General features: G+C 64.3%; 39 protein-coding genes and 1 pseudogene (1 of these 40 only partly in view). 22 read left to right on the top strand and 18 right to left on the bottom strand.

The window, feature by feature from the left end:
- Positions 1 to 266 precede the first annotated feature (266 nt).
- Positions 267 to 668: a homoprotocatechuate degradation operon regulator HpaR gene (hpaR, locus tag O1Q03_RS03000; protein WP_269501735.1), complete on the bottom strand. Its 402-nt coding sequence runs from the start codon at positions 666 to 668 to the stop codon at positions 267 to 269.
- Between the two features lie 173 nt (positions 669 to 841).
- Here hpaR and O1Q03_RS02995 point away from each other — a divergent pair, with 173 nt between their 5' ends.
- The 8 genes from O1Q03_RS02995 to O1Q03_RS02960 all read left to right on the top strand — a co-directional run bounded on the left by O1Q03_RS02995 (position 842) and on the right by O1Q03_RS02960 (position 7,898).
- Positions 842 to 1,609 carry a fumarylacetoacetate hydrolase family protein gene (locus tag O1Q03_RS02995; protein ID WP_269501734.1) on the top strand — a complete coding sequence of 256 codons (768 nt, stop codon included), beginning with the start codon at positions 842 to 844 and terminating at the stop codon, positions 1,607 to 1,609.
- Positions 1,606 to 2,364 (top strand): fumarylacetoacetate hydrolase family protein, encoded by a 759-nt coding sequence (locus O1Q03_RS02990; RefSeq protein WP_269501626.1) that lies wholly within the window; start codon positions 1,606 to 1,608, stop codon positions 2,362 to 2,364. Before O1Q03_RS02995 ends, O1Q03_RS02990 begins: the two co-directional genes overlap by 4 nt.
- Positions 2,365 to 2,380: 16 nt before the next feature.
- Positions 2,381 to 3,838 (top strand): 5-carboxymethyl-2-hydroxymuconate semialdehyde dehydrogenase, encoded by a 1,458-nt coding sequence (gene hpaE / locus O1Q03_RS02985; RefSeq protein ID WP_269501625.1) that lies wholly within the window; start codon positions 2,381 to 2,383, stop codon positions 3,836 to 3,838.
- A 56-nt stretch (positions 3,839 to 3,894) separates the two neighbouring features.
- Positions 3,895 to 4,758, top strand: a complete 864-nt coding sequence (gene hpaD / locus O1Q03_RS02980; RefSeq protein WP_269501624.1) for a 3,4-dihydroxyphenylacetate 2,3-dioxygenase — start codon at positions 3,895 to 3,897, stop codon at positions 4,756 to 4,758.
- Positions 4,759 to 4,774: 16 nt separating this feature from the next.
- A complete protein-coding gene (locus O1Q03_RS02975) occupies positions 4,775 to 5,176 on the top strand; it encodes a 5-carboxymethyl-2-hydroxymuconate Delta-isomerase (protein WP_269501623.1) in 402 nt (133 codons plus the stop codon).
- 20 nt (positions 5,177 to 5,196) lie between these two features.
- On the top strand, positions 5,197 to 6,000 hold the full coding sequence (hpaH, locus tag O1Q03_RS02970; protein ID WP_269501622.1) for a 2-oxo-hept-4-ene-1,7-dioate hydratase: 804 nt from the start codon (positions 5,197 to 5,199) through the stop codon (positions 5,998 to 6,000).
- Positions 6,001 to 6,009: 9 nt separating this feature from the next.
- Complete coding sequence (gene hpaI, locus O1Q03_RS02965) at positions 6,010 to 6,816, top strand: 4-hydroxy-2-oxoheptanedioate aldolase (protein ID WP_269501621.1); 807 nt, start codon at positions 6,010 to 6,012, stop codon at positions 6,814 to 6,816.
- Positions 6,817 to 6,899: 83 nt separating this feature from the next.
- Positions 6,900 to 7,898, top strand: a complete 999-nt coding sequence (locus O1Q03_RS02960) for a LacI family DNA-binding transcriptional regulator (RefSeq protein WP_269501733.1) — start codon at positions 6,900 to 6,902, stop codon at positions 7,896 to 7,898.
- A gap of 330 nt (positions 7,899 to 8,228) precedes the next feature.
- Here O1Q03_RS02960 and O1Q03_RS02955 read toward each other — a convergent pair whose 3' ends face one another.
- Positions 8,229 to 8,753 (bottom strand): hypothetical protein, encoded by a 525-nt coding sequence (locus tag O1Q03_RS02955; protein ID WP_269501620.1) that lies wholly within the window; start codon positions 8,751 to 8,753, stop codon positions 8,229 to 8,231.
- A gap of 121 nt (positions 8,754 to 8,874) precedes the next feature.
- On the opposite strand from O1Q03_RS02955, the gene O1Q03_RS02950 reads away from it, so the two are divergent.
- The 4 genes from O1Q03_RS02950 (at position 8,875) to O1Q03_RS02935 (ending at position 14,561) form a co-directional block, all read left to right on the top strand.
- Positions 8,875 to 10,887, top strand: a complete 2,013-nt coding sequence (locus O1Q03_RS02950; RefSeq protein WP_269501619.1) for a beta-glucosidase family protein — start codon at positions 8,875 to 8,877, stop codon at positions 10,885 to 10,887.
- 21 nt (positions 10,888 to 10,908) lie between these two features.
- The gene (locus O1Q03_RS02945) at positions 10,909 to 12,885 is read left to right on the top strand and encodes a glycosyl hydrolase family 79 C-terminal domain-containing protein (RefSeq protein WP_269501617.1); all 1,977 of its coding nucleotides are present in this window, start codon (positions 10,909 to 10,911) and stop codon (positions 12,883 to 12,885) included.
- 183 nt (positions 12,886 to 13,068) lie between these two features.
- A complete protein-coding gene (locus O1Q03_RS02940; RefSeq protein WP_269501615.1) occupies positions 13,069 to 13,602 on the top strand; it encodes a 2,4'-dihydroxyacetophenone dioxygenase family protein in 534 nt (177 codons plus the stop codon).
- A 62-nt stretch (positions 13,603 to 13,664) separates the two neighbouring features.
- Complete coding sequence (locus O1Q03_RS02935) at positions 13,665 to 14,561, top strand: LysR family transcriptional regulator (RefSeq protein ID WP_269501614.1); 897 nt, start codon at positions 13,665 to 13,667, stop codon at positions 14,559 to 14,561.
- 48 nt (positions 14,562 to 14,609) lie between these two features.
- On the opposite strand, the gene O1Q03_RS02930 is transcribed toward O1Q03_RS02935, so the two are convergent.
- Positions 14,610 to 15,869: an aspartate aminotransferase family protein gene (locus O1Q03_RS02930; protein WP_269501613.1), complete on the bottom strand. Its 1,260-nt coding sequence runs from the start codon at positions 15,867 to 15,869 to the stop codon at positions 14,610 to 14,612.
- Between the two features lie 459 nt (positions 15,870 to 16,328).
- Between O1Q03_RS02930 and O1Q03_RS02925 the strand changes: the two genes are divergently transcribed.
- Complete coding sequence (locus tag O1Q03_RS02925) at positions 16,329 to 17,732, top strand: amino acid permease (RefSeq protein WP_269501611.1); 1,404 nt, start codon at positions 16,329 to 16,331, stop codon at positions 17,730 to 17,732.
- A gap of 120 nt (positions 17,733 to 17,852) precedes the next feature.
- Positions 17,853 to 18,401 (top strand): cupin domain-containing protein, encoded by a 549-nt coding sequence (locus tag O1Q03_RS02920; RefSeq protein ID WP_269501610.1) that lies wholly within the window; start codon positions 17,853 to 17,855, stop codon positions 18,399 to 18,401.
- 160 nt (positions 18,402 to 18,561) lie between these two features.
- Here O1Q03_RS02920 and O1Q03_RS02915 read toward each other — a convergent pair whose 3' ends face one another.
- The 3 genes from O1Q03_RS02915 to O1Q03_RS02905 form a co-directional block, all read right to left on the bottom strand.
- On the bottom strand, positions 18,562 to 20,001 hold the full coding sequence (locus tag O1Q03_RS02915; RefSeq protein WP_269501609.1) for an MFS transporter: 1,440 nt from the start codon (positions 19,999 to 20,001) through the stop codon (positions 18,562 to 18,564).
- Between the two features lie 148 nt (positions 20,002 to 20,149).
- Entirely contained in the window at positions 20,150 to 21,301 is a 1,152-nt protein-coding gene (locus tag O1Q03_RS02910; protein WP_269501608.1) for a CaiB/BaiF CoA transferase family protein, read from the bottom strand.
- 7 nt (positions 21,302 to 21,308) lie between these two features.
- Positions 21,309 to 22,277 carry a hydroxymethylglutaryl-CoA lyase gene (locus tag O1Q03_RS02905; protein ID WP_269501607.1) on the bottom strand — a complete coding sequence of 323 codons (969 nt, stop codon included), beginning with the start codon at positions 22,275 to 22,277 and terminating at the stop codon, positions 21,309 to 21,311.
- A gap of 139 nt (positions 22,278 to 22,416) precedes the next feature.
- Between O1Q03_RS02905 and O1Q03_RS02900 the strand changes: the two genes are divergently transcribed.
- From O1Q03_RS02900 to O1Q03_RS02880, 5 genes are all read left to right on the top strand, one after another.
- Complete coding sequence (locus O1Q03_RS02900; RefSeq protein ID WP_269501606.1) at positions 22,417 to 23,340, top strand: LysR family transcriptional regulator; 924 nt, start codon at positions 22,417 to 22,419, stop codon at positions 23,338 to 23,340.
- Positions 23,327 to 23,509 carry a hypothetical protein gene (locus O1Q03_RS02895; RefSeq protein WP_269501605.1) on the top strand — a complete coding sequence of 61 codons (183 nt, stop codon included), beginning with the start codon at positions 23,327 to 23,329 and terminating at the stop codon, positions 23,507 to 23,509. Before O1Q03_RS02900 ends, O1Q03_RS02895 begins: the two co-directional genes overlap by 14 nt.
- A 60-nt stretch (positions 23,510 to 23,569) precedes the next feature.
- Positions 23,570 to 27,025 carry an adenylate/guanylate cyclase domain-containing protein gene (locus tag O1Q03_RS02890; protein WP_269501604.1) on the top strand — a complete coding sequence of 1,152 codons (3,456 nt, stop codon included), beginning with the start codon at positions 23,570 to 23,572 and terminating at the stop codon, positions 27,023 to 27,025.
- 92 nt (positions 27,026 to 27,117) lie between these two features.
- Complete coding sequence (locus tag O1Q03_RS02885) at positions 27,118 to 28,167, top strand: patatin-like phospholipase family protein (RefSeq protein ID WP_269501603.1); 1,050 nt, start codon at positions 27,118 to 27,120, stop codon at positions 28,165 to 28,167.
- Positions 28,168 to 28,306: 139 nt separating this feature from the next.
- On the top strand, positions 28,307 to 28,846 hold the full coding sequence (locus O1Q03_RS02880) for an HD domain-containing protein (protein WP_442865736.1): 540 nt from the start codon (positions 28,307 to 28,309) through the stop codon (positions 28,844 to 28,846).
- Positions 28,847 to 29,239: 393 nt separating this feature from the next.
- Here O1Q03_RS02880 and O1Q03_RS02875 read toward each other — a convergent pair whose 3' ends face one another.
- The 3 genes from O1Q03_RS02875 to O1Q03_RS02865 all read right to left on the bottom strand — a co-directional run bounded on the left by O1Q03_RS02875 (position 29,240) and on the right by O1Q03_RS02865 (position 32,507).
- Positions 29,240 to 30,532, bottom strand: a complete 1,293-nt coding sequence (locus O1Q03_RS02875) for a porin (protein ID WP_269501600.1) — start codon at positions 30,530 to 30,532, stop codon at positions 29,240 to 29,242.
- Positions 30,533 to 30,624: 92 nt separating this feature from the next.
- Positions 30,625 to 32,295: a cation acetate symporter gene (locus tag O1Q03_RS02870; RefSeq protein ID WP_269501599.1), complete on the bottom strand. Its 1,671-nt coding sequence runs from the start codon at positions 32,293 to 32,295 to the stop codon at positions 30,625 to 30,627.
- Positions 32,292 to 32,507 carry a DUF485 domain-containing protein gene (locus tag O1Q03_RS02865; protein WP_269501598.1) on the bottom strand — a complete coding sequence of 72 codons (216 nt, stop codon included), beginning with the start codon at positions 32,505 to 32,507 and terminating at the stop codon, positions 32,292 to 32,294. The genes O1Q03_RS02870 and O1Q03_RS02865 overlap by 4 nt, the downstream gene beginning before the upstream one ends.
- Here O1Q03_RS02865 and O1Q03_RS02860 point away from each other — a divergent pair.
- Positions 32,506 to 32,718, top strand: a complete 213-nt coding sequence (locus O1Q03_RS02860; protein WP_269501597.1) for a hypothetical protein — start codon at positions 32,506 to 32,508, stop codon at positions 32,716 to 32,718. The genes O1Q03_RS02865 and O1Q03_RS02860 overlap by 2 nt on opposite strands.
- Before the next feature lie 16 nt (positions 32,719 to 32,734).
- Here O1Q03_RS02860 and O1Q03_RS02855 read toward each other — a convergent pair whose 3' ends face one another.
- A complete protein-coding gene (locus tag O1Q03_RS02855; protein WP_269501596.1) occupies positions 32,735 to 33,961 on the bottom strand; it encodes an FAD binding domain-containing protein in 1,227 nt (408 codons plus the stop codon).
- Between the two features lie 13 nt (positions 33,962 to 33,974).
- The gene (locus tag O1Q03_RS02850) at positions 33,975 to 34,442 is read right to left on the bottom strand and encodes a VOC family protein (protein WP_269501595.1); all 468 of its coding nucleotides are present in this window, start codon (positions 34,440 to 34,442) and stop codon (positions 33,975 to 33,977) included.
- Between the two features lie 264 nt (positions 34,443 to 34,706).
- On the opposite strand from O1Q03_RS02850, the pseudogene O1Q03_RS02845 reads away from it, so the two are divergent.
- A pseudogene (locus tag O1Q03_RS02845) lies at positions 34,707 to 34,931 on the top strand (hypothetical protein); the annotation flags it as partial.
- Between the two features lie 146 nt (positions 34,932 to 35,077).
- On the opposite strand, the gene O1Q03_RS02840 reads toward O1Q03_RS02845, so the two are convergent.
- A complete protein-coding gene (locus tag O1Q03_RS02840; protein ID WP_269501594.1) occupies positions 35,078 to 35,836 on the bottom strand; it encodes a TetR/AcrR family transcriptional regulator in 759 nt (252 codons plus the stop codon).
- A 141-nt stretch (positions 35,837 to 35,977) separates the two neighbouring features.
- On the bottom strand, positions 35,978 to 36,376 hold the full coding sequence (locus O1Q03_RS02835; protein ID WP_269501593.1) for a TetR/AcrR family transcriptional regulator: 399 nt from the start codon (positions 36,374 to 36,376) through the stop codon (positions 35,978 to 35,980).
- Between the two features lie 178 nt (positions 36,377 to 36,554).
- Between O1Q03_RS02835 and O1Q03_RS02830 the strand changes: the two genes are divergently transcribed.
- A complete protein-coding gene (locus tag O1Q03_RS02830; protein WP_269501592.1) occupies positions 36,555 to 37,310 on the top strand; it encodes a TetR/AcrR family transcriptional regulator in 756 nt (251 codons plus the stop codon).
- Positions 37,311 to 37,399: 89 nt separating this feature from the next.
- On the opposite strand, the gene O1Q03_RS02825 is transcribed toward O1Q03_RS02830, so the two are convergent.
- The 5 genes from O1Q03_RS02825 to O1Q03_RS02805 all read right to left on the bottom strand — a co-directional run.
- Positions 37,400 to 38,125 (bottom strand): PqiC family protein, encoded by a 726-nt coding sequence (locus tag O1Q03_RS02825; RefSeq protein ID WP_269501732.1) that lies wholly within the window; start codon positions 38,123 to 38,125, stop codon positions 37,400 to 37,402.
- Positions 38,125 to 39,720: a PqiB family protein gene (locus tag O1Q03_RS02820; protein WP_269501591.1), complete on the bottom strand. Its 1,596-nt coding sequence runs from the start codon at positions 39,718 to 39,720 to the stop codon at positions 38,125 to 38,127. Before O1Q03_RS02820 ends, O1Q03_RS02825 begins: the two co-directional genes overlap by 1 nt.
- Before the next feature lie 51 nt (positions 39,721 to 39,771).
- On the bottom strand, positions 39,772 to 41,115 hold the full coding sequence (locus O1Q03_RS02815) for a paraquat-inducible protein A (protein WP_269501731.1): 1,344 nt from the start codon (positions 41,113 to 41,115) through the stop codon (positions 39,772 to 39,774).
- A 106-nt stretch (positions 41,116 to 41,221) separates the two neighbouring features.
- Positions 41,222 to 42,685, bottom strand: a complete 1,464-nt coding sequence (locus O1Q03_RS02810) for an efflux transporter outer membrane subunit (protein ID WP_269501589.1) — start codon at positions 42,683 to 42,685, stop codon at positions 41,222 to 41,224.
- A gap of 2 nt (positions 42,686 to 42,687) precedes the next feature.
- Positions 42,688 to 45,002: the 3' portion of an efflux RND transporter permease subunit gene (locus tag O1Q03_RS02805; RefSeq protein ID WP_269501588.1), read on the bottom strand. 859 nt of this gene lie beyond the right edge of the window; 2,315 of the gene's 3,174 nt are visible here — the last part of the coding sequence; its start codon lies beyond the right edge, outside the window; its stop codon occupies positions 42,688 to 42,690.

Genomic DNA, 45,002 nt, shown 5'->3' with positions numbered 1-45,002 from the left:
ACAGGGACCGATGGCCGGCCGGGGTGGGCTGGGGGCGGCTTCGATGCAGGGTCGGCCCGCAACGCACAGCCAGTGCGTTGCGGGCCGATGTACGTCAGGCTGTTACCACAGCGGGCGGCGTGCTTCAGCGCCCTTCGATCGAAAGCCCGTTCAAGTCGCGATGCGGCGTTGCAGCCGCCATTCGCCCGGTTCGATGAGCCGACGAGCCTGCGGCCTGTCCGTCGGGCTTACCCCGGTCGGTCTCTCGACAGCAGGCAGGCAAGAAATCAATCCTCTTCCAGCCCCGCGAGCAGATCGTCGACGGCCTTGTAGACCCGCGCCACGACATCCTTGCCGACCTCTCGCTCCAGGTCGGCGTATCGCTCTTCCAGATCCTTCGTCAGTGCGCGAACCAGCTCCATGCTCGTCGGCGTCAGGGAAACCAGGATTCGGCGCTGATCCTCCGCGAACCGCTCCTTCGTAATCAGTTCCAGCGCCTCCATCCGCGCCAGCACGCCCACCATGCTCGGGCTCGAGATCGTACAGAGATCCGAAAGCTGCCGCGGCTCCATCGGCCCGTGCTCGTGCACCGCGCGGATGATCCGCCATTGCTGCTCGGTGAGCCCGTGTGCGTTCAGGAGCGGCCGGAAGCGCTCCATGATCTTCTCCCGCGCGCGCAGAAGCATCATCGGAAGATTGCGATGAGGGGCGTCGTGCTTGTCTTTGACATCCATACCGTTGATTGCGCTTCAGCTTCGTTGCAGCCGGGAATTCCGTCGGCCTGCATGTTCTCTCTTGACGCCCGATGATATCAGGCGAAATAATACTCACATGTTAGTGAACTGGCGAGGAACGAACCGTGATGTTTGCACCTGTCGACCATGTGCTTCGCCTGGAGGCAGAGCCGCTTGCGCGTGATGTCGATGCGCGCACGGCGGCGTCGCTCCTGTCCGGCGGCGCCAGATGCCGGCCGCCTGTCGAGGGCACCGTCTATGGCACGTTGCTGAACGACCGTGCGGCGCTCGACGCGCTGGGCGACGCGGTCAACGCCGCGCCCTACAAGGCACCGCCCAAAGCCCCCGTGTTGTACATCAAGCCGCGGAACACGCTGGCGGGGCACGGCGCGAAGGTCGTCGTGCCGGGCGGCACGGGCGGCGTTCAGATCGGCGGCTCGCTCGGGATCGTGATCGGGCGGACCGCCTCGCACGTGAGCGTTGCCGATGCGCTCGGATATGTGGCCGGATACACGATCGTGGCCGACCTGTGCGTGCCGCATGAAAGCGTGTATCGCCCGTCGGTCCGGTTCCGCGCGCGGGACGGCTTCTGCGTGATGGGGCCGACCGTCGTCGCGCGTCGCCTGGTCGCGGACCCGGACGCGCTGCCGATCTCGGTGAGCATCGCCGGCAAGGAGCCGTTCAACGCCAATACGGCGACGTCGATCCGGCATGTGGCGCAATTGATCGCCGACGTCACCGACTTCATGACGCTCACAGCCGGCGACGTGCTCACGCTGGGCGTCCCGCACGGTGCGCCCGTGGCCCAGGCCGGCGACGTCGTGACGGTATCGATCGGCGGATGGCCGGCCCTCACGTTTTCGATGACGAGCGAAGCAGCAGGAGGCAAACAATGATGCGGGGCCGTGTTGCATATTCGGGCGCCATTCACGAGGCTTACCCGCACGAAGCGGGCGTCCGGCTCGCCGACGGGCGCGTGTGTCGCGAGAGCGAGGTCGTGTGGCTCGCGCCCATCGAGCCGGGGACCATCTTCGCGCTGGGATTGAACTACGCGGAGCACGCGAAGGAGCTGCAGTTCTCGAAGCAGGACGAACCGCTCGTGTTTCTGAAGGGGCCGGGGTCCGTCATCGGCCACCGTGGGGTGACGCGCCGTCCTTCCGACGTGACGTTCATGCACTACGAGTGCGAACTGGCCGTCGTGATCGGCAAGCCGGCCAGGGAGGTCAGGCGCGAAGACGCGATGCAATACGTCGCGGGTTACATGATCGCGAACGACTACGCGATCCGCGACTATCTCGAGAACTACTACCGCCCGAACCTGCGCGTGAAGAACCGCGACGGCGGCACCGTGCTGGGCCCGTGGTTCGTCGATGCGGAAGACGTTGCCGATGTCACGAACCTCGAACTGCGCACGTTCGTGAACGGCAAGCTCGAGCAGAAGGGCAATACGCGGGATCTCGTGACCGACATCCCCGCGCTCGTCGAGTATCTGAGCGGCTTCATGTCGCTCGCGCCCGGCGACATCATCCTGACGGGCACGCCGGAAGGGATCGTCGATGTCAAAGCAGGCGACGAAATCGTGTGCGAAATCGACGGCCTCGGCCGTCTCGTCAACGTGATTGCCTCTGACGCGGAATTTGGCCGCAACTGACTGATTAGGATTACCAATGCGAATCGACCATCTGATCAACGGGAAGTCTGCGGCCGGCAGCAGCTACTTCGAGACCGTCAACCCGGCCACGCAGGAAGTGCTCGCCGAAGTCGCGAGCGGCACCGAGCAGGACGTCGATGCCGCGGTGCGCGCGGCGAAGGATGCGTTCCCCGGCTGGGCCGGCACGCCGGCCACCGAGCGCGCCAAGGTGTTGCGCAAGCTGGGCGAGCTGATCACGAAGCACGTGCCGGAACTGGCCAACACCGAGACGCGCGACACCGGCCAGACGATCTCGCAAACAGCCAAGCAGCTCGTGCCGCGCGCCGCGGACAACTTCACGTATTTCGCGGAAATGTGCACGCGCGTCGACGGGCACACCTATCCGACCGGTACGCACCTGAACTACACGCTGTTCCATCCGGTCGGCGTCTGCGCACTGATCTCGCCGTGGAACGTGCCGTTCATGACGGCGACCTGGAAAGTCGCGCCGTGTCTCGCGTTCGGCAACACGGCGGTGCTGAAGATGAGCGAGCTGTCGCCGCTCACCGCATCGATGCTGGGCGATCTCGCGCTTGAAGCGGGCATTCCCGCAGGCGTGCTGAACGTCGTGCACGGCTACGGGAAGGAAACCGGCGAGCCGCTCGTCGCGCATCGCGACGTGCATGCGATTTCGTTTACGGGCTCTACCGCGACGGGCAACCGCATCGTGCAGGCCGCGGGCCTGAAGAAGTTCTCGATGGAGCTCGGCGGCAAATCGCCGTTCGTGATCTTCGAGGATGCCGACTTCGAACGCGCACTGGATGCCGCGGTGTTCATGATTTTCTCGAACAACGGCGAGCGTTGCACGGCCGGTTCGCGCATTCTCGTGCAGAAGTCGATCTACGCGAAGTTCGCCGAGCGCTTCATCGAGCGCGCGAAGCGGCTGACCGTGGGCGACCCGCTCGGCGAGCGCACCATCGTCGGTCCGATGATCAGCCAGGGGCACCTCGCGAAAGTCCGCAGCTACATCGAATTCGGCGCGAAGGAAGGCGCGACGCTCGCGTGCGGCGGCCTCGATGCGCCGGCGCTGCCGGACGCGATGAAGAACGGCAACTTCGTCACGCCGACCGTGTTCGTCGACGTCGACAACCGCATGCGCATCGCGCAGGAAGAGATCTTCGGCCCGGTGGCCTGCCTGATTCCGTTCGACGACGAGGCGGACGCGATCCGCCTCTCGAACGACATCGCGTATGGTCTGTCGAGCTACGTGTGGACCGAGAACACCGGCCGTGCGCACCGCGTGGCGGCTTCGATCGAAGCCGGCATGTGCTTCGTGAACAGCCAGAACGTTCGCGACCTGCGTCAGCCGTTCGGCGGGACGAAGGCGTCCGGTGTCGGCCGCGAAGGCGGCACGTGGAGCTACGAAGTGTTCCTGGAGCCGAAGAACGTCTGCGTGTCGCTCGGTTCGCATCACATTCCGCGCTGGGGCGCGTAAGCAGATGCACCGGCTTCGTCCGCGAACTGCGCCATCAGGAGACAAGGAGACACAAATTGGGAAAGCTCGCCCTCGCCGCGAAAGTCACGCACGTGCCGTCGCTGTATTTGTCGGAGCTCGACGGCCCGCACAAGGGCTGTCGCCAGGCCGCAATCGACGGCCATCATGAAATCGGTCGGCGCTGCCGCGAACTCGGCGTCGACACGATCGTCGTGTTCGACGTCCACTGGCTCGTCAACAGCGAATACCACATCAACTGTGCGCCGAAGTTCGAAGGCATCTACACGAGCAACGAACTGCCGCACTTCATCAACAACATGCGCTATGCGTACCCGGGCAACACCGCGCTCGGGAAGGCGATCGCCGACGTGGCGAACGAGATGGGCGTGAAGACGCGTGCGCACAGCGAAACGTCGCTGGAGCTCGAATACGGCACGCTGGTTCCGATGCGATACATGAATTCGGACCAGCACTTCAAGACCGTGTCGATTTCCGGATGGTGCATGTGGCACGACCTGCCGACGAGTGCCCGTTTCGGCCTGGCCGTGCGCAACGCAATCGAGGAGCGCTACGACGGCACCGTCGCCATTCTCGCCAGCGGCTCGCTCAGCCATCGCTTTGCGAGCAACGGCACGGCCGAGCAGTTCATGCACAAGGTGTGGGATCCGTTCCTCGAGCAAACCGACCGGCACGTGGTGTCGCTGTGGGAAAAGGGCGACTGGAAAACGTTCTGCGGGATGCTGCCGCTCTACAACGAAAAGTGCTGGGGCGAGGGCGGCATGCACGACACGGCGATGCTGCTCGGCGCGCTCGGCTGGGATCGCTACGAAGGCAAGGCCGAGGTGGTGACCCCGTACTTCGGCAGCTCGGGCACCGGCCAGATCAACGCGATCCTGCCGGTCACGCCGTTGCCCGTCTGATCATTGGGAGCAGCAGATGCCACATCTCACACTCGAATACAGCAACAACCTGGCCGACGCGGACAGCATCGCGCTGCTGTGCCGCAAGCTCGCGCGCAGCCTCGACGCGCAGCGCGAGGACGATCAACGGGTGTTCCCGCTGGGCGGAATCCGCGTTCGCGCGCTGCGCTGCGACGAATTCTGCATTGCCGACGGCCGGATCGATGGCGCCGCGTTCCTGCACGGGAACCTGAAGATCGCCGCCGGACGTTCGGAGGCTGCGAAGCAGGCAGCCGGCGATGCACTGTTCGACATCATCAAGCAGCACTTCGCCGAGGCGTTCGACCGGCAGGGGCTTGCGTTGTCGCTGGAGATCAACGAGTTCGGCGAAGCCGGCACCTGGAAGCACAACAATCTGCATGCGCGGCTGAAGGCCTGAGCGCGAAGGGCACGTTCATCATGCTGGACCAAACGACAATCCGCGAACTCGCGGCGAAGCTCGACCACGCGGAAAAGACGCGCACGCAGTTGCGCCACTTCTCCGCGGCCTACCCTGAGATGACGATCGAGGACGGCTACGCGATCCAGCGCGAGTGGGTGAAGATCAAGCTCGACGCCGGGCACGTGATCAAGGGCCGCAAGATCGGCCTGACGTCGCGCGCGATGCAGCGTTCGTCCCAGATCACCGAGCCGGATTACGCACCGCTGCTCGACAGCATGTTCATCGAAAGCGGCCAGGATATTCCGGCGGATCGATTCATCGCGCCGCGCGTCGAGGTCGAACTCGCGTTCATTCTCAGCAAACCGCTGAAGGGGCCGAACGTGACGCTGTTCGACGTGCTGGACGCGACTGCCTATGTAACGCCTGCAGTCGAGATCATCGACGCGCGTATCGAGCAGTTCGATCGCGAGACCCACGCGCCGCGCAAGGTGTTCGACACGATCTCCGACTTTGCGGCCAATGCCGGGATCGTGCTGGGCGGCCGGCCGGTGCGTCCCATGGACGTCGACCTTCGGTGGGTCGGGGCGTTGCTGTACAGGAACGGCGCCGTGGAGGAGAGCGGGCTTGCGGCGGCGGTGCTCAATCACCCTGCAACGGGCGTCGCGTGGCTCGCGAACAAGATCGCACCGTACGACGAGAGCCTGAACGCAGGCGACGTGATTCTCAGCGGCTCGTTCACGAGCCCGATTCCGGCGCGAGCGGGCGACACGTTCCACGTCGACTACGGTCCGCTTGGCGGTATCGCGTTCAAGTTCGTATAAGGAGCAGGCATGGACCGAATCAAGAACGCATTCAAGCACGCGCTGGCCGAAGGCCGGCCGCAGTTCGGCCTGTGGGCCGCGCTTGCGGATCCGTACGTGGTCGAGTTGCTGGCCACGGCCGGCTTCGACTGGCTGCTGATCGACAACGAGCACGCGCCCAACGACGTGCGCAGTACGCTCGCGCAATTGCAGGCGATGTCCGCGTACCCGACGCATCCGATCGTGCGCCCGGTCAGGAGCGATACGGCGCTGATCAAGCAGTTCCTCGATATCGGCGCGCAGACGTTGCTGCTGCCGATGATCGACACCGTCGAGCAGGCGCGTGAAGCCGTCGCGGCGACGCGCTATCCGCCCCACGGCGTGCGTGGCGTCGGCAGTGCACTTGCGCGGGCATCGCGTTGGAACAGGGTGCCGGACTATCTGGCTCGCGCCAGCGACGAGCTGTGCGTGCTGGTGCAGGTCGAAACCGTCACGGGGCTCGCCAACCTCGATGCGATCGCGAACGTCGACGGCGTCGATGGCGTGTTCTTCGGCCCGGCGGATCTGAGCGCTTCGATGGGTTTCCTCGGCAAGCCGGGCGAAGAATCGGTGCGCGCGGCCATTCGCGACGGCATCCGCGCGGTGCGCGACGCGGGGAAGGCGGCGGGCGTGCTCGCGCCGGACCGCGCGTTTGCAAGCGAGTATCTGGACGCCGGCGCGACCTTCGTTGCGGTCGGCACGGATACGGGATTGTTGAGTGGCGCGGCTGGACAGCTTGCTGCGAGCTATACAGGCGAACGTGCATCGCGACCGAGTGGGGAACGCGGCGGGTACTGAAGTCGGGATCCCGAGCGAGGAATCTTCTGGTCGTGTCGTCGGTTCTGCGACAATTGCCGAATTCCAGAACCCGCTCTCCCTTTATGAAAAACGCGACCCCGACGATCCGCGATGTGGCGACGGCAGCCGGCGTATCCGTCGCGACGGTATCGAAATACGTCAACGGGACCAAGCGCTTCTCGCCGGACGTGGAGTCCCGCCTGAAAACGACGATCGAAAAGCTCGGTTATCAGACCAGTCCGCTTGCGCGGTCGATGATTACGGGGCGCACGCGCACGATCGGCCTCGCGGTTCTGGATATCAGCAACCCGCACTTCGCGAGTGTCGTGAAGGGGGCCAATCGCGTTGCACTCGCACACGATTACACGTTGCTGCTCGTCGATACCGAAGAGGATCCGGCTCGCGAGCGTCTGCTGATCGAGGCGCTCGCACAGCGCGTCGACGGGTTGATCATCAGTTCGCGTCTCTCCGAGCAGGACGCCGGCTGGATGCTGGACCTGAAGAAGCCGGTCGTGATGTTGCGTCATCTCGATGAGCTGGCGATTCCGACGGTCGGCATCGACAACCGTCTGGCGACCTATATGCTGGCCCGGCATCTTCTCGACCTCGGGCATCGGAAAATCGCTTACCTCGGGTTCGGGCAGGCATCGATTGATTCCGAGCGCGTGCGTGGCGCGAGCGAATGCCTGGCGGAGGCGGGGCTGACGCTCGATGTGTACGACGCGCACGCACCGACGTCCGTGGCCGGTGAGCAGGCCTGCTCGCGGATTCTGTTGGGCCCGCGGCGCCCGCAGGCGGTGATCTGCTACAACGACCTGATTGCGCTGGGCTTCATGAAAGGCGCGAAGGCGCTGGGGTTTCAACTGCCGCGAGACCTCGCCGTGACGGGCATCGACAACGCACCCTATGGCGAATATTCGGAGCCCGCTTTGACGACGGTGGACACGCAGAGCGAAAAGATGGGGGAGCTGGCGACGCGGAAGGTGTTCGAAGCGCTGTCCGGCCAGCGCGAGGCGGTGCGCCTGATGCTCGAACCGCGCCTCGTCGTACGAGACTCGACGTCCAACCGCCCGTTGCCCTGACCGCTGCGGGCGCGTCGTGCCGGTCCGGCGCGGCGCGCGTGCGGCGGGCGGGCACGCGAATGGCGGCCATCGGATCGCAGCCATCGGATCGTGGCGGATAAACGATTACCCATTCCCACTGTAGTGGGAATCGCGCATCGGTACGATCGATCAATTCCTAGCGTTAACACGAACTAGCCAAAGAAAGGTCGCCCATCTACTCTTGGATAAACGTTTTCCCAATCGGCCGGCAAGCCAAGAGCGAAGCACGGACCCGATAGTCAGCAAGGGGTGGGGCCCCAAGGGCGGCACGTCACGCGACGTCGTCGCAATTGGCTTGCGGTTCGTGCGTTACCGGACGCGTCGCGCCGGCAAGATGTCTTCGCTCCTCGAAGCGCTTTCACTGATTCGTTTCGGCGACGTCAAACAACCTCGGCGTTGCTTGACGGCGGACGCGCGCGCCCATCCGTAGCCGTTGGGGAATGCCGGTCCGGCGTCGAAGCGACGACATGAATAAGCACTGCAAAATATTAACAAGAACGGGCGTGCGAAATCGTCCATCGAGCAAAAGGAGCGGGACATGGGAACTTCGATCAAAAGATCAGGCGTTTGTCTGGCGGCCGGATTGACCGTGCTGTTGAGCGGCTGTGGCGGAAGCAGCGATAGCAGCCCGACTGCATCGTCTCCAACGCCATCCGGCAACGTATCGCCGTGGATGGATGCGTCGTTGAAGCCGGAGCAGCGCGCCGCGTTGCTGGTGGCGGCGATGGCATTGCCCGACAAGGAGGAGCAGTTGGTCGGCGGCCCCGGCGTGGTTGCCGAGCTGCCGCAGTGCTTTGGCGCGCGCCATATCCCCGGGATTTCGAAATACCACATTCCCACGCTTCGCGTCACCAATGGGCCGGTCGGGATTGGACAGAACGATTGCGTTCCTGCGGGATCCGCGTCGAGCGGGGCCGCGGCGCTGACGAGCGCCGAATCGGCGAAGGCGACCGCGTTGCCATCGGCAATTGCGGTGGCGGCATCGTTCGATCACGCTGTCGCGACGCAGTTCGGCGACGTGATCGGCAAGGAAGGGGCCAACCTCGCGCTTCACGTGTTCGAAGCGCCGGGCATGAACCTCGCGCGTTTGCCGGTCGGCGGCCGAAACTTCGAGTACATGGGCGAGGATCCGTATCTCACCGGCACGATGGGTGTTGCCGAAATCCAGGCGGTCCAGTCGCACGGGATGATCGCGATGGCGAAGCATCTCGTGGCCAACGAGCAGGAAACGAACCGCATGACCATCTCGGAGAACATCGACGACCGGACGTTGCACGAGCTCTACATGCTGCCGTTCGAAATGGCGGTCAAGGACGGGCAGGTCGGCGCGGTCATGTGCTCGTACAACTCCGTCAACGGCTTCTCGATGTGCGAGAACAAGCACATCCTGACCGACGTGCTGCGCGGGCAATGGGGTTTCAACGGCTACGTGCAGTCGGACTTCTTCGCCGCGCACAGCACGGCGGGAACGATGCTCGCCGGGCTGGACAACGAAATGCCGGGCGTGATCATCCCTGGTGTTGCGACTTGGTGGACGCCGGACAAGCTGAATGCCGCGCTCGCCTCGGGCGCCATCAAGACGTCGGATATCGATACGGCGCTGGCTCGCCGATATACGCAGATGTTCAAGGCCGGCATCTTCGATCGTCCGCTCGTCCAGACGCCCATCGATACCGTTGCCGACGGTGCCGCGGCGAAGGCGATCGGCGAGCAGTCCGCGGTGCTTTTGCAGAACGATGGAGCGCTGCCGCTGAGCAAGGGGGTGCAGAGTGTCGTGATTGTCGGCAAGGCGTCCCAGGTGTATGCGCAACAAGCGGTTGCGGGAGGCAGCAGCGTAGGCAACCCGATGGGTTCCGGCGGCGGGAGTTCGGACGTCGTGGCGCTCTATACCGTTTCGCCGCTGCAAGGGATGCGCGATGTGCTGCAGAGTCTCGGCAATACGACGGCGAAGGTCCATCTGGTTCTCGTCGACGATACCAACACCAACGCGACGATTGACGGCGCCGCTTCGACGTTTGCGGCTGCGCAGACCTTGATGGGCAGCGCCGACGCCGTCGTGGTGATGGCCGGCTCGATTTCCGAAGAGGGCGCGGATCAGACGACGTTCAGCGACGCGTGGGGCCTGAGTCTCGACGCCGGAAAATATCTCGACACGCTGGACTGGTACGGGCCGAAGGCCAGCTCGCTGACGACGACCAGCACGGTCAAGAGCAGCAATACGCTTGCGATGGTCCAGAGCGTCGTTGCCGCGAACAGCAAGACCGTGCTCGTGCTCAAGGACAGCGCGGTCGAGGCCATCGATCCGACGCTGCTCAAGGGAGGTGCATCCGCGCCGGCCGCCATACTCGAAGCGTGGTTCCCGGGGCAGGAGGATGGGCACATCGTCGCTGACCTGCTGTTCGGCGTGACGAATCCGTCCGGCAAATTGCCGGTGACGTTCCCGCAGGTCGGCCAGGGGTTCATGGATTCGATCAGCGCGGCGCAGTACCCGGGCGTCTCGGTCAACGGGGTGCCGACGGTGACGTACACCGAAGGGCTCGACATGGGCTATCGCTGGTACGACGCAATGAGCAAGAGCCCGGCCTTCGAATTCGGGTTCGGGCTTTCCTATACGACGTTCAAGATCCAGAACGCAGCGGTTTCGTCGGGAAGCAACGGTACGTACAACGTCACCGCGTCTGTCGCGAATACGGGGAAGGTTGCCGGCGCGGAAGTCGTGCAGGTCTACGTCGGCTTGCCGTCGTCGTCGGGCGAGCCGCCGAAGCGCCTGGTCGGGTTCCGGAAGGTGGCCTTGAATCCGGGCGCGTCGCAGTCCGTGACGATCAACATCGATCCGGGTGCGAACAATCATCCGCTGAGCACTTGGGACAAAGATGCGCAGCGGTGGTCGCCCGCCAGCGGGACGACAACCGTGTACGTCGGCAATTCGTCGCGCAGCTTGAGCACTGCCGGAACCATCGCGCAATAGCGCTTGCCCGGGCATCGGCGGGTGCGGTTTGAAAAAACGCGCCGGCCGGTGCGCTGTGCTCATCTTGGAGCCGTCGTTGCAGTCCATTCGATTCGTAGACCACGTTCGACGAGACGGCGGCGGCGCACTACCTTTATTCGCCATTCAAGGACGGTTATCTTGAGGAAAACGAAAATAAATCCGTTTCAAGCGACATCGATTGCGGGATCCTGGCAAGCTCGCGCGCGTCGGTCCTGGTTCGTGCCGGTGCTGGGTACGCTGTCGATTGTGGGCTGCGGCGGTGGCGTGGGCAGCGGCGACATCGCGCCGGCGATTCAGCGATTTTCGGCGAGTTCGCCGACGATAACGGCCGGGCAAACGACCACGTTGTCGTGGCAAGCCGACGGCGCGAAATCGGTCTCGCTGAGCGGTGTAACCGCGACGCCGGCTGCATCGGTCGTCGTGTCGCCGTCGGAGACGACGACCTATCGCCTTACCGCAAGCAATGGCCCGGACGCATCCACGGCGAGGGATGTCACCGTCACGGTCGTGCCGTCCGCGACGGTCGGAACCGTGGAGGTGAATCCCGCCGAACCGGGCAGGGCGATTCCCGCTGGCTTCCTCGGGTTTTCACACGAATGGGGCCAGGCGCAACTGCTGATGGGGGCGCCGGATAATCCCAATCAGATCTACCGACAGTTGATCGCGAATCTCGAAGCGTACGGCGGCGGCCCCGTTTCGTTGCGGGTCGGCGGCAGTTCGACGGACAGCACCGGCCAGCCCGACGCAGGCACGGTTGCGCCGTTCGCGCAGATGGTTGAGGACGCCAAGCGCATGCCGTCCGGTGTGTCGTTCATCCTGGGCGTGAACTTCAAGGCGGGCGACGTGGCGCTGGCGACGAATCAGGCGACGGCGTACCTCAACGCGATGCCGGGCGGATCGGTGCAGGCGATCGAAATCGGCAACGAGCCAGATCTTTACCAGAACACGACCTATCCGTTCTCGACGTTTTTGACGGACTTCCAGACCTTCGGAAACAGCATCCGCACAGCGAATCCCGGAACGCTGCTCATGGGGCCCTCTATCGCGCGCTTTCCCAATACGCAATTGTCCAAACGCCTGCCGCCGCGAACCGATTTCGCGACCACGGATCAGTTGAACGCCTTCATTCAACGGGATGCACCGTCGCTTGCGCTGGTCAGCTGGCATGCCTATGTCACGGCCGGTACCAATGCGGGAAATACCGTTCCCTCGGGCTTCTTGCTTCAGCCGACGTCGTCGACGCTCAAGCCGTCGCTGGTCGCGCCGTACGTGCCGCTCGCCACGGCCGCGGGAAAACCGTTTCGAATGGCGGAGATGAATTCGCTGTCGTCGTCGGGCCAGGACGGCGTGAGCAATGCGTTCGAAGCCGCGCTTTGGGCGGCCGATACGATGTTCGAGTTTGCGAGCGTCGGCATCTCGGGCGTCAACTTCCACAGCAACAACTGGAACAGCTTCAACCAGTGGGACGCTTACGCAGCTTTCCATTTCGACGTGCCCCAGTCGCAGTATGTCGCGTCGAAGGCGATCGCCCCGCCGGCCGGTACGCAGTTCGCGCCGCAGTATTCGCTCCGTGAGGTTCAGTCGCTGTACTACGGCATGCTGCTCTTCGCGCAAGCGACGGCGCATCAGGCAAACCTGCTGCCGGTCACCATAAAGACGACGGCGAACCTGAAGGCGTGGGCGACGCTCGATCCGACGACCCACGCCGTCAATGTGCTCGTGCTGAACAAGGATCAATCGGCGTCCGGCGTGGTGAAGCTCGCGATCGCCGGGTATGGCACCGGTGTCGTTACCCGGATGATGGCGCCGTCGTTCAGTTCGAAGACGGGCATTACGCTCGGCGGCCAGACATTCGACGGGAGCCAGGACGGCAAGCCGGTCGGCATCGCATATGGGGAAACCGTGAACGCCGAGGGCGGGACATTTACGGTCGCGAGCGGTGCAGCAAGCGCGTTCCTGCTGACGCTGTCGAAATAGGGCGTACGGCCCGGGCTGTGCCGGCCGGGCGATCTCACTGTTCCATCCCGGCATACCCCCTTTGCCGGCGCGCTGCTGCCGTGCAACGCAGCGCGTGTGTAGCATCCTGAATCAAGCCGTGCGGAGCGATCTCCGGGTCGACCGCCGGCATTCAGATCGTTCCCACACGGAGTCATAGTCCTCATGTCCGCGCAAAAGCCCGACGAACTCGCCATCCCCTACGCGTTGCCCCAGGTTCCCTACATGTCGCCCGACCTCGTGCACCTGAACGTGCTCGACAAATGGCTCGAGAACGACGCGTTGTGGGTGCCGGTGACGCAGAGCGTTTCATTCAAGCCGTTGCTGCTGTCGACGAGCGGCGGCTACTACGTCAACCTGCTGCGCGTGCGCAAGGCCGGCGTGCTGTCGCGTCACCGCCATACGGGCGCGGTGCATGCGATCGTGCTGAAGGGACGCTGGCAGTATCTGGAACACGACTGGATCGCGGAAGAAGGTTCGTATGCGCACGAGCCCGCCGGCGAGACGCACACGCTGGTGGTGCCCGAGGGCGTGTCGGAGATGATCACGTGGTTCCACGTGACGGGCGGCTACACGTACGTCGATCCGCATGGCGTCGCGGTCGGCTACGAGGACGTCTTCACGAAGCTCGAAGCCGCGCGCAAGCACTACAAGACGCTCGGCCTGCCGGACAACTACATCGAGCAGTTCATCCGCTGATCCGCAACGAGGCGGGCGCGCCCGCCTCGAATTTATCGCGCGCGTCGTGTAGTGTGGCGGCTATGGACCTCTACACGCAAATCCAGATCTTCGTCTGGGCGATCGACAGCGGCAACTTCTCCGCCGCGGCCCGCGATCATGATCTGGCGCCGTCGACCGTCAGCAAGGCGATCGGGCAACTCGAACGGCGCCTCAACGTGCGGCTGTTCTATCGCGGCCCGCACGCGCACCGGCTGACCGAAGAAGGTCGCTCGTATGAACCCACCGCGCGCGACCTGATTCGCGCGATGACGGCCGCGGAATCCGTGGGAGAGGCGCTTCCGCAACAGGTCACCGGCGTGCTGCGCGTCCACACGATGGCGACCTTCGCGAAGCACCAGATCCTGCCGAGGCTGCCGGAATTTCTCGCGCGGTATCCGGACCTGGCTGTGGAAGTGCAGGTCGGCGCGCAGTATGTCGACCCGATCGAACAGGGCGTCGACATCGCGATCCACAGCGGCGTGCTGCCCGACTCGTCCCACATCGCGCACCGGATCGGCGAGGCCGAATGGATCGTGTGCGCGTCGCCACGCTATATCGAGCAGTTCGGCGCGCCCCGCGTGCCGGCCGACCTTCTCGATCACCGTTGCTTCAATTTCGCGTTCGCGAGCCCGTGGAACAGCTGGTCGTTTCGTCAGGCTAACGAAGTCGTGACCGTGCCGGTGAAGTGTCGTGCATCGTTCACGCAGGGCGACATGCTGCGCGATCTCGCGCTGGCTGGCGAGGGGATCGTGCGGCTCGCGAATTTCCATATCGGCGCGGATCTGTCTCGCGGCGCGCTGGTGCCGCTGCTGGCCGATTATCAGCTGCCGCTGCGCGAGCCGATCTATATGATCCACGCAGACAGGAAACATCCTGGCCCGCGCATCAAGGCATTTCTCGAGTTCTTCGGCGAAGCGTTCGCCGGCGACGCGTGGTGAATTCGAAGCGTCGCCGGGCCGGGCGCTGAGCCCGGCCCAGATGACGCATCACACGACAGCGGCTTCGGCGCGCTTCGCTGCCTTCATCCGTACAGCGGCGGCGGTGAAGATCGATTTCATTTCCGCTATCACGTCGGGCGTGTGATCGAACGATACGTACAGTCGACCGAACGGAGACGGCATCACCAGCAGCCCGAGCTCGCGCAGCGTCAGATGCAGTTCGGTCGAAAACGCCTTCGATGCCGCACGCAATGCTTCGCGATAGGTCGTCGGAGCCTGGGCGCTCGGCCAGATCGTGAATACCGTCCCGTAGCCGCTCGTCGACGCGACGATCCCCTGCTCGGCGAACGTGCGGACGATATGCGCGCGCAGATCATCGCCTGCGGCGGTCAGCGCCGCGTAGTCCGATGCATCGAGTGCGTCGAGCGTGCTGATCAGCGCCGCGCACGCCATCGGGTTGCCCGAGAATGTGCCGCCACGGAGCACACGCCCCTGTTCGAACCCTTCGAGCACTTCCGGACGTCCGATCACCGCCGACACCGGCACACCCGAGCCGATGGCCTTGCCGACGGTCGCGAGGTCCGGACGCAGGCCCTGTCGCTGGCTGCTCAGCCCGGCATGCAGACGAAAGCCCATCAGCACTTCGTCCGCGATGATCAGCGCGCCGTGCCTGCGCGCGGTCTGTTCGACGTGTTCCAGATAGCCGGGCGCCGCCATCAGGCAGCCCGCGTTGGCGAGCATCGGCTCCATCACGATGGCCGCGATGTCGTCGTGCTCGGCGAACAGCCGCTCGACGTCGTCGAAGTCATTGAAGCGAAGCAGCGTCATCCGATTGGTGGACGGGCGCGCGCCGTCCGCGAAATCGGCATCGGCGCTGGTCACGTTGCCGAGCGTGATTTCGTCGAGCCAGCCGTCGAACCCGGCCGCCATCTTCGCGATCTTGCTGCGCCCGGTGAACGCGCGCGCCGCGCGACAGGCCAGATGCACTGCTTCGCTACCCGAATTATTGAATATCACCTTGCTCAGTTCGCCGGTGTGGCGGGCCAGCGCGCGGGCAGCCGCATGCTCGCGCACATGTGCCCACGATGGCGCCGGCGCATCGTTCAATGCATCGATCACGCTCGCGGCGACGGCGGTGTGCGCATGACCGAGCAGCACGGCACCGAAACCCAATGCCGTATCGATGTACCGCTTGCCATGGTCGTCCCATAGACAGGCACCTTTTCCGCGGGCGATGAACAGCGCTTCGCCATTGAGATCGGGCAGGATTCGCGCGGCGCTGGATACGTCGCCGACCAGGTTCTTCATATGTGCTCCGTTGATGAAAGTGACGCCACGCCGTGCGTGAAAGCGGCGTGCGAATCGGACCGCTCCGGTCCGGTGTGCGAGTAAAAAATCGCGCAGGGAAGAGGGCACGGCGGAATTGCAATGACTCGGAGACTAGCGAGGGAAATGGACGGCAGCAAGGACGGCGCGAAAGGCTGGATAGTTTATTGAACAACGCGATCGGGCAGGGAAGACCCCTAAATTGCCCGTTTCCGGTGCAAGCGAACGTCGCCCCGCGTGCCGCAGGAGCGCGATATGCATGTCGCGGCCAAGAAAATCGGTGCGCCATGCGCGGAATTTCGGCGCACGCGGGACCAACCGAGTGAGATTCGGCGCCGCGTTGTTCACAATAGTTTCACGAGTGCGCACGTGGGGTTCCAAAGCGGAAAACGTCGGTAGACACTCCGCTCCAATTCAACGCACACGAGATAACTGCCCCATATGGAAAACACTTCGAAACCCGCCTCGGGACAATTGGGCCGCGGCCTGAAGCCCCGTCAGGTGACCATGATCTCGATCGGCGGCGTGATCGGCGCCGGGCTCTTCGTCGGCTCGTCGTCCGCGATCGCGCTGGCCGGCCCTGCCGTGATCATCGCCTACGTCGCCGCCGCGCTGATCGTCGTGCTCGTCATGCAGATGCTCGGCGAAATGGCCTGTGCGAACCCGGAAACGGGCTCGTTCTCCGCGTATGCGGACCGCGCGCTCGGCCGCTGGGCCGGCTTCTCGATCGGATGGCTGTACTGGTGGTTCTACGTGCTGGTCGTCAGCATCGAGGCGATCGTTGCCGGCAACATTCTGGGTTCGTGGCTCGGCTTGCCCGGCTGGATCACGGCGTTTGCGATCACGGTCGCGCTCGTGTCCGCGAACTGCATGAGCGTCAACAATTTCGGCGAGCTCGAATACGTGCTGTCGATCATCAAGGTCGCGTCGATCGTTCTGTTCATCATTCTCGGCACGCTCGCGATCTTCGGCCTGCTGCCGTTCTCATCGACGCACGGCTGGTCGAACCTCCTCGGGCATGGCGGATTCTTTCCCAAGGGATACGTCGCCGTGGTCGCGGCACTGCTGACGGCGATGTTCAGCTTTCAGGGCACCGAAGTCGTGACCATCGCGGCCGCCGAATCCGCGGAACCGCGACGCAACATCAAGAAGGCGATCCGTGCGGTGATTTGGCGCCTGTCGCTGTTCTACATCGGCTCGATGCTGGTCGTGATCTGCCTCGTTCCATGGAATGCGCCCGGCCTGTCGAAGGGCTCGTACCAGGCCGTGCTGAGCGCGATGAATATCCCCGGTGCGCCGCAGATCATGAGCGTGGTGGTTCTGGTTGCTGTCGTCAGCTGCCTCAATTCCGCGATCTACACGGCTTCGCGCATGGTGTATTCGCTGTCGACGCGCGCAGACGCACCGGCGTTTCTCGCGAAAACGACTGCGAACGGCGTGCCTCGCTACGCGATCTTCTGCACGGCCGTCGTCGCGCTTGCCGCACTCGCCGCGAACTACGTGCTTCCGAAAGCGGCGTTCGACTTTCTGCTCGCGACGAGCGGTGCAATCGCGTTGCTGATGTACCTCGTGATCGCAGTGACGCAGCTGTTCATGCGGCGCGATTTGCTTGCACAGGGCAAGCCGCTCGAGGTGAAGATGTGGTTGTTCCCGCATCTGACGATCCTGACGATCGTCTTCATTCTCGGCGTGTTCGTCACGATGGCGATCTTCCCGGGCTTTCGCAGTGAACTTGCGTCGACGGCCGTGCTGACCGCCATTCTCGTCGCGACCGGGCTGTATCTGCAGCGACGCGACAAATCGTCTGCCGCGCTTCGTGGCAACACGGCGGACGCGGTTCGCTGATCGCAGTGCGCGGCACGGCGCAGTCGTAGTAACGCCGTGTCGTGCCCCGGTTGCGGAGGCCGCGCGTTGCGCACCGTGCGCGCGAACGTAGAATAGCGCGCTGACGACAGGAGAGCCGACATGCCGCAACTTGGACCGCATCTGAAGCAATTGCGCAACCGCAGAAAACTCACGGTGCGGGAACTGGCGGCCCGCTCCGGTGTGTCTCACGCGACGATATCGCTGATCGAGCGCGACAAGACCAGCCCGACCGTCGACACTCTGTCGGCGATGCTCGACGCGCTCGGCACGACGCTGGTCGGTTTTTTCGATGGCCTTCAGACTTCGCTGCCGTATTCGCCGTTCTATTCGGCGGCCGACTTCGTGGAGATCGGCGACACCGATTCGATTTCCTACCGGATGCTCGGCGTGAATCATCCGAACCGCGCGATCCTCCTGCTCAGGGAAACCTACAAGCCGGGCGCCGACACCGGCGAAGCGTTCTCGCATCGGGCGCAGGAAGCCGGGGTCATCATGCGCGGCGAAGTCGAGGTGACCGTCGGCGCCGAGACCAAAGTGCTGCGAACCGGAGACGGCTACTACTTCGACAGCCAGCAGCCGCATCGGTTTCGCAATGTCGGCGATTCCGACGCCGAGATCATCAGTGCGGTGACGCCGCCGAGTTACTGACGCGATTGAACTGCGCTGTGTTCGTGCGAAGGCGTCGGCACTCGCTGACACCCGGTGCCGACATCGGTCTTCTGCGCGCACGCAGAAACCTACACGGTCATCTCCGGGAAACTACGTGGCCGGGCGTACGCCGGCTGGCACGACGCGCGATCTCGGGCATTCACCGATTCAATTCCTCGAGCCGTACGCCGTTGGTTCGCGGACCAAACACGCCGATCACCACGGCCACCAGCAGCATGAAGATCGTGATTCCGGTGAAGACGCCCGGCACGCCGAAGTCCTTCAGCAGCGCCGCGATGATGAAGCCCGACATCATCGCGCCGATGCGGCTGGCCGAATACACGATCCCGCTCGCACGGGAACGCACCGCGGTCGGGAACAGCTCGCACTGGTAGGCATGAAACGATACGGAAATCGTCTGGCCCGCCAGGCTGATCAGCACGCCGAGAAGGATGAGCGGCACCACCGCCTTCACTTGTCCGAACACCAGCCCGCAGACGATCACGGCCAGTGCGCCGCCGACGATCAGCTGCTTGCGCTGGATCCTGTCCGCATAGAGCATCGCGAGCAACGGTCCGGCCGGCATCGCGAACGCGATGATGAACGCGTACAGCAGGCTCTTCGTGACGGTGATTCCCTGGCCGATCAACAGCGTCGGCACCCAGCTCGTGAACCCGTAGTAGCCGATCGCCTGGCAGAAGTTGAACGCGACGAGCATCAGCAGGCGCGAGCGGTAGGGCGCGCGCCAGAGCGCCGCGAAGGCTGCGCGCGGGACGTCGGGTTGCGCGATCGCGTCGACGGGCGGCGGCAGCGGCGCGCCCGACTGGCGCTCGACGATCGCTTCCATCCGGCTCACGATCCGCTCGCTGTTCTCGACGTCGCCGTGTGCGGCGAGCCACCGCGGGCTTTCGGGCACCGCGCGGCGGATGAACCACACGATCACGGCGCCGACCGAACCGGCGAGCACCACGACGCGCCAGCCATCGAGCCCGAACGCCGTTTGCGGCACGAGCCACCATGAAAGAATCGCGGCAACCGGCGCGGCCGTGAACATCACCACCTGGTTGAACGCGATCGCACGGCCGCGCATCTGTTGCGGGACCAGCTCCGTCACGTAGGTGTCGATCGTGACGATCTCCAGGCCAACGCCGATCCCGGTGATGAAGCGCCACAGCAGCACGCCGTCCGGCGTCGTCTGGAACGCCATGATGGCCGAGCCGATCGAGTACCACAGCAGCGAGAACGTGAAGACGGCGCGGCGTCCGTAGCGGTCCGGCATCCAGCCGCATCCGAACGTGCCGACGAACAGCCCCGCGAAGGTCGCCGCGATGAAGGCGGCGATGCCGGTAAAACCGAAGAACGCCTGCGTGGTGGTCTGAAGCAGCCCGCTCTTCGTCATGCCCGGCGCGATATAGCCGGTGAAGATCAGGTCGTAGACTTCGAAGAACCCGCCAAGCGAGATCAGCAGCACGAGCATCCACAGATGCCGTGTGGCGGGAAGCCGGTCCATGCGCGCGGAGATGTCCGCGCCGCGGTGGGTGCCGGCGCGAGCGTCGGGCGTATCGAGCGCGGAGCGGCTCGCGGTGATGGTCTGCTGCATGTCTGTCTCCTGACATTTCGTATCGACGGCATTTTTTATGGATGTGCGTGCCGCTGCAAAGATGGTGTGGCGCACGTCGTGCGCGTGCGCGCTCTGCCTGCTCGCTACGGCCAGCGCGACCGTGCGTGCGGGACGGCCGGCGCGACGCTCATGCGATCGCTCGCCGTTTCAGCCGCGACAGCACCTCCTGCGTGTGCTCGCCGACACGTGCGAGCGCCTGGCGCACGCCGGGGCGACGTCCGCCCATCGTGATCGGCAGCAACACGACGTCGGTCGTCGTGCCGTCGTCGGTCTGCATCGGCACCAGGCCGCCGCTCGCTTTCAGGTGCGGGTCGTCGAGCAGTTGTTCCGGCCGGGCGATCGGCGCGTACGGAATGCCCGCTGCCTCGAGCTTGCGCGACAGTTCGTCCGCGCGATGCTGTTTGAGGATGGTGCCGAGCCGCGCCAGCAGCCGCGGACGCACCGCGACGCGCAGCGCGTTGGTCGCGAAATCCGGTTCGGCGGCGAGCTCGGGGCATGCCAGCACGTCGCACAGCGTGACGAACTGCTTGTCGCTCACCGCGCCGATGAAAAGCTGCTCGTCATCGGCCAGTGTGAACACGTCGTAGACGCTCCACGCCGACACGCGCGCCGGCATCGGCGGCGGCGGCTCGCCCGTCATCGCGTATTGCTGCATGTGTTGCGCGCACAGAAACACGCAGTTCTCGAAGAGCGCGCTTTGCACCTCCTGGCCCAGGCCCGTGCGATCGCGTTCGCGCAATGCGGCGAGCACGCCGATCGCGCCGAACATGCCGCCCATGATGTCGTTGACGGACGTGCCGGCGCGCAGCGGACGCCCGACCGGCCCGGTCATGTATGACAGGCCGCCCATCATCTGGACCACTTCGTCCAGCGCGAGCCGCTTGTCGTACGGTCCCGGCAGGAAACCCTTGTGCGACACGTAGATGAGCGCAGGGTAACGCGCCGACAACGTCGCATGGTCGAGCCCGAGCTTCGTCATCAGGCCGGGCCGGAAGTTCTCGATCATCACGTCGCAGGTTCCGATCAGGTCGACGGCGGCTTCCTTGCCTTCCCGCGTATTGATGTCGAGCACGACGCTCTTCTTGTTGCGATTGAACGAGCGGAAGAAGCCGATGCCGAGACCGGGCAGGTTGCGGGTCTTGTCGCCGCCCGGCGGTTCGATCTTGATCACTTCGGCGCCGAGATCGGCGAGGATCATCCCGCAGGTCGGCCCCATCACCATGTGCGTGAATTCGACGACGCGAACGCCGTCGAGAGGAAGTCGGGTGTCGTGGTTCATGGTCGTCTCAGTCGGTCGTGGCGGTCGTGGCGGTCGTTGCTGTCGTTGCGGTCGCGGCGGCGTGGGTTCGGGGCAGGCCGGCACGCCATAACGCGCCGTGCAGCGTTTCGCCGTGCAGCCAGCGCGCGACCTTCGCGCGCAGTGCCAAAAGCGCGGCGATGTCGATGCCGGTTTCGATGCCCATGTCGGCGAGCATGAACGCGAGGTCTTCGCTCGCTGCGTTGCCGCTCGCGCCCGGCGCATGCGGACAGCCGCCGATGCCGGCCAGCGTCGCGTCGAAACGCGTGACGCCCGCTTCGAGCGCCGCATACACGTTCGCGAGTGCGAGCCCGCGCGTGTCGTGGAAGTGGCCGCACCAGAAGCGAGTTCCGGCGATGTCGAGCGCGTTGCCGAACAATTCGCGGACGGCGGCCGGCCCCGCATAGCCGACCGTATCGGCAACGCTCACGCGATCCGCGCCCGCATCGAGCAACGCCTGCATGCACCGCAGCACTTCCGACTGCTCGACGCGGCCCTGCAGCGTGCACCCGAAAGCGGTGCCGATGCCGCCTTCGATCAGCGCGCGGGAGCCGGCTGCATCGCGTGCGGCACGGATGCGCGCGACCTCGGCGACGACTTCATCGGGCGTCTTGCGCAGGTTGGCGAGACTGTGGGCGCGGCTGGCCGACAGCGGCACCAGTATCAGGTCGGCACCGGCTTCAAGCGCGCGCTCGGCACCCTTCAGGTTGGGCACCAGGACCGACACGCGCAGGCCCCGCAGCGTTTTCGCGTACGACACGAGCGCCGCCGTATCGGCCAGTTGCGGCAGCAACCGGGCCGGCACGAACGAGCCGACTTCGATCTCGCGCTGTCCGGCCGCATGGGCGTCGCGGATCCACTCGAGTTTGCGTTCCGTCGGAAGAATGCGCTGGATGCTTTGCAGTCCGTCGCGCAAGCCGACTTCGCGAATGACTGCGTGCGTGGGGAACGAGGACACGTCGTTGTCTCCATTGGCTTCGCCGGTCGTGGATACGCCGGCGTTGTGCTAACTTTAGCCATTCCCGATGAACATTAAAGCGGTATTTCGGAAGCACCGAGCTTCCAAACCGGAATGTCTGAGCCCTGGAGACGGCACGATGCGCGACATGGATCTGAAGACGCTGCGATTGCTGGTCGCGGTGTGCGATCACCGCAATATTGCGCGGGCAGCGGAAGAAGCCCATATCGAACCTTCGGCGATCAGCAAGCGCATCGCGCAACTCGAAAGCGATCTCGGCGTGCCGCTGCTTACGCGCTCGCGCCGGGGCGTCGAACCGACGCCCGCGTGCAACGCGTTGCTCGAACACGCGCGCAGCATGCTGTTCACGATGGAGCGCATCGCAAGCGATATCGCCGCGTTCGGCGGCGGGCTGAAGGGGCACGTCAGTATCTGCGCGTCGGCGTCGGCGATCGCGGAGGCGCTGCTCGACGACATTTCGTCCTTCATGCGCGAGCCGGCCAACGAGAACATCCGTGTCGACGTGGAAGAGCGGCTGTCGTCCGAACTGGTGCGGCAGTTGCGCGAAGGCGCGGCGAGCGTGGGCGTGTGCTGGGACAGCGTCGACCTGCAGGGGCTGCAGCACCGGCCGTATCGACAGGACCGGCTGGCGCTCGCCGTGCATCGCGATCATCCGCTCGCGAACGAATCGTCGTTATGCTTCGAGCAGACGCTCGGCTACGAACACGTCGGCCTGTTGCCGTCGACGGCCGTTCACACGATGCTGCAGCGCGCGGCGGCGAGCGCGGGCAAGACGGTGTCGTACCGCGTGATCGTGTCGAGCTTCGATGCCGCGTTTCGGGTGGTTGCGGCCGGCCTCGGCATCAGCGTCGTGCCCGTCGAGGTTGCTCAGACCTATCGGCCGGTACTCGGCATCAAGGTGATCCCGCTCACCGATGCGTGGGCGAAGCGCCGGTTCGTCGTGTGTTTCCGGAGCTTCGATGCGCTGCAGCCGGCCGCGCAACGAATGGTCGACTATCTCGCGAGCCGGGCCGGGGATGCCGCGGGGGATGACGGCGCTTGAAAGCGCGGCACCGCGCGCGTTGCGGGCCGTGACTCGCTTCGCTGCACGCTCCGGGCAGGATGCCGCATCACGCGATCGCGATCCGTTGCGTGACGACGAACGCAATGGACGCTTTTCGACCGCAGGATTTGCGATCGTCGCGCCATCGATTCCGCCACTCACCACCTGAATTTCCGCGCACGGCGGCGCATAATATTGAGATGTCGACCCTTGGCGCAAAGAGGGTTCTATGCACTGCACACGATGCGGGTCCGAGAATCCTCCCGGTGCGAAAGTGTGCCAGGAGTGCCAGGCCGTGCTGTCCCCGACGTGCCCGCAGTGCGGACACGAGACGGCGCCCGCGGCCCGCTTCTGTAGCAATTGCGGGACACCGCTGGCCACGCCCGCCGCCGCGCAGCCTGTCTCGCGGCCATCGGCGCCGGAGCCGCCACCCACCCCGATTCATTACACGCCCGATCATCTTGCCGAGCGGATCCGTGCCGAACACGCGGCGATGGAAGCGCGCGGCGAGCCGGCCGGCGAGCGCAAGACGGTGACCGCGCTGTTTGCCGACATGGCCGGTTCGACCGCGCTGATCCACGATCTCGATCCCGAAGTGGCGCATCGCCTGATCGCGCCGGTGATCGAACTGATGATGGAAGCGGTCCACTACTACGAGGGGTACGTCGCCAAATCGCTCGGCGATGGGATACTCGCGCTGTTCGGTGCGCCGATCGCCCACGAAGATCACGCGCAGCGCGCGCTGTTCGCTGCGCTGCGCATGCAGCAGGCGATGCGACAGCATGGCGACCGCATTCGTCTGCGGGAAGGCATTCCTCTGCAGATTCGTGTCGGAGTCCATACCGGCGAGGTCGTCGTCCGTTCGATCCGCACCGACGACTTGCACACCGAGTACGATCCGCTCGGGCATACGATCCACATCGCGTCGCGGATCGAGGGCATCGCCGCACCGACGTCGATTCTCGTCAGCGAGTCCACCTACAAGCTGGCCGAAGGCTATTTCGAGTTCAACGCGCTGGGAGCGACGCAACTCAAGGGTATTCCCGCGCCGCTATGCGTATACGAAGTGCTGGGACTGGGTGCATTACGCACGCGCCTGCAGCTGGCGGCGCACCGCGGTCTTGCGCGGTTCGTCGGTCGCGAAACGGAAATGGAGCATCTGAACCGCGCGCTGGAAACCATGCGGGCCGGGCAGGGACGCGTGGTCGGCGTGGTGGGCGAGGCCGGCGTCGGTAAGTCGCGTCTCTTTCATGAGTTCAAGGAACGTTCACGGCGCGGTGCACTGGTGCTGGAGACGTTTTCGGTATCGCACGGCAAGGCGTTTTCCAATTTGCCACTCATCGAACTCCTGAAGAATTATTTTCAGATCACGACGCAGGACGACGAGCGGCGCTGCCGGGAAAAGGTCATCGGCAAGGCGCTCGCGCTGGAACGCAGTTTCGAGGATCTCGTGCCGTATGTCCTCTATCTGCTTGGCATCGGCGAAGGCGCGCCGGTACTCGTCGAGATGGATCCGCAGATCCGGCGCGACCGTACCTTCGATGCGATCCGGCAGCTGCTCGTGCGCGAGAGCCGCAACCAGCCGGTTCATCTGCTGTTCGAGGATTTGCAATGGCTGGATCGCGAGACAGAAGCGTTCCTCACCTACCTGATCGGCCACGTGTCGGACGCACGCATCCTGCTGCTGGTGAACTACCGGCCCGAGTATCGGCCCGCGTGGGCGCACGCCGCGCACTGGAGCACGATCCGGCTCGAACCGCTCGGCCCCGCCGATGCGCGCGGTTTGCTCGCGGCATTGCTCGGCGAGGATCCCTCGCTCGTGCCGCTGAAGCAGCGCATTCTCGAGAAGACGGAAGGCAATCCGTTTTTCATGGAGGAAGTGGTCCAGACGCTCGTCGAGGAGAAGTCGCTGCTCGGCGAGGCCGGCCGTTACCGCGTCGTCGAGACGCCCGCGACGCTGCACATTCCTACCACCGTGCAGGGCGTACTGGCGGCGCGGATCGACCGGCTTCCCGTCGAGGAGAAGGAACTGCTGCAGGCGCTCGCGGTGATCGGCCACGAGTTTCCGTTCAGCCTGATCCGGCGCATTTGCGGTGAGGAGCCGGCACGGGACGACGCATTGCGCCGGCTGCTCGCGCATCTGGAAGCCGCGGAGTTCATCTATGAGCGGCCTGCGTTTCCCGAGGTCAATTATTCGTTCAAACACGCGCTGACGCAGGAAGTAGCCGGGCGCTCGCTGCTCACGGAGCGGCGCACCGCGCTGCACGAGCGCACCGCGCAGGCAATCGAGGTGCTGTTCCCGACGCGCATCGCCGATTACTGCAGCGAACTTGCGCACCACTACAGTCAGAGCGGCAACGTTCCGAAGGCTGTCGAATACCTGCATCGCGCGGCGCAGCAGGCGCTGCGCCATGCCGCCCATCAGGATGCAATGAATCACCTCGGCGCGGCGCTTGCATTGCTGAAGGGCTTGCCCGACACGCCGATGCGTGCGCATTGGGAGCTGACGCTGTTGCTTTCCCTTGGGCCCGTGCTGATGGATGTGCGCGGGTATGGCTCGACGGAGGTCGGCGCGACCTACACGCGCGCGCTCGCGTTGTGCGAGCGCGCGGGGGAAGCATCGCAGCGCTTTGCGACGCAGCTGGGATTGCGGATGTACCACGTGGTGCGCGGCGAGTATGCGCTCGCGACCGACCTCGGCAAGCAGATGCTCGACACGGCGCGCGATGCGAACGATCCGGACTTCCTCATCGAGGCACATAGCGCGCTGGGATCGTGCTTCTTTTTGCAGGGCGATTTCACCGCCGCGCGTACCCACCTGGAACAGGCGCTTGCGATCTACGATCCGGAGCAGCACCAGGCGCACGTGTTCGCACACGGGGTGGATCCCGGCATCCGCGCGCTCAGTTTCCTGGTGCTGACCTTGTGGTTCCAGGGCTATGCCGACCAGGCGCTCAAACGGAGCGTCGAAGCGCTCGCCCTTGCACAGTCGCTTGCCTATGGGCCGTCTCTCGCGTTCAGTCTCACCTACACCGCGCATCTGCATCAGCTGCGGGGCGAACCGACGCTCGCCGCCGAGCGCGCGGAAGCGGTCATTGCCGTATCGACCGAGCACGGCTTGCCGTACTGGCTCGCGTGCGGGATGCTTTTTCGCGGTTGGGCGGTGAGCGCGCAAGGCAACCTCGCGGACGGCATTGCGCAGATGCGGCAGGGGCTCGACGCACACCGGGCAGCCGGCGGCGAAGACCAGCGGCCTTATTTTCTCGCGTTGATCGCCGACAGCTGCTGGCGGGCGGGTGACGAGAAGCTCGCACTGGGCATGCTGGACGACGCCATGGCGATCGTCGAGCGCTCCGGCGAGCATTGCTACGAGGCCGAGCTGTACCGGCTCAAGGGCAACTGTCTGGCCGCACGGGCGACCGACGCGCGGGCGCGGGCCGCATGCGACGACGAAGCCGTCGACTGTTTTCACCGGGCGATCGCACGTGCACGCAGCCAGGGCGCCAGAGCGCTGGAATTGCGGGCGGTGTCGGACCTCGCGCGGCTATTGCAGCGACGGGGGAAGATCATCGAGGCGAAGCAGGCGCTGTCCGGGGTGGTCGCCTCGTTCACGGAAGGCTTCGCGACGTGCGATCTGCGCGACGCGCAAGCGCTGCTGGATGAATGGGACACACGCGCAGGATGAATTGAACGATGACGCACGGCCGCGCATTGCGTGACGACGTGCGTTCGACGACCTGTTGCTGCTCCGCATGACGGAGCGTCGAGGAGACGGGCATGGCAACCACGCACGCACGGCATCGCAACGATGTCCCGCGCAAGCCGATCGCACTCGCGTTGCAGGGCGGCGGGATGCATGGCGCGTTCACCTGGGGCGTGCTCGACCGGCTGCTCGAGGACGGCAGGCTCGCGATCGAAGGTGTCAGCGCGACCAGCGCCGGCGCGATGAACGCCGCGGTACTCGCATACGGGCTGGAACAGGGCGGCGAGGACGGCGCGCGTCAGGCGCTGCACGACTTCTGGCAGGCGGTCGCGCGATCGGCGGAGCGCTACAACCCGCTGCGCTGGGTGCCGTGGCTGAAGGGCACGCACAGCTTCGGGCTCGATCATTCGCCGCTTTACGCGTTCACCGACATGATGCTGCGGGTTTTTTCGCCCTATCAGTTCAATCCGAACAATTTGAATCCGCTGCGCGATGTGCTTGAAAGCCACGTCGATTTCGATGCGCTGCGCAAGCACTGTCCGATCCGGCTGTATCTGTGCGCCACCAACGTCGAGACGGGAAAAATACGCCTCTTCACGGGGGCGGACGTCAGCGCCGACGCGGTGCTTGCGTCGGCATGCGTGCCGACGCTGTTTCAGGCGGTCTCGATCGACGGCGAGTACTACTGGGATGGCGGCTACATGGGCAATCCGGCCATCTATCCGCTGATCTACAACTGCGAAACGCGCGACGTCGTGATCGTCCACATCAATCCGCTCGTGCGCCGTGGCGTACCGATCACGGCCGCCGAAATTCTCAACCGTATCAACGAGATCAGCTTCAACTCGTCGCTGATGCGCGAGATGCGCGCCATCGCGTTCGTCACCGACCTGATTCAGCAGGGCAAGATTCAGCGCGGCGACATGAAGGAAATGCTGATCCATTCGATTCGTGCCGACGACGCGCTGAGCGCGCTGAGCGTATCGAGCAAGTACAACGCGGACTGGCGGTTTCTGAGCGAGCTGCGCGACCACGGACGTCGCGAAGCGGATGCATGGCTCGCGCATCATTACGGCAACATCGGGCAGCGCTCGAGTATCGACGTTCGCAGGGAATTTCTCTGAGCGCATCGCAACTCATGTCGGCATGGGGCGCTCAGGTGCAAACGCCCCGTGCGAAGGAGCGAACGTGAACCGGACGCAGGCGCGGTTCGTTGCGTTGTGGGCGCACAGCGGCGGGGCCCATGCCGAGAAGGTCTATCGCATGCTGGCGCGCTGCTATATGGAGCCGGTGCGCCATTACCATACGCTCGTGCATGTACGGCGCTGCTTGCGTCACCTCGAGCTGGCGCGTGATGCGATTCACGAGCCGGACACCGTCGAACTCGCGCTCTGGTTCCACGACGTGATTTTCGTTCCCGGTGCGAAGGACAACGAGCAGCGGAGTGCGGAATGGTTTCGGCGTCAGGCGGACGGGCGAATCGGCGCGTGCGAGCACATCTGCGCGATGATTCTCGCGACGACGCACGTGGGGATCGCCGACGACCCCGACACGCGCTTCGTGTGCGATATCGATCTGGCGGTGCTGGGGGCTGCACGCAACCGATTTCGCGAGGACGGCCGGCGCCTGCGGGCAGAGCGCCCCGATCTCGACGACCGCGCTTACGACCTGCATGAACGAGCGATTCTGCGCGGGCTGTTGCTGCGCCCGCGCATCTATCTGACGGATTTTTTCTACGCGCGCTGCGAGCGGCAGGCGCGCAGGAATTTGAACTGGCGGCTGGGGTTGCCGGTTCCGGAATAGCGGCGGCTCGATGAAGAAGGTGAAAATCCGTTCGACGCGCATATGTGGAACCGTACCAGATGCGGTCGATTATTTTCGATGCGCGGCATCGTAATCGAATGAAGCGCACACATCGAAATTCCGGATACTCATTCCGATCAGGCACAATGGAGCCGGAATCGGTGATCTGAAAAGGCGCACGCGTGCGTGTGCCGAATCAGGCACGGCAGCAGAGCCCGTTATTCCTGGAAATAAACGGCAGAAAATCGTCCGTCTCGTCGTCGCGTTATCCGACATTTTATTTCCGATGATCTTGATGCGCCCGGCATCGTGCTCCGGGCGGAAAGCGTTTTTTGTCCCGCTTCATCATGCCGAAGCGGGATGCTCGTCGTTCTCTGCACCGGCCGATCGGTCTCAGAACCGGTGGGCGATACCGACCGTATCGACGAATTGCTGACGCGTGGACGACGGTGTCATTCCGTTGATCGAAGCGACTGCCGTCTGTCCGAGTGAGTCTACGCCGGATGCCCGTTGATAAGCGCCGACCATATAGACGTCGGTGCGCTTGGACAGAAAGTAGTGAACGCCAGCGTTCACCTGGTTGTAGTGGGCTTTGTGTGCATTCGGCCCGCTGGTTATCGTGTACGCATACGATGCCGAGACAGAGGCTTCCGGCAAGATTCGGTAAGAAGCATTCAGCTCGATCGTGTTGAACGCGGCGCTACCCTGATAGCCGAGCGGATTCGGCCCGGAGGCCGACCCGAGGCCGACAAAGCGCGTGTTGGTGTAGAGCACGCCGAGCGTCGTACGACCGAGCGTATAGGCTGCCCCGGCGCCGAACACTTCCTCGCGGTGCGCGGACGCGTAACCGGCGATGACGGGGTTCTTTTCCGGCGTCGTTGCCGAGCCGAACGATCCGATATTGTTGGCGGTGACGCCGCCGCCGTTGGGCTGGCCTCCCCACATCGAGACGTTCGGGTCGTACGCGCTCAGGTAGCCGATGCCGACCTTGAGCGGGCCGCCTGTATAGCCGGCGCCGACTGACACGACCTGATTCGTGGACATGCTTCCGGCAACGCCGCCAAACGCATACATCGCGTTGGCGGAGAAACCGTTCCAGACCGGTGAAGAGATTTTCAGTGCGTTGTTCTGGCGGACGGTCAACCCGAGGTTGTCGATGTCATCCGGGTGCGCGGTAATGAAGCCGCCAAATTGGCTGACCGAAGTCAAAGGGAACAGGTAATCGACGAACGACGAGTATTGCCGCCCGGCCGTGATCGAGCCGATCCGGCCGTTCGACAAGCCGACGAATGCCTGGCGACCGAACAGCAGGCCGCCCTGACCGAGCGCACCGTTTGCGACGTTGAAACCACTCTCCAGCGTGAAGATCGCGTTCGTTCCGCCGCCCAGATCTTCAATGCCACGAAAGCCGAACCGGCTGCCGATGTAAGCCGACGTCGATGCGTCCTGCATCGAAAACTGATGGGCACCATGCAGCACGCCACCGGCCTTGTTGGTTTGCGCATTGCTGACGTAGACGAGCGCGGGATCAATGATGCCGTAGAACGTTACGCTGTTTTGAGCGAATGCCATCGGCGGGACGCCCACGGCGGCGACTACCGAGAGCGCCGTGGCCGTCTTGATGGAAGTCGGCATTTTTTTCAGGTTGCCGAGCTTGTTTCGAGGGCGAGAGGTGGGGGACGTCATACGGATCTCCTGATGTCGATGTTGTCTTTTATGGTCAAGCAACGGAGCGCAGAGCAGTGATTCCGCCGCCCGAGCGCTCCGCCGAATGTGCGTCAGTGATTTGCTGCGGGGATGGGTGCAGCCGAGCCGGTCTCGCATACCACGAGTTGATCGTCGAACATCGCGCGTTCGCGGTTGCCGTTCGCCGAACGGTCCGTCACGGAGAACAGCCAGATGCCGGCAAAGGCAGCGATGATCGAAAACAGCGCGGGGTATTCATACGGATAGACTGCATGGCTGTGACCGAGCACCTGGACCCAGACCGTCGGGCTGAGAATGGTCAGGACCACCGCAGTCAGCAAGCCCAGCATGCCGCCCATCACGGCGCCTCGTGTCGTGAGGCCGCGCCAGTAGATCGACAGCAGCAGCACGGGAAACGTCGAACTCGCGGCAATCGAAAAGACCAGGCTGACGACGAACGCGATGTACTGGTTTTCGAACGCGATCGCCAGCAAGGTCGCGAGTACGCCCAGCACGAGGGTCGTGATGCGGGAAACGTTCAGCTCTTCCTTCTCGGTTGCGCGTCCTTGCCGAAACGCATTCGCATACAGGTCGTGGGACACCGCCGATGCACCCGCGAGCGTGAGCCCCGACACGACCGCCAGAATGGTCGAGAACGTGACAGCGCAGATGAATCCGAGGAAGAGGTCGCCACCGACCGCATGCGCCAGGTGGATCGCGACCATGTTCACGCCGCCGATCAGCGCGCCGTGGCCGTCGTGGTAGGTCGGATCGGACGACACGAGCGCGATGGTGCCGAAGCCGATGATCACGATCAACGCATAGCCGATGCCGACGATGCCGGTCGCATGAAGAATGCTCTTGCGCGCCTCCTTCACATCGGCAACGGTGAAGAAGCGCATCAGGATGTGCGGCAGACCGGCTGTGCCGAATATCAAAGCGAGACCGAGCGATACGGCTGAAACAGGATCATGAATCAGACCGCCCGGGCTCATGATCGCATCGTGCCGCGGGTGTGCCTGCACGGCGGCTGCGAAGAGCGCGTCCGGGTTGAACGCGAAATGACGCAACACCATGAACGCCATGAATGCGCATCCCGACAGCAGCAACACAGCCTTGATGATCTGGATCCACGTCGTAGCGAGCATCCCGCCGAAGAACACGTAGACCACCATCAGCACGCCGACGATGATCACGGCCGGCAGATAGTGAATGCCGAACAGCAGCTGAACGAGCTTGCCGGCACCGATCATCTGCGAGACGAGATACAGCAGCACGATGACGAGCGAGCTGATCGCGGAGAACGTTCTGACCGGGCGCTGCCGAAGGCGGTACGACACGACGTCGGCAAAGGTGAATCGTCCGAGATTTCGCAGGGGCTCTGCGATCAGTGCGAGGATGATCGGCCAGCTCGCGAGGAAGCCGACGGAATAGATGAGCCCGTCGTAGCCATTGGAAAATACCAGCGACGAGATGCCGAGCAGCGATGCGGCCGACATGTAGTCGCCGGCGATTGCCCAGCCGTTCTGACGGCCGGTAATCTTGCCGCCGGCCGCGTAGTGATCGGCGACCCCGTTGTTCTTGCCGGCAGCCCAGCGCGTGATCACGAGTGTCGCGATGACGAATGCGATGAACATCGCGATGGCGATCGGATTGCGTGTCTGATGCGATGCCGTCGAGACCGGGCCGCTGATGGCCGGACTCGCCCATGCGAACGCCGACGGAAACACCGCGATGCACGGCAGCATGTTGCGGATCTTCATGATTGCTCCTCGCTACGAATGGCGTCGAGTGCAGTGTCGAAAACCGTATTGGCACGGTGCACGTAGATCGCGACCAGCGCGAACGTGAATCCGAGCATGCCGACGCCGATCGGAATGCCCCACGTGGTCGGATGGCCTGCAACGATCGGCGTACCCAATACGTGCGGCGCGAGCGCGATCAACAGAATGAACGCGAAGTAGGCCGCGAGCATGCTGGCGGTCAACGTCCATGAAAACCGCCGCCGGCTCTGTACGAGCCGACGAAACCGAATGTCGGCGAGAATCGCCGGTGCCGTTGCCGGTCCTTGTCTCGGCATCGAGGGCTGGGCAGCACTCGAATACGCCGTCGCGTTTGTCATCGTCTTCCTCCAGATGGTGGCTGATCGTTTCAGTGCGGTGGTACCGGCTCGGACGGCCGGTTAGCATCGGCACCTTTGCATCAAAGTTGCGGGGCGACCGCGGTTTCCCGCATCACTGCTTCGGGCGTCCGGTACTTCTCGGCCATCGCGCGCTCGAGCTCGCTTTTCATTTGTGCCTGCATGTATGCGCCGAGGTGGCGGGCATGCTCGACGATCGCCGTGCCGAACTGGAGGCGCTGACGCTCGTAATCGGCCAGCGCATCGCCGACGCTTGCGCTCGTGGCCAGGGAGCGCGCGAGCTGCGTCGCGTCGCCGGCCGCTTTGGTGGCGCCCATACCGCAATGCGGACGCGCGACGAAGGCGGCATCGCCCAGCAGCACGACGCGATCGAATACGAGCCGCGTTGCCTCGAGGTCGTAGATCGGCTGGAACAGCGGCTGCTTCGTCTTGGCCACAACTTCAGCGAATTCCGGCGAGAGCAGGCTGTGGGCAGCGTCGCGCATGTCCGCCAGTACATCCGCGCGAATCAGGTGCGGCGGAATGCCGTTCGCGTGGTATTTGCCCGTCGCGTCGGTCAGCAGGTCACGCAACGCAACCGTTTCGTCGGTAGGCCGGTACCACACGAAGTTGTAGCGGCGTTCCCCGGGCTGCGTGCTGTTGCCCGGGCCCGCGACCGGATAGCCGAGCATTTGCTCGCCGGACGGAAGGCAGAAGCCGAATTTGTCGAACAGGGTGGTCCATGTTTGCGGTGACAGGTCGCGTTCGTCGACCAGCCCGCGCCACGCAATGTAGCCGGCATACTGCAACGGCACATCGGGCAGGAATTTCTGGCGGATCGCGGAGCGAAAGCCGTCCGCCGCGACGACGAGGTCAGCTTGTAGCGTGTCGCCGTCGGACAGTTTGACTTCGGCGTGGTCGTCGAAGCTGACGACGTCCTCGACGATGGCGCCCGATCGGTAGCACGCGTCGGGCAGTGCGGCGCGCAGGATGTGAAACATCTTGCTCCACGCCGTGAGGGTCTGCGTGAGCGGGCACGTGGCGGCTGAACTGCCGTCCGCATTCAGCGTGATCCGGCTGTGTACCGTAACGCCGATATCTTCGTTGACCTCGACGCCGGCGGCGGTCAGCGCGTCGAACAGCTCGGGGTGCGTGACGATACCTGCGCCGCGCCCCGCCAGTTCATCGGGCGAGCGCTCGAGAACGGTCACGTCCCATCCGCTTCGAAGCAGCAGGTTTGCCGCGAAAAGTCCGCCGAGCGAACCGCCGACGATGAGCGCCTTGCGGCTATCCGAGTGATTGCGTTGCATTTTGGACTCCTCCTTACTGGGCCGTAGTGGCCGGCGTGGCTTGCTTGAGTGCAAGCGCCTCGTCTGCAGGGAAATTCACTTCGATGGTCACGCCCGACGGATCCTCGACGAACACTTGATGCAGGCCGAGACTCGGGACTGTACGGTCGCGCCACGCATAGCCGGCAACGCGCAGCTTCGCCCAGAATTGTTCGAGGCCGGTCGCGAGAAACGCGATGTGGTCGACGGTGCCCGTGCCCGTTTGCGGCAGATCCTTGTCGCCGAGATAGGCAATCAGCCCTTCGCGGTCGTTCGGATCGGTGCCGATGATGTGGACGACGCCGAAGTCCGATTCGTCGTCGCCGTTGTAGAGCCAGATGCCCGGAAAATCGAACGGCGGGCGGAAGCCCTCGCGAAAGCCGAGAACCTGCGTGTAGAACTGCCGCGACTTTTCCAGATCGGTCGTACGGATCGAGTAGTGGGCAAGCTTGGTGATGGCCATTGGCGCCTCCTTAATTTATCAATCGATAAGTGATCGTTTGATAAATTATAGGGCGAGCCGATTTTTCGTAAAGCGCGATTTGCGTCGGTGTTTACCCTTTTTGGGGTGGGAGCAGGTGACGGCCTATGGGTCTCGAGCCGACGCAGCGCGATGCGGGGGAATGCGCGGAATTTGGCGACGAGGTGCGTGCCGTCATCTGCAAGCGGCCGGCGATACTTGATGGCCGGTCGCGATATCAGGACCCTTGACGCGACCGGCGGCCAGATGGTGGTGAAGATGCAGGAGGGCTATCGCCGTATGGTTGCCTCGGCCTATGCGCGGAGCCACACTGCGGCGCCGATGCTGTCCGGCTCCCTGGTGTCGGCGGTCGGCTTCATGCCCAACGGATTTGCGCGCTCGTCGGCCGGCGAATGCACCAGCACCATGTTCTGGATCGTCGGCATCGCACTGATCGCATCGTGGGTCGTCGCGGCGGTCTTTACGCCCCATCCGTCCGGAAGCAAAGATTCAATGCGGTGCTCTCGAACGCATCGCGCTGAGCCTCGGTCTGCTACCGCGGCGCGTAAAGCGCGGCGCGAATCGCCGGCCGGAAACGAAGCAACCGAATCCGGCCAGCGCGATTCCCGGTATGTCGGTCAAGCTACGCCGGCTTCGGCTTCGACCACTGGCAGCGCACGGTTGGCGATTTTCTCGGCCTCGGCGCGCTTGATCCCGAGCGTTTGCAGGAGCGCTGCCGCCGTACGCTCGGGGAAGTGCTCGCCGCTGAAGCCGAGTTGCTTGAGGGTGCCGGCCGCGGGCGCCCCCGGCGCAACGAAGTTGAGCTCGGCGGACACCGACGCGAGCACCGCGCCCCCCACGGAAAGAAACGCGATCAACGGATCCGCCACGACGAAACGTTTTGCCGCAATGCCACTTTGTATGTCGCGAAGCAGCCGCTGACCCAGGCCGCGGCCGAAGACGCGTGCCGAAAACCCTTCGCGCACCAGGAACTGCCCCCACACCGGTTCGCGCGCCGCGCGCATCAGCGTGTGACGCACAGACACGGAGATCACCTCCGCCGGGTCGGAAATGCCGCCGACAACGCGGTCGAGCGTATCGGCGAACTCCTCGAAGACGGAGTCGACGAGCGTGGCGTAGATCGCCTCCTTCGATTCGAAGTGGTTATAGAAAGAGCCGAAGCCGACGTCGGCGGCCTCCGTGATTTCGTTGATGGCCACGCCTTCCATCCCCTTTTCCGCCATCAGCTTGAGTGCCGCCTCGAGCAGGCGCGCACGCGTCTCGCGCTTGCGTCGCGCGCCGCGCGGCTCGCGCGTTTCCGCGGTGTCGGTTTGAACGGTTACGCTCGCTTGCGCCGCACGCGGCTTCGTTGTCTTGCTTTTTGCAGTGGCCGGCATGTCGCCTCCGATCTCGTTTTTTCGTTTACACCGCCAGTATAGATTTATGTCTCTTGAGTGACAAAATCGTCATCGATGGTTTCAACGTCATCAAAGGGTGTGCAAACCGAGCCGCACGACTCAAAAAGGCCACGGAGAGGTTCATGGCTTGCCTTCCTGAACCGGAATGGCGGAGTTCGCGCCGTCCAGGACTGAATCGAACCGCTTGCGAAACTCGGGGTCCCGCCTCGCGAGAAGGGTCGCCTCGACCCAGAGGGTAACGCGATCGTCGCTCTGCAAGTAATCGTGGAGTTTCAACAACGCGGAGCGCAGGTTGCACGTCAACTCGTCTTGCTCCCCGTGCAACGATTCGATCAACAAGTCGGACTTGTCGCAAAAGTTGCAATAGAACGCGCCGCGCGTGTAGCCCGCCGCTTCGGCGACATCGGCCACGCTGGTCGCCGGAAACCCCTTTTCGATAAAGAGCGCCCGAGCGGCTTCCACCATTTGCTCGCGAGTTTGCGCTCTTCGTTCCGCGTGCGTCAGCCTTTTGCGTTTCATTGGAGTCCTTAGGAAGTCCAGTGTCCCGATGGTTGGATCGCAGCAGGCTGCCGGCTAACGCCTGACCCAAGACAAAGCCAATTCCGCGATTGCAAATGATATGCTACTCAACAGTGATAGGTTTGTCGATTGAGACGTTTGAATCTATACTGCGGCTCTGATCGAGATCGGAATCGTCATGTCAAACACAACAAATCGCCCGATACCCAAGCGCGCTGCCGCGCGAACGCCTGCCGTCGCTGCGGAGGCCGCTGACGCGCGGGAGCCGCGCGGCGCCCGCCGCAAGCGAGAGACGCGGGCGCGCTTGCTCGAGGCAGCGCTCACGCTGATGGCCCAAAAAGGCATGGAAGGTGTCGCCATCAACGAAATCACCGAGGCGGCCGACGTCGGCTTCGGCTCGTTCTACAATCACTTCGAGTCCAAGGAGGCGATCTACGCCGCGCTGGTCGAGTCCGTGTTCGATGAGTTCGCCGATTGGCTCGACCGTCTCACGACCGGCTTGTCCGACCCGGCCGAGGTGATCGCCGTCTCGGCGCGCTATACGTTGATGCGTGCGCATCGCGAGCCACTCTGGGGCCAATTTCTGGTACGGGAGGGCTTTTCCGCGCGCATGCTCACCCGCGGACTGGGTCAGCGTTTGTTGCGGGATGTGCAAAGGGGCATCGAGGCAAAGCGTTTCGCCGTCGCGGATCCATTTGTCGCGTTCTTGTCCGTGGGCGGCACCATGCTTGCCGCGGTGGCGGCCGATCCCGACGTCGTCGCGCCGGACGCGCCGAATGCCGACGTGTTGGACGCATTGGGTTTCAGCCGTGAGCATCTCGCCGAGCGCGTGGCCGCCGCTCTGCTGCAAAGCCTGGGCCTCAAACGGGCGGAAGCCGAAAAGGTTGCGACGCGTCCGTTGCCGATCGTGGAACCCGCTGTCGAAGCCGACTGAAAGCCATGACGGCATACCGCTCGGCTGACCGTCGGCAACGCGGGTAGCCAAGCGGTATTCACTCATTGCGCGAATCCTGAACGGGCTGGCTACGATCCCGGAATCGATATGGCGTCGTTTGCGATGTGGGTTGCCGCGGACGGACACAGCACCGTCGGCGCCGAATTCGCTGAACGGCCAGTCGTCGTCATCAGCGGGCCGCCCGCGCCGGTGTCGAGGGCGCGAACGGTCGCCGCCAGTTGCCCCGCGATGGCGGTCAGCGCGCGGCGATGACCGTCCGCCAGCGCATCGTAACCGGCGCCGACAGGCTCGAACACCGTGCTGCGGCAAGTCAGCTTTTCACCGGCCGCTCGCGGCGAGCGAATGCTCCAGGTCGCATCGACGATCACCCGTGCACCGGGCCACGACTCGAAGCGCTGGATCGCGACGGCAACGCGATAGACGTGCGCGTCGCCTTGCTGCTTCGGACGGGGAGCGTTGAAGTCGCTCAACTGCTGTGTCGCCGCGATCGATAGCGCCATGCGGATTTCATCGCTCAATGTCGACGCCCAGCGTTCGTTTTCGAGCACTGCGACCTGCGTGTCGCTGATCCTGACGACGAGTTGATTGCGCGCAACCTGGTCCGGCACGCTGACAGACTGAATGTCGATCAACGCAGCGGGACCGGAAACGGTCGAAGCGGCGCCGGCTCGCGCATCCGGCGCCAGCGTATAGAACCGACTTGGCGGCGATGACGCACAGGCGGACAGCGCGAGCGCACTCGCCGCTGCAAATGCTCGAATGACGGCGCCGCGCCTTTGAATTACGTTGAACATCATTGACGATCCCCTTTCTTGCCGAACACGAGTGCTTCGGGATGGCGTTCCAGATAGTCCGTAAGCCCATTCAGAGACTGCAACGTACGGGTCAATTCCTGCATCGCGCCATGAACGTCCGCTTGCATCGGCGAATCTTGTCCGAGGGTCGCTTGTGCCGCGTCGAACGTTTTCTGCGCGGATGCCAGCGTGGAGCGCGCTTGCGGAACGACCTCCGTGTTGAGCTGACCGAAGAGGCGATTCGCAGTTTCGAGCGTGCCGTTCAGATTCGCGCCGATCTTGTCGAACGGAACCTGGTTGAGCTTCCTGGCGATTTCGGCAAGCTGCACTTGCAGTTCATCGAGCGTATTCGGCACGGTGGGCAGCTCGATCGGCGTGTTACGCAGATTGACCGTCGCGCGCGGCGCATGCGGGAACATGTCGAGTGCCACGTACAGCTGGCCGGTGATCAGGTTGCCGGTTCGCAATTGGCCGCGCAGCCCTTGCATCACGAGGTGTTGCAGCAAGTCGTGCCCGCCCTGGCTATTCGGCGCAGGCAGCGACGTGTTCGAACGGCGGCTGAGCCGGTCCGGATAGAGCGCCATGGTCGCTTCCATGCTGAAATTCTGGGCCTTCTCGTCGTACTCGAGACCGATCTTCGTCACTTGACCCAGCGTGATGCCGCGCAGATCCACCGGTGCGCCGACCGACAGCCCGCGCAGCGACTGATTGAAATGCATGGCGACATAGAGCGGCGCGCCGTCCGGCTCGCGCATGGCGTCGCTTTCGTCCGACGCGAGCCTGAACGTCGCGCCGTCGGCGGCGTGCGGGCCCGCATCTTGTCCGGGCGGCGCTTCGAAGGCCAGCCCGCCCATGACGACGGTGGCAAGCGATTGCGTGTTGAGCTTGAGCCCGCCGGAGTCGAGGCGCAGATCGACGCCGCTCGCGTGCCACCACCGCGTGTCGGTACCGACGTACTTGTCGTATGGCGCATTGACGAACACGTTGACGATCACGCCCGATCCCTTGGGGTCGAGCGAGAACCCGACGACTTGCCCGACTCGAATCCTGCGGTAGAAGATGGGTGCACCGATATCCAGCGAGCCGAGCGAATCGCCTCGCAGCGTGTATGGATGTCCCTGCTGGTCGGCGGTCACGATCGGCGGATTCTCGAGACCGGTGAACGCTGTTGTGCGCACGGTCGAGCGGCCGATATCGGCGCCGATATACGCGCCGGACAGCAACGTGCCAAGGCCCGATATGCCGCTCGCGCCGACGCGCGGACGCACCACCCAGAATCGCGCTCCGTCGGTGGCGAACTTTTCGGCTTCCTTGTCGAGCTGGATCTTCGCGCGGACATGCCGAAGATCGTCCGACAGCGCGATCGTGCGCACGGTGCCGATCTCGACATCCTTGTATTTGACCTTCGTTTTGCCCGCTTCCAACCCTTCGGCGTCATTGAAGGTCACGGTGACGGTCGGCCCTTCATCGGCGATGGATTTCGCGAGAAGCGCGATACCGATCAGCGCCGAGATCAACGGAATCAGCCATACCAGAGAAGGAAGCCAGCGGCTGCGAGGCTTGATCTCCGGATGCGGTAAGTCATGGATTTGCATCGCAGAAAGAAATCGAATGGAGGGTTGTCGAAGCCGGACGGGTCGCGGCGACTACGATCGTGCGGAAGAGCGTGCCGGCCGGCGCCGGACGTTGTCCCAGATCAGGCGCGGATCGAACTCGTTCGCTGCGAGCATGGTCAGCACCACGACCGAACCGAAGGCCAAAGCGCCCGGTCCCGCGGTGATCTGCGCCAGCGATCCGAAATGCACGAGTGCCACGGTGAGCGACACGACGAAGACGTCGAGCATCGACCAGCGCCCGACGCGCTCCACCATCCGGTAGAGCCTGGCGCGCTGGAGCGGCTGCCAGTCGGAACCGCGCCAGGCGGCGACGGTTTGCAGCGTGAGAATGGCGAGCTTGAGCATCGGCACCATGACGCTGGCGACGAACACGACGACCGCGAGCGGCCAATCGCCCGACTGCCAGAAGTAAGCGATGCCGCCGAGAATCGTGTCGTCCTCGGCGCGTCCGAGCGATGCGGTATGCATGATCGGCAACAGATTGGCCGGGATATAAAGCAAAGCAGCGGCAAGCAGCAGCCCGAAAGTGCGCGTGATGCTGGCGGGGCGCCGCGCGTGCAGCGGTGAGCGGCACCGGACACAGTGTGAATCGGAGACTTGCGCGCTGCGCGAGTGAACGAGCCCGCAGCAGTGACAGGCGATGAAGCCGGCGTGCCTGGCGGTGACGGAGGCCGTTGCGGACGCATCGGCACGCGCAGCACCGCCATGCACGTCACGCTGCGAGTTGCGCCGCCGCGTCGGCCTGGCGGGAGCGCCGCCCCGATTCATGACCTCGTCGCGAATCTCCCACAGCATGCAGGGGTCGAAAGCCGCGATCACGCAAAACATCAGCGTCAACGCGCCGAACGCGAACAGCGACGTGCCCGGGATGACGCGCGCGAGGCTCACCATCTTCACGATCGTAATGAGCACCCCGAGCATGAATACCTCGGTCATGCCCCACGGACGCACGAATTGAACGGCGCGCAGCACCGCGTCGAAAGCGCGTGGCACACGGCCCGTGCGCAGCGGCAGCAACAGATAGAGCAGCGCGACGAGTTCGAACGACGGGAACAGCATCGTCGTGCAAAAGACCATTGCTGCAACGATCTGCATATGGCCTTTCCATAGCGCCTGAACGGCTTCAAAAAGCGTCGCGTGCGACGTCAGGCCATTGGTTTCCAGCGCGAGTACCGGGAACGCCTGCGCGATCAGGAACGTGATCAGTGCGGCGACCGTGACTGCGCAGACTTTTTCGAGCGTCAGACCGGCGTGACGCATGCCTTTCATGCTTGCGCCGCAAGACGAGCAGTGCGCAACCAGGCCGCGCAGACGCGGCGGCTTGCGAAAGAGCGCGTCGCACTCGTGGCAGGCAATCAAATCTCGATGTTCCATAGGGAAGAAAATCAAACGGACGAACATGGGCGACCGATCGTGGCGGGGCGGCGCGCTTCTCGCGTGCCGGCCCGTCACGATCGCAAACGGACCGGACGCGCGCGAATCAATCGTGCGACGCCGACTTCCCCGGCTCAGGCGGCAATTCGCCCATCGCTTGGAACAGCGCGGCGGTATCGCCGAGCCGCTGGCTCTGCGCGCGGACCGCGTCGAGCCGTGCAGTCAGAAACTGCTGTTCGCTGGCTTGAGCCGCCGATATCGGCAAGGACCCGAGCCGATAACGCGACGTCGTTTCGTCGAACAGTTCATGCGCGGCGCGCGCCTCGATTTCGGTCGATGCGAGCGTCTGCGCGTCGTTGTCGAGCGCGGCGAGCGAGTCGGCGACGTTCTCGAAGGCGGACAGCACCGTCGATTTGTAGTGCAGTACCGCTGCCTCGTACGTCTCCTTCGTTGCACGCCGATGCGCGAGCAACGCGCCGCCATGGAAGATCGGCTGCGCAGCACTCGCACCGATCGCCCATATGCCGCCGGCGCCGGTGAGCAGGGCCGGCCAACTGAAGCCGGCACGGCCCATCGAGGCCGTCAGCGACAGGCTCGGGAAGAGCTGCGCCGTCGCTTGACCGACATCGGCCGCGGCCGCTTGTAAAGCCGCTTCGGCAGCCTGAATATCCGGACGCGAGCGCAGCAACTGCGCCGGTACGGCGACCGGCAGGCGCTCGGGCAGCGCAAGGCTATCCAGATCGGGGACGACAGGCGCCGCATCCGGCGTTCGACCCAACAGCACGGCCAGCGCGTGGACGGTGCTCGCGCGCTGCTGCCGCAGCGGCGGGAGGGTCGCGGCGAGTGCACTGGCCTGCCGCGCGGAGGCCAGTGCCTGCGCATGCGAGATCGAGCCGAGCGCCTGACGCAGCGCATCGTCGCGCGACGTATCGCCGGCGAGCGTCACGAGACGTTCGGTGAGCGCGATCTGACGATCGAGCGTCGCGACATGGATGGCGGCGCCGACGATATTCGCGGCGAGCGCGCGGCGCGCCGCCGCCAGTTCATACGCCTGCACGTCGACGCGAGCCGCGCTGGCCTTGTTCCCGTAGCGCGTGGCGCCGAACAGATCGAAGTTGTACTGCGCCTGCAGCTGACCGACGAAGACGTTGTAGCGTTCGGTGCTTGGACCGATGCCGGGGACGACGGGCGAACGCGTACGCTCGACCTGTGCGCCCGCGTCGATCGACGGCAACGTCGAAGCGCCGATCTGGGCCCGCAGTTCCTGCTGCGCGGCATTCAGCGACCGCTGCGTGGCGGTGAGCGTCGGGTTGTTGCGCAGCCCTTCGCCGACCAGCGCATCGAGCGCGTCGGAGCGATACAGCTTCCACCATTGCGGGACCGGCGCTGCGCCGACATCGAAATGTTGCGCTGTACCGCCCGCCGCGACGGTCTGCTGCGGTTGCGGCTGCGCGCCATAATGCGCGGGCGACGGCATCGCGGGCGGCGCACCGCTCGGTCCCAACGAGCACGCGCTCGTTGCAAGTGCCGCGAATACGGCGATAACGGATGTCTTGATGGCAAGTTGCATGATCAGATCTCCGCGTGTTCGACGACGCGCTGTTGCAGTGCGCGCTCATCGCGCCGAACACGGAAGGAAGTCGCATAAAGGGCCGGCAGGAAGAACAGCGTGAGCACGGTGGCGATCGTGATGCCGCCCATGAGCGACGTAGCCATCGGGCCGAAGAAGCCTGAACGAAGGAGCGGAATCAACGCCAGCACCGCGGCGGCGGCCGTGAGCATGATCGGGCGGAAGCGCCTGACTGTCGCGCCGACGATTGCATCGAAACGGGGCTGGCCTGCCGCGATGTCCTGCTCGATCTGATCGACGAGGATCACCGAATTGCGCATGATGATGCCGAACATCGCGATCACGCCGAGCATCGCGACGAACCCGAACGGTTCGCCGAGCAGCAGCAGCGCGGCGACGACGCCGATCAAGCCGAGCGGGGCGGTCAGCACGACGATGAACGTGCGCGCGAAGCTCTGCAGCTGGATCATGAGCAGGGTCAGCACTGCGATGATGAGGATCGGCATTTCGGCATTGATCGACGTCTGGCCCTTCGTGCTTTCCTCGACCGAGCCGCCCACCACGATGCGATAGCCGATCGGAAGTTGCGCGCGCAACTGGCTCAGTTGCCGGTCGATGTCCTGCGTGACGTCGATACCTTGCGCGTCGCCGCGAATGTCGGCTTGCACCGTGATGGTCGGCTGTCGATCGCGTTCCCAGATCACGCCGTACTCGAGCGCCGTGCGCACATGGCCGAGCGTGCCGAGCGGCACGGGGCCGCTGGGTGTCGGAATGGCCAGGCCCGTGAGTTGCGACGGATCGACGCGCTCGCTCCTGGGTGCGCGCAGATCGACATCGATCAGCTTGTCGCGCTCGCGGTACTGCGTGACCGTGTAGCCGGAAAGCGTCATCGCGAGGAAGTTCGACACATCCTGCGAGGTCACGCCGAGTTGACGCGCCCGGTTCTGGTCGATCTGGAACGACAGCGAGCGTTCTTGCGGCTCATCCCAGTCGAACTGCACATTGCGCGTACGCGCATCGGCACGAACCTTGTCCGCCACCTTTTGCGAGATCTCGTGCACGGTCGCGATGTTGTCTCCGCTCACGCGGAATTGAATCGGATAACCGACCGGCGGCCCGTTCTCGAGTCGCGCCACACGTGTGCGTACGCCGGGGAATTGCTTCTCGAGCGACGCTTCGAGCCATTTCATGAGCTTTTCCCGTTCCTCGACGTCCTTTGCCGTGATGACGAATTGCGCGAAGTTCGGCTGCTGCAATTGCTGGTCGAGCGGCAGATAGAAGCGGGGCGCGCCCGTGCCGACGAAGTCGACGACACGATCGATCTCGGGGCGGCCGCGCAGCGTCTGCTCGAGGCGTTGTGCTTCACGCAGCGTCGCGGCGAACGACGCCCCCTCGGGCAGGCGCATATCGACGAGCAACTCGGGGCGCTCGGAGTTCGGGAAGAACTGCTTCGGCACGCGAGTGAAAGCGGCCATGGCGACGGCGAACGCGATGGCCGTTGCGCCCAGCACCAACCAGCGGTGCTCGATGCACCAGGCCACCCAGCCGCCCATGCGGCGATAGAAACCCGTGTTGTAGATATCGTCGTCATGGCCGTGGCCACCGTGCTCGCCCGCCTTGCGCTCGGGGAGCAGGTGATAACCGAGCAGCGGAACGAGCACGACGGCGGCGAACCATGAAACGATGAGCGCGATCGCCGACACTTCGAAGATCGAGCGCGTGTATTCACCGGTGCTCGACTTCGCGAGCGCGATCGGCAGGAAGCCCGATACGGTGACGAGCGTGCCCGTCAACATCGGAAAGGCCGTGCTCGAATAGGCGAATGCCGCCGAGCGCATGCGGCTCCAGCCTTGCTCGAGTTTCACGGCCATCATCTCGACGGCGATGATGGCGTCGTCCACGAGCAATCCGAGCGCGAGCACGAGGGTGCCGAGCGAGACCTTGTTCAGGCCGATGCCGAACAGATACATGCACAGCGACGTCACGGCGAGCACGATCGGGATCGAGATCACGACGACCATGCCGGTGCGCAGGCCCAGCGACACGAGGCTGACCACCAGCACGATCGCGACGGCCTCGGCCACGGCCTCGACGAAATCGTCGACCGAATGCTTGACCGTGTCGGGCATGCTCGAGATCTGCACGAGCTTGAGCCCCGCGGGCAGGCGTGCCTGCAATTCGGCGCGCCCGCTGTCGAGCGCCTTGCCCAGCCGGATCACGTCGCCGCCTGCCTGCATCGTGACGCCGATCCCGAGCACGGCATGGCCGTTCGTGCGCATCTGCGTGACGGGCGGATCGTCATAGCCGCGGTGGATCT

Source organism: Burkholderia sp. IMCC1007 (genome assembly GCF_027257875.1).
Lineage (GTDB): Bacteria > Pseudomonadota > Gammaproteobacteria > Burkholderiales > Burkholderiaceae > Burkholderia.
Note: the sequence above shows the minus strand (reverse complement) of the source record. Positions and strands in the feature narration are given on the sequence as shown.

Excerpts from the sequence above, each read along its gene's own strand:
- hpaR (WP_269501735.1), bottom strand. The coding sequence starts at position 668 with ATGATGCTTCTGCGCGCGCGGGAGAAGATCATGGAGCGCTTCCGGCCG.
- O1Q03_RS02995 (WP_269501734.1), top strand. The coding sequence starts at position 842 with ATGTTTGCACCTGTCGACCATGTGCTTCGCCTGGAGGCAGAGCCGCTT.
- O1Q03_RS02990 (WP_269501626.1), top strand. The coding sequence starts at position 1,606 with ATGATGCGGGGCCGTGTTGCATATTCGGGCGCCATTCACGAGGCTTAC.
- hpaE (WP_269501625.1), top strand. The coding sequence starts at position 2,381 with ATGCGAATCGACCATCTGATCAACGGGAAGTCTGCGGCCGGCAGCAGC.
- O1Q03_RS02975 (WP_269501623.1), top strand. The coding sequence starts at position 4,775 with ATGCCACATCTCACACTCGAATACAGCAACAACCTGGCCGACGCGGAC.
- hpaH (WP_269501622.1), top strand. The coding sequence starts at position 5,197 with ATGCTGGACCAAACGACAATCCGCGAACTCGCGGCGAAGCTCGACCAC.
- hpaI (WP_269501621.1), top strand. The coding sequence starts at position 6,010 with ATGGACCGAATCAAGAACGCATTCAAGCACGCGCTGGCCGAAGGCCGG.
- O1Q03_RS02960 (WP_269501733.1), top strand. The coding sequence starts at position 6,900 with ATGAAAAACGCGACCCCGACGATCCGCGATGTGGCGACGGCAGCCGGC.
- O1Q03_RS02955 (WP_269501620.1), bottom strand. The coding sequence starts at position 8,753 with ATGTGGTATTTCGAAATCCCGGGGATATGGCGCGCGCCAAAGCACTGC.
- O1Q03_RS02940 (WP_269501615.1), top strand. The coding sequence starts at position 13,069 with ATGTCCGCGCAAAAGCCCGACGAACTCGCCATCCCCTACGCGTTGCCC.
- O1Q03_RS02935 (WP_269501614.1), top strand. The coding sequence starts at position 13,665 with ATGGACCTCTACACGCAAATCCAGATCTTCGTCTGGGCGATCGACAGC.
- O1Q03_RS02930 (WP_269501613.1), bottom strand. The coding sequence starts at position 15,869 with ATGAAGAACCTGGTCGGCGACGTATCCAGCGCCGCGCGAATCCTGCCC.
- O1Q03_RS02925 (WP_269501611.1), top strand. The coding sequence starts at position 16,329 with ATGGAAAACACTTCGAAACCCGCCTCGGGACAATTGGGCCGCGGCCTG.
- O1Q03_RS02920 (WP_269501610.1), top strand. The coding sequence starts at position 17,853 with ATGCCGCAACTTGGACCGCATCTGAAGCAATTGCGCAACCGCAGAAAA.
- O1Q03_RS02915 (WP_269501609.1), bottom strand. The coding sequence starts at position 20,001 with ATGCAGCAGACCATCACCGCGAGCCGCTCCGCGCTCGATACGCCCGAC.
- O1Q03_RS02910 (WP_269501608.1), bottom strand. The coding sequence starts at position 21,301 with ATGAACCACGACACCCGACTTCCTCTCGACGGCGTTCGCGTCGTCGAA.
- O1Q03_RS02900 (WP_269501606.1), top strand. The coding sequence starts at position 22,417 with ATGCGCGACATGGATCTGAAGACGCTGCGATTGCTGGTCGCGGTGTGC.
- O1Q03_RS02895 (WP_269501605.1), top strand. The coding sequence starts at position 23,327 with ATGACGGCGCTTGAAAGCGCGGCACCGCGCGCGTTGCGGGCCGTGACT.
- O1Q03_RS02890 (WP_269501604.1), top strand. The coding sequence starts at position 23,570 with ATGCACTGCACACGATGCGGGTCCGAGAATCCTCCCGGTGCGAAAGTG.
- O1Q03_RS02885 (WP_269501603.1), top strand. The coding sequence starts at position 27,118 with ATGGCAACCACGCACGCACGGCATCGCAACGATGTCCCGCGCAAGCCG.
- O1Q03_RS02880 (WP_442865736.1), top strand. The coding sequence starts at position 28,307 with ATGCTGGCGCGCTGCTATATGGAGCCGGTGCGCCATTACCATACGCTC.
- O1Q03_RS02875 (WP_269501600.1), bottom strand. The coding sequence starts at position 30,532 with ATGACGTCCCCCACCTCTCGCCCTCGAAACAAGCTCGGCAACCTGAAA.
- O1Q03_RS02870 (WP_269501599.1), bottom strand. The coding sequence starts at position 32,295 with ATGAAGATCCGCAACATGCTGCCGTGCATCGCGGTGTTTCCGTCGGCG.
- O1Q03_RS02860 (WP_269501597.1), top strand. The coding sequence starts at position 32,506 with ATGCTGGCGGTCAACGTCCATGAAAACCGCCGCCGGCTCTGTACGAGC.
- O1Q03_RS02865 (WP_269501598.1), bottom strand. The coding sequence starts at position 32,507 with ATGCTCGCGGCCTACTTCGCGTTCATTCTGTTGATCGCGCTCGCGCCG.
- O1Q03_RS02855 (WP_269501596.1), bottom strand. The coding sequence starts at position 33,961 with ATGCAACGCAATCACTCGGATAGCCGCAAGGCGCTCATCGTCGGCGGT.
- O1Q03_RS02850 (WP_269501595.1), bottom strand. The coding sequence starts at position 34,442 with ATGGCCATCACCAAGCTTGCCCACTACTCGATCCGTACGACCGATCTG.
- O1Q03_RS02840 (WP_269501594.1), bottom strand. The coding sequence starts at position 35,836 with ATGCCGGCCACTGCAAAAAGCAAGACAACGAAGCCGCGTGCGGCGCAA.
- O1Q03_RS02835 (WP_269501593.1), bottom strand. The coding sequence starts at position 36,376 with ATGAAACGCAAAAGGCTGACGCACGCGGAACGAAGAGCGCAAACTCGC.
- O1Q03_RS02830 (WP_269501592.1), top strand. The coding sequence starts at position 36,555 with ATGTCAAACACAACAAATCGCCCGATACCCAAGCGCGCTGCCGCGCGA.
- O1Q03_RS02825 (WP_269501732.1), bottom strand. The coding sequence starts at position 38,125 with ATGTTCAACGTAATTCAAAGGCGCGGCGCCGTCATTCGAGCATTTGCA.
- O1Q03_RS02820 (WP_269501591.1), bottom strand. The coding sequence starts at position 39,720 with ATGCAAATCCATGACTTACCGCATCCGGAGATCAAGCCTCGCAGCCGC.
- O1Q03_RS02815 (WP_269501731.1), bottom strand. The coding sequence starts at position 41,115 with ATGGAACATCGAGATTTGATTGCCTGCCACGAGTGCGACGCGCTCTTT.
- O1Q03_RS02810 (WP_269501589.1), bottom strand. The coding sequence starts at position 42,685 with ATGCAACTTGCCATCAAGACATCCGTTATCGCCGTATTCGCGGCACTT.